Here is a 57,671-nt window from a genome sequence, read left to right on the forward strand (position 1 = left end):
TTGGCGACGCAAGTGGTCTCGCGTATTCGTAAGTTGTTCGGTGTGGAGTTGGGTGTACGAACCCTGTTCGACGCGCCGACGGTGGCCGCCCTGGCACAGGCGATGGAAGGCGACTCCTCGGGACGTGGGCTTGAGGTCCTCCTGCCGCTGCGCTCCACGGGCAGCGCGTCTCCCGTGTTCTGCGTTCACCCCGGCGGTGGAGTCGGTTGGCCCTACGCCGGACTTCTGCGGCACATCGATCGCGAGCGCCCCGTCTACGGACTCCAGGCACGAGCACTGACCCGATCGGAACAATCTCCGCCGACAGTGGAGGAGATGGCCGCGGACTACGTTCGGCAGATCCGTACCATCCAGCCGGCCGGACCCTATTACCTGTTGGGATGGTCCTTCGGCGGCGTGGTCGCCCACGCCATGGCCGTCCAGTTGCAGGCCGACGGGCAGGAAGTGGCCATGCTGGCCATGCTCGACTCGACACCGCCCGATCACACGGCGTCCAGCGACGAACATTCCCGACCGAGTGAACAGCAGCTACTCCGTCTGCTCTTCGATCAGCTTTCCTACGGTCACGGTGTTCTCCCGCCAGGACAGCCGGAGTTCGCCGACGTGGACGACGTCGTGGACGCCCTGCGAGCCGCCGGTGCGCCGGTGGATGCCCTGGTGGACCCGCACACGCTGCGTGTGATCATGCTGGGCTTCACTCAACATGCCCAACTGCACGGGGCACACGAGCCTCGCCGTTTTCACGGCGATCTGACCCTTTTCACGGCCGCGTTGGAAGAAGACGGCGGAATCAAGACCGTGAACCTTGCCGAGAAATGGCGGCCCCACATCGTTGGCGGGATCAGCGTTCATGATGTCGATTCGAGCCACAATCGCATGCTGCGACCCGATGCCCTGGAGCAGATCGGCCCGGTATTGGCGGGCGTCCTCGCTCGGCTCGCTCATGGCCACCGATGATACTTCTCTCCCACGAAGGGCAATGCGATGACCAATCCTTTCGAAGACGAGCGCGGAGGCTTTCTCGTGCTGAAAAACGAGGAAGGCCAGCACTCGTTGTGGCCGGACTTTGCCCAGGTGCCTCAAGGCTGGCGCATTGTGCACCCCTCCGACACGCGTGAGCGATGCGTGGCCTACATCGAAGAGAACTGGATCGACATGCGGCCGGCCACAGTGCTGAGCCTTTCCGGTCACGACCGGATTTCGGCGCCGGACGATGCGGGGCCGTGAGTCGCTCCAGCGTCTCGGAAACTCCGTGTGTGCTTGAGGGTTTCAGGCTTTTCGGGCGCGGCGTGGCCGTGTGCTGTCACGGTGGAGTCCGAACCTCGCGGTGAGGTGGTGGACTTCGGTGGCGTGCACGTTGAACTCCTGGGCGAGGGCACGCGCGCCCTGGCCGGTGCCGGAGTCGAGGTGCACCGGCCGAAGGAACTGGCCCGCAGGCCGCCCGCCCTCGCAGTGGGGACGGGCTGCGCCTTCGGTCAGGTCCAGCCGAGCACCGCCGGCCCGAGCAGCATGCCGAACGCGATCTCGCCGACGACGCCGGGCTGCCCGATCCGGCGGGCGAGCCGGCGTCCCAGGAATCCGACGACCAGGAAGGGGCCGAGTGCGGCGGTCGCTTCCGCGCCCAGGGGGAGCGTCACCGGCCCGACCCTCCACCGCCCGCCGACCCGCCCGCCGTGCTGTCCGCTGTCAGGAAGCCGACGGCACTGAGGATCGACCTCGACCTTGACCTCGACATCGGCCTCCTCCGAGGTCGATCCGAATCCTGCGGCGATCAAGCCTGCCCTCGGCCTGCCCGCCACGGTGGTGCAGGTCGGCGCAGCCGAGCCACGCCATGTGATCAACCAGCTCGGACAAGACGTCGAGCATGAAAGTATTGTCCTTGCGTAGCTGTGGATTGAGCGGGCCGGCATGGAAGCCTGCCTCCGCAGGGGTGGGGAACGGCGAGTCTGGCATGCCTGTTGTGAGGCCAGTGACAGTGGTCGGACACGGATAGTGGCCGTTCGATAGGAAGAGGTTCGCATGACGATTGTCTCGATCAGGAAACTCGGTGACCCGGTTCTGCGGGAGCCTGCCAAGCCGGTGACCGACTTCGATGCTGAGCTGCACACCTTGGTCGGCGATCTGCGCGAGACGCTGAGCGACAGCAGAGGGGCCGGGCTTGCCGCGCCCCAGCTCGGTGTCGGGCTCCGGGTGTTCGTCTGGAGCCCCAAGCTGTTCGACGGTCGCGGCGATCTGGACCATCTGGTCAATCCCGTCTTGGACTTCCCGGACGAGGAGGAACAGGACGGTATGGAGGGATGCCTGTCCATACCTGGCGTCTTCCTTGACACCAAGCGTCGGATGAACGTCGTGGCGAAAGGCTTCACCATGAAGGGCGACCCGGTCCAGGTCGTCGGGGACGGGATCCTGGCCCGCTGCATCCAGCACGAGACCGATCACCTGGACGGTGTGCTGTTCATCGACAGGCTGACCCCTGAGCAACAGGAGCGGTGGATTGCCACGCTGCGCGCGGCCGACTGGTTCGACGAGAGTCTCATGACAAAGATCAAAAACTCACGGCACCAGTAGAGTGCGGCCGACTGTGCGGAAAGCGTCTTCCCCGGTAAGCGCTATCGCGACTGGACTCTGGACGACCCGGCGGGGCAGGGCGTCGAAGCCGTACGCCCCATCCGTGACGAGTTCAAGAAGCGCGTCGAGGGCCTGATCGCCGAGATCGCGCCGGAGGTCACGGCATGAGTGAGGTCCGGAACGTCATCGTCATAGGCTCCGGCCCCTCCGGCTGCACCGCCGCCCTCTGCACCGCCCGCGCCGACCTCAAGCCGCTCGTCTTCTGCGGCTCGATCACGGTCGGCGGCGCGCTGATGACCACCACCGAGGTCGAGAACTTCCCCGGCTTCCCCGAAGGCATCCAGGGCCCCGACCTCATGGGCCACATGCGCGCCCAGGCCGAACGATTCGGCGCCGAGCCTCGACGAAAACCCGACGACCGCAGTGCAGTTCGGCGTGATGTCCATCCCGATGATGAACGTCCACGTCGACGGCAAGGTCACCAAGACGGTCGTCGGCGCCAAGCCGAAGGCCGCCCTCGAACGGGACCTCGCGGACTGCATCAGCTAGGCATCGCCACGGCACGGGCGCATGGGGCACCAGGGTCGATGTTCCGTTGCCAGGCATACTGCGGCCGGCGGACGAGAAGAGGACTTCCTCGGACAGCCCGACCGGCGCGCGCCCCGAGTCCTGCTGCTACCTCAGGCTCAAGTCACTGCGATCCTCCACCGCCTAGGTGGGGGCTGCACGGATCTGTCAGCGGGGAGCAAACTTTGCGAGTAGCAGAGTACGACCCGGCACCACGCAGCATGATCGCTCACGGTCTGGTAATGCATTGGTCTGGGCGATGGACGTCTGCGCGGGTCTGGGATGGCCGCTGGCCCAGGGACTTTTCAGGGACTTTCAGCTCTGTCAGAGGGACTCTTCAGGGACGATCCGCCAGGGAGACGGGAAAGACCGTGACAGAGCTGAAAGACGAGAACTGCCTGATCAGAGCGGGTTCTCTCAGCACTCGATGATGTTCACCGCGAGCCCGCCCCGCGCGGTCTCCTTGTACTTGACCGACATGTCCGCGCCGGTCTCCTTCATCGTCTTGATGACCTTGTCCAGGGAGACCTTGTGGCTGCCGTCCCCGCGCAGCGCCATCTTCGCCGCCGTGACCGCCTTCACCGCCGCCATGCCGTTGCGTTCGATGCACGGGATCTGGACCAGGCCGCCGACCGGGTCGCAGGTCAGGCCCAGGTTGTGTTCCATGCCGATCTCGGCCGCGTTCTCGACCTGTTCCGCGCTGCCGCCCAGGACCTCGGCGAGGGCGCCCGCCGCCATGGAGCAGGCCGAGCCGACCTCGCCCTGGCAGCCGACCTCGGCGCCGGAGATGGAGGCGTTCTCCTTGAAGAGCATGCCGATGGCGCCGGCCGCGAGGAGGAAGCGGACCACGTTCTCGTCCTTCTCCGCCGCCGTCGCGCCGCCCGCCGCGAAGTTCATGTAGTAGTGCAGGACGGCCGGGATGATGCCGGCCGCGCCGTTCGTCGGGGCGGTGACGACCCGGCCGCCCGCCGCGTTCTCCTCGTTCACGGCCATCGCGTACAGCGTGATCCACTCCATCGCGTGGGCCTGCTGGTCGCCCTCGGCGCGCAGTTGGCGGGCCGAGTGGGCGGCGCGGCGGCGGACCTTGAGGCCGCCGGGGAGGATGCCCTCGCGGGACATGCCCCGGGAGACGCATGCCTGCATGACCTGCCAGATCTCCAGCAGCCCGGCGCGGATCTCGTCCTCCGTGCGCCACGCCTTCTCGTTCTCCAGCATCAGCGCGGAGATCGACAGACCCGTGTCGGCGGAGAGCCGCAGCAGTTCGTCGCCGGTGCGGAAGGGGTGTTTCAGGACCGTGTCGTCCAGTTTGATGCGGTCCTCGCCCGAGGCGCCTTCGTCCAGCACGGATTCGTCGACGACGAAGCCGCCGCCCACCGAGTAGTACGTCTTCTCCAGCAGCGGGGCGCCTCCGGCGTCGTACGCGAACACCGTCATGCCGTTGGCGTGGTACGGCAGGGCCTTGCGGCGGTGCAGGACCAGGTCCGTGTCGCTGTCGAAGGCGATCTCGTGCACGCCGAGCAGGCTGAGCCGGCCGGTGTCGCGGATGCGTGCCACCTGGTCGTCGGCGTTCTCCACGTCGACGGTGCGCGGGGAGTCGCCCTCCAGGCCCAGGAGGACGGCCTTCGGGGTGCCGTGGCCGTGCCCGGTCGCGCCGAGCGAGCCGTACAGCTCGCACCGTACGGACGCAGTGTGGGCGAGCAGGCCCTCGTTCTTGAGGCGGCGCGCGAACAGCCCCGCCGCCCGCATCGGGCCGACCGTGTGGGAACTGGAGGGGCCGATGCCGACCGAGAACAGGTCGAAGACCGAGATGGCCACGGGTGGTGACTCCTTACAAGGTGTCGTACGGCGAAGAGGCCGTACGTGGGACGGGGCACCGCGCCGCGCGGACCGGGGGTGGTGGTCCGGCGTGCGCGGTGCCCCGGCGTACCCGGGACGGGATTACAGGCCCGGGTACAGCGGGTGCTTCTCGGCGAGCGCGGTGACCCGGCCGGCCAGTGCCTCGCGGTCGAACTCCGGCTTCAGCGCCGCCGCGATGATGTCGGCGACCTCGGTGAAGTCCTCCGCGGTGAAGCCGCGGGTGGCGAGCGCCGGGGTGCCGATCCGCAGGCCCGAGGTGACCATCGGGGGGCGCGGGTCGTTCGGGACGGCGTTGCGGTTGACGGTGATGCCGACCTCGTGGAGCCGGTCCTCGGCCTGCTGGCCGTCCAGCTCCGAGTTGCGCAGGTCGACCAGGACCAGGTGCACGTCCGTACCGCCGGAGAGGACGGAGACGCCCACCTCGGTCACGTCCGGCTGCACCAGCCGCTCGGCGAGGATCCGGGCGCCGTCCAGGGTGCGCTGCTGGCGCTCCTTGAACTCGTCCGTGGCCGCCACCTTGAACGAGACCGCCTTGCCCGCGATGACATGCTCCAGCGGGCCGCCCTGCTGGCCGGGGAAGACCGCGGAGTTGATCTTCTTCGCCAGTTCCTTGGTGGAGAGGATCACGCCGCCGCGCGGACCGCCGAGGGTCTTGTGCGTGGTCGTGGTGACGACGTGGGCGTGCGGCACCGGGTTGGGGTGCAGCCCGGCGGCGACCAGACCGGCGAAGTGCGCCATGTCGACCATCAGGTAGGCGCCGACCTCGTCCGCGATCCGGCGGAAGGCCGCGAAGTCGAGCTGACGGGGGTACGCGGACCAGCCGGCCACGATCAGCTTCGGGCGGGACTCCTTGGCGAGCCGCTCGACCTCGGCCATGTCGATCTGGCCGGTCTCGCCGTCGACGTGGTACGCGACGACGTTGTAGAGCTTGCCGGAGAAGTTGATCTTCATGCCGTGGGTGAGGTGCCCGCCGTGCGCGAGGTTCAGACCCATGATCGTGTCGCCGGGGGAGAGCAGCGCGAACATCGCGGCGGCGTTCGCCTGGGCGCCCGAGTGCGGCTGTACGTTCGCGTGCTCGGCGCCGAAGAGCGCCTTCACCCGGTCGATGGCGATCTGCTCGACCACGTCGACGTGCTCACAGCCGCCGTAGTAGCGGCGGCCCGGGTAGCCCTCGGCGTACTTGTTGGTCAGTACGGAGCCCTGGGCCTCCATGACCGCGACCGGGGCGAAGTTCTCCGAGGCGATCATTTCGAGGGTGGACTGCTGGCGGTGGAGTTCGGCGTCGACAGCGGCGGCGACGTCGGGGTCCAGCTCGTGGAGTGAGGCGTTCAGAAGCGACTTCGAAGACATCACGGTCCCTGGGGTGTCTTGGTGCGGGGTCGGCCGGGTGAGCTGCGTCACGTCAGTTGCCGGAGAACTCTGCGTATTCGTCCGCGGTGAGCAGGTCCTTCGGCTCCTCGGTGACGCGTACCTTGAACAGCCAGCCGCCCTCGAAGGGCGCGGAGTTCACCAGTGAGGGGTCGTCCACGACGTCCTGGTTCGTCTCGGTGACCTCGCCGGTCACCGGGGCGTACAGATCGCTGACGGACTTGGTGGACTCCAGCTCTCCGCAGGTCTCGCCCGCGGTCACCGTGTCACCGACCTCGGGAAGCTGGGCGTACACGACATCGCCGAGGGCGTTGGCCGCGTACTCCGTGATGCCGACCGTCGACACGCCGTTCTCGGCGGCCGTCAGCCACTCGTGCTCCTTGCTGTAGCGAAGCTGCTGGGGGTTGCTCATGACCTGAATTCTCCTGTACGCGGGGGTGTGGTGCGGAACCGCTGTCTTACGGACCGAGACGGTACGGAACGAACGAACAGCGAACGGACGACGGACGAATCACTTCTGGCGCTTGTAGAACGGCAGCGCCACGACCTCGTACGGCTCCTGGGAGCCCCGGATGTCCACGCCGACCCCCGCCGTACCGGGCGCGGCGTGCGCGGCGTCCACGTACGCCATCGCGATCGGCCGGCCCAGCGTCGGCGACGGGGCGCCCGAGGTGACCTCGCCCACGACGGCGCCGCCGGCGACCACCGGGTACCCGGAGCGCGGGACGCGGCGGCCCTCGGCGATCAGGCCGACCAGCGTGCGCGGCGGGGCGGACGCGGCGCGCTCGGCCGCCGCCTCCAGCGCCGCGCGGCCGACGAAGTCGCCGCCGTTCGAGGTCTTGTCGAACTTCACGACCCGGCCGAGGCCCGCGTCGAACGGGGTCAGCGCGGTGGACAGCTCGTTCCCGTACAGCGGCATGCCCGCTTCGAGACGGAGGGTGTCACGGCAGGAGAGCCCGCAGGGCACCAGCCCGGCCCCCGCGCCGGCCTCGGTGAGCGCCTTCCACAGCTCCTCCGCGTGCCGGGGCTCGACGAAGAGCTCGAAGCCGTCCTCACCGGTGTAGCCGGTCCGCGCGATCAGGGCGGGAACCCCGGCGACGGTGCCCGGCAGGCCCGCGTAGTACTTGAGCCCGTCGAGGTCGGCGTCGGTCAGCGCCTTCAGGATGCCGGGGGACTCCGGGCCCTGGACGGCGAGCAGCGCGTACGCGTCGCGGTCGTCCCGTACGGCGGCGTCGAACCCCGTGGCGCGGGCGGTGAGCGCGTCCAGGACGGTCCCCGCGTTGGAGGCGTTGGCGACGACCATGTACGTGTCCTCGCCGAGGCGGTAGACGATCAGGTCGTCCAGGATCCCGCCGTCCTCCCGGCAGATCATCGTGTAGCGGGCCCGGCCGACGGCCACGGCGCCGATGTTGCCGACGAGCGCGTGGTCGAGGAACCGTCCGGCGTCCGGCCCCGTGACGGTGATCTCGCCCATGTGGGAGAGGTCGAAGAGCCCGGCGCGGGTGCGGACGGCGGTGTGCTCGTCGCGCTCACTGCCGTAGCGCAGCGGCATGTCCCAGCCCGCGAAGTCGGTCATGGTCGCGCCCAGCGCGCGGTGCGTGGCGTCGAGGGCGGTACGACGGGGGGTGCTGCTCGGGGGGACATGGCTCATCGGTGTGGCTCCCAGGGCATGACGGCGAGGACGATCCTCCCCATCTGTCATCGGAACCTGAGAGGTTCATCACGACCCCGCGTAAAGGAGGTCATGACTTGCACCTTGGGTGGAGCCGCGACAAGGCGGCCCGCTTTTCAGATCTGCCTCATCCACGCGGTACGGGGCCTGAGAGATTCAAGGGAGGTACTTGCTCCTTCGGCGCCCGGCGCACACGGTGACCGGGACTCTCCCGCGCGGATTCAAACGGCCGGTATGCAGTTGGCGGGCACATCATCGCACGGGCCGCCGCGGAGCGGCGCGGCCGGTCGGCACGCCGTCGCGCGGATGGCCGGGCGCGTCGCGGGTACGAGTGAGAAGCTTGCGGGACATTACCAAGTCTTTACACTTCATGGGCAAGAGTCATGGGCCAGACGCACTGAGCTGATACGCACTGAGCTGACACGGACTGAGCTGACAGGGGGACGGCGATGATCTCGCAGGGGTCCGGCACATGTGCCACGACCGCGGGTGTGCCCGCACAGCAGGGCGTGAGCGTGGTCGGCGACGGCCCGGTGGGGGCGGGCCCCACCCCGGCGGGCCCCACCCCGGCGGGTCCCGCCGGGGTGATGAGCGCGCCCGCCGCGCCGGCCGTGCGCGATCTGCGGGGGCTGGGACAGGGAGGAGGCCCCGACGGGCTGGTCTTCGACGCCGGGGACCTGGTGGTCGTCTCCGGGTTGCCCGGCAGCGGCAAGTCCACGCTGATCCGGCGGGCCGCCGAGGGCCGCGGCATCGACTCCCAGGACGCGCGGGACCGCTGGGCGCGGCTGATGCCGCCCGCGCTGCCCTACGCCGTCTACCGCCCCCTGGTACGGACGGCGCACTACGCGGGGCTCCGGCGCGCGCTGCGCTCCGGCGCGAGCCTCGTCGTGCACGACTGCGGTACGCAGACATGGGTACGGCGCTGGCTCGCCAGGGAGGCTCTCGCGCGCGGACGCCGGCTGCACCTGCTCCTGCTGGACGTGGCGCCCGAGACCGCCAGGGAGGGCCAGCGCGAGCGCGGCCGGGGCGTCTCGGGGTACGCCTTCGCGCGCCACCGCGGCGCGGTCGGCCGGCTGCTCACGGACGCCCAGGCGGGCCGGCTCCCGGAAGGGTGCGCCTCCGCCGTGCTGCTGGACCGGGACGCGGCGGGCGCGTTGGAGCGGATCGCCTTCTTAACGGCACCGGACACGGAGTGACCCACGCGCCGGGGCGACCGGCGCGGCGCACCCCGCGGCCTGCGGCGTTAGGGTGCTGCGGCAGGGTCCTGGGCGGACGGGGTGGAGAGGTGCACAGTGGTGAACACAGCATGGCCGGGCAACGAGCTGGAAGAGGTGCTCACCGCCTCGCTCGGCAATGACGCCGCGGGCGGACGGCTGGTCGAGGTGCTCGGACGCAGCGAGGTCTGGGTGCCGCTGCCCAACGGGGGCGGCCCCGACAGCCCCGACCTCGATCTGCCGACGGTGGAGATCGACGGCGCCGCGTACGTCCCGGTCTTCAGCTCGCACCAGCAGTTCCTCAGCTGCGTCGGCGACCGCATGGCGTTCACCGTCGCGCCGGCCCGCGACTTCGCCCGCGGACTGCCCCCGCAGCTCGGCATCGCGATCAACCCCGGTGGCGCGGTCGGGGCGCCGCTGCCGCCGCTCGCCGTCGCCGAGCTGTGCCGGGTGGGGCGTACGCCGCTCGACGGACCGGCCAGCGGCGGCCGGGTCAGGCTCTTCCAGCCGGACTGGAAGGAGGACCCGGTCGACTTCCTCTCCGCCGCCGCCGCCGAGTTCGGGGCGACGGGCACGGTGGCCACCGCCCGCCGCGCGCTCGCCAGCGTCGAGGGCGAGCCGCCGGTGCTCTTCATCGGCGTCCAGCTCTCCTCCTGGGAGGCCGCCGACCGCAACGCGCCGATGGACGCGCTCGGCCGCGCGCTCGGCCGGGTACCGGTGGCCTGGCCGGTCAACCTCCTGCTGCTGGACCTGACACAGGATCCGGTCGGCGAGTGGATGCTGGCGAAGGTCAGGCCCTTCTACGAGCGGGCGTAGGCGGGACGGCCGGACGGGGATTCCTCCGTACGGCCTCCGTACGGCCTCCGTACGGCCCCCCCCCACATGGCCCCCCGCACGACCCTGCGTGCGAACCTCCGTACAACCGTCCGCCGTATTCCGTCCGGGGTACGACGGAGGGATACGACCGGCCGGGGCGGGTAGGACCCGTAGTCGCGGGCATGTCGCCGCCACGGTGACGGGGCGGCTCGCGGGGCGGTTCGCGCGGCGGGACAGCGGGGCGGTTCGAGGGGGCGGGACAACGGTTCACGGGGCGGGACAACGGGGCGGGCACATCCCGGACACGGCCCGGCGGCGGCACGGGTAAGGGCAGGGCGCATATGCGGCCGGAATCAGCCGTACCGCACCTCTCCGCCTATGCGGGACGCACACCGGCCGTCAAGTCGGTGTCAGGCCAGCCGCCTAAGCTGGTTTGATGGCCGGGCCGGCGCACCGCGCGGCGCCGGGGAGCGGGACGAGTGGTGGAACTAAGAGGGGCGGGACCCAGAGTGAGCGCGTCAGGCACCGCGGCGGCCGGGCAGGTCGAGCACATGCTGCGCCAGGTGACGCCGGGACGGTACGACGCGTACGAGGCGCTGCTCCAGGCCCTCGCCGACGACAGCGTCTGGATGCTGCTCTGGCACGGCCAGGCCGGTTCACCCGACGCCCAGTACGGCAACATGGAGGTCGACGGGCTGGGCTACGCGCCCTGCGTCACCTCCGCGCAGGAGCTGTCCGCCAGCGGCTGGGCCCGGGCGCACGAGGTGGTTTCCGGCCGAGACATCGCCCGCGCCCTCTACCCGGACCGCTGGGGGATCTGGCTCAATCCGCACGCCCCCGGCGGCGGCCTCGGTATCCCGTGGCTGGACCTGCGCCGGATCGCCACCGGCCTCGACCGGATGCCCGCGGGCCCGCTGCGGCTCTCCGAGCCCGCCATCCAACTCCCGCAGTTCTACGCCCTGCTCACCCAGAACGCGCACCGCACGCCCGCCGTGCGCTCGCTGCGCCGGGCGTGGGTGCAGCCGGCGCTGGGCGCCCCGTACCTGGCGATCGGCCTCGACCTGTACGACACGAGCCCGGCCTCCGTCGACTCCGTACGCGCGATGATGCGTCAGTCGATCGGCGCCGTCCCCGAGGGACTGCCGGTCTCCACGGTCGCGATGTCCGACGAGTACGACCCGGTCACGATGTGGCTGCGCGTCAACTCCCGCCCGTTCTACGACCGGGAGGCGCACGCGGCGCAGGCGGCGCCCGTCCAGTCCACCGGATACGGCTATCCGCCCCCCGCCTCTCGCGCATACTGAACGCTCCACGGGGGAGGAACGGGTGTGTCAGGCATGCCCGTTCTGGCGGATTCTGACGGATTGGTGATCCGTCTCGTCCGTTGAGGTCAAAGTCGTGTCCGTATAACGGTAACCCTCTGATCGCATCACGGTTGAGCAAACATTCCCCGATGGGGCTGGCGGGTGATCGCGATAGGGCTGAAGACTCCCTCCAGCAGGTGGCATCGGCACGTATGTGCGACTGATGTGTGGGCGACGCGCTGACAGAAGCAGATCTCCCGAACCGGGGGGACCACCATGCGACATCAATGAAGCGAACGAGCCGCTACAGCGGCGGTCACAGGCCGGCCACCGTCGGCCGAGAGGGGTCTCCAGCGCAATGACGGCACCTATCGAGACCACCGGGTCGGCGGCGCAAGCGCAGCCGGAAGCGGTGCTGGAAGGCGCCGGGGGCAAGCAGATCGAGGGCCGTTCGCTCGGCCGGATCGCGTGGACGCGTTTCAAACGGGACAAGGTCGCCATGGCGGGCGGCGTCATCGTGATCCTGCTGGTCCTTGTCGCCGTACTCTCCAAACCGCTCCAGTCCTTCTTCGGTCTTGACCCCAACGCCTTCAACCAGGACCTGGTCGACCCCACCCTGCTCGCACCCAAGGGCAGTTTCGGCGGCATGAGCTGGGACCACCCTCTGGGCGTCGAACCGCAGACCGGCCGGGACATCCTGGCCCGCATCATCGAGGGCTCCTGGGTCTCCCTGGTCGTCGCGGCCGGGTCCACGCTGCTCTCCGTCGTCATCGGCGTCGTGATGGGCGTCGTGGCCGGCTTCTACGGCGGCTGGGTCGACAGCGCCATCAGCCGCATGATGGACACCTTCCTCGCCTTCCCGCTGCTCCTCTTCGCGATCTCGATCTCCGCGTCGCTCCAGGGCAGCGTGTTCGGGCTCGAAGGGCTCTCGCTGCGCATCGCCGTACTGATCTTCGTGATCGGCTTCTTCAGTTGGCCGTACATCGGCCGGATCGTGCGCGCGCAGACGCTCAGCCTGCGCGAGCGGGAGTTCGTGGAGGCGGCCAGGTCGCTGGGCGCCCGCGGTCCGTTCATCCTCTTCCGGGAGCTGCTGCCGAACCTGATCGCGCCGATCCTCGTCTACTCGACGCTGCTGATCCCCACCAACATCCTCTTCGAGGCTTCCCTGAGCTTCCTCGGCGTCGGTATCGCCCCGCCGCAGTCCTCGTGGGGCGGCATGCTGTCCACCGCGGTCGACCTGTACCAGGTTGACCCGATGTTCATGGTCATTCCTGGCATGGCGATCTTCATCACCGTGCTGGCCTTCAATCTGCTGGGGGACGGTCTGCGTGACGCACTCGACCCCCGTGGCAAGTAATCGCGGCCCGGCCGCACCATCGATCGAGGGGGCTTTCCTCAGGTGAACAGCAGAAAGACAGCATCGGCCATCGCCGCCACGCTGGCGTTGGCACTCGGTGCTACCGCCTGCGGCAGCGGCGACAGCGACAGCAAGGACGGCAATGGGGGCGGCAGCGCGAAGGCCGATGCCGGACTGAGCAGCATCGTCAACGCCAGCACCAAGAAGGGGGGGACGGTCACGTACGAGCACTCCAGTGGCCCGGACTCCCTGGACCCGGGCAACACGTACTACGGCTGGGTGCAGAACTTCTCCCGCATGTACGCCCGTTCCCTGGTGACGTTCAAGCCGGCCGCCGGCAAGGAGGGCCTCACGGTCGTTCCCGACCTGGCGACCTCCCTCGGCAAGGGCAGCCCGGACGCCAAGACCTGGACGTACACGCTCCGTAAGGGCGTCAAGTTCCAGGACGGCACGGAGATCACCTCGGCGGACGTCAAGTACGCCATCGAGCGCTCCAACTTCGCGCCCGAGGCCATCTCCAACGGACCGACGTACTTCAAGTCGTACCTGGAGGGTGGCGACAAGTACAAGGGTCCGTACAAGGACAAGTCGCCCGACGGTCTCAAGTCCATCGAGACCCCGGACAAGTACACGATCACCTTCAAGCTGAACAAGCCGTTCGCGGACATGGACTACCTGGCCGCGTTCTCGCAGACGGCCCCGGTCCCGCAGAAGGCCGACACGGGCGCCGAGTACGTCCAGAAGATCGTGTCCTCGGGCCCGTACAAGTTCGACACGTACAGCGAGAGCCGTGGCGCGACGTTCTCCCGGAACCCCGAGTGGGACCCGGCTACGGACCCGATCCGCAAGGCTCTGCCGGACAAGATCGAGCTGAAGTTCAACGTCAACGCCTCGACGGTCGACGAGCACCTGCTCAGCGACACGATCACCGCGGACATCGCCGGCACCGGGCTCCAGTCCAAGACGCAGCCGAAGGTGCTCGTCAAGCCGGCCGAGAAGGCCCGGACGGACAACCCCTACGCCGGCGCGCTCGCCTACCTGGCGATGAACGTCAACGTGAAGCCGTTCGACAACATCGAGTGCCGCAAGGCCGTGCAGTACGCCGTGGACAAGGCCGGCGTGGTCGACGCGGTCGGCGGCTCGGTCAAGGGTGACCCCGCCACCACGATGATCCCGCCGTCGGTCGCCGGCTACAAGAAGTTCGACCTGTACCCGACCGCGGGCAACAAGGGCGACGCGGCCAAGGCCAAGGAACAGCTCACCAAGTGCGGTCAGCCGAAGGGCTTCAAGACCTCGCTGACGGCGCGTTCCGACCGTCCCGACGAGGTCCAGGCCGCCACGCAGATCCAGCAGAGCCTGAAGGCGATCGGCATCGAGGCCGACATCAAGCAGTTCCCGGCCGACAAGTACTTCACGGACTTCGCGGGCTCCCCCAAGTGGGTCCACGACAACAAGGCCGGCCTGATGATGATGGCCTGGGGCGCTGACTGGCCCACCGGCTACGGCTTCCTCGACTCGATCGTGAACGGCTCGGCCATCAAGCCGTCCGGTGGCACGAACCTGATGGAGCTGAACGACCCGAAGATCAACAAGGCGCTGACCGACGGCATCGGCACCCTCGACGCCACCGCTCGCGGTGAGAAGTGGGGCGAGGTCGACAAGCTGGTCCTGGAGAACGCCTCCGCCGTGCCGCTCTTCTACAAGAAGAACCTGCTCTACCGCCCGGACTCGGCGACCAACGTCACCGTCGCGGAGTCGTACCTCGGTATGTACGACTACGTGCTGATGAGCTCGTCCAAGTAAGTCCGCGTGACCTGCCGAGCGGGCTCGGCGCAGACTCCGGGCCCGCTCGGCTACACATTCAGTAACACCTGTTACATCAAACAGCACCCCCCGAAAGGCAGGTGAAGGTGCTGGGTCGCACGGGCGTACCCCGCCCGCACGACCCGACACCGTACGGCTGTGGCTGCGTACATCATCCGACGCGTATTCGCCGCGGTGTTGCTGCTGCTGGTGGTCAGCGCAGTCACGTTCGCGATCTTCTTCCTGGTGCCCCGGCTGGGCGGCCAGACGACCGATTCACTGGCCGCCCAGTACGTCGGTAAGGGCGCCGATCCCGCCGCCATCGCCGCGATCAAGGCGAACCTGGGACTCGACGACCCCCTCTACCTCCAGTACTGGCACTTCATCAAGGCCATCGTGGTCGGTGCCGAGTACAACCTCGGCCCCAACCCCTCGGTGTGCAACGCGCCGTGCTTCGGCTACTCCTTCAAGACGCACGTCGAGGTCTGGCCCGAGATCGTCCAGCGCATCCCGGTCACCTTCTCGCTGGCCATCGGCGCGGCGGTCATCTGGGTCGTCTCCGGTGTCGCCATCGGCGTCCTCTCCGCGCTCAAGCGGGGCTCGATCTTCGACCGTCTGACCATGGGCATCGCCCTGGCCGGCGTCTCGCTGCCGATGTTCTTCACCGGCCTGGTCTCCCTCGCGCTGTTCAGCTTCCACTGGACGATCTGGGAGGAGCTGCAGTTCGTGCCCTTCTCCGAGAGCCCCGGTGAATGGGCGTGGAACCTCATCCTTCCCTGGTGCACCCTCGCCTTCCTGTACTCCGCCCTCTACGCGCGGCTCACCCGCGCCGGGATGCTGGAGACCATGGGCGAGGACTACATCAGAACCGCGCGGGCGAAGGGGCTGCGGGAGCGCCAGGTGGTCGTCAAGCACGGCCTGCGCGCCGCGCTGACCCCGCTCATCACCATCTTCGGCATGGACTTCGCGCTGCTCCTCGGCGGCGCGGTCATCACGGAGCGCGTCTTCTCCTTCCAGGGGATGGGCGCGTACGCCATCCAGGGCGTGACCCGCAGCGACCTGCCCATCGTGATGGGCGTGACGCTGGTCGCCGCCTTCTTCATCGTTCTCTGCAATCTGCTGGTGGACCTCGTGTACGCCGCGATCGACCCCCGGGTGAGGCTCTCATGAGCGACGTGAGCAAGACGAAGGACGCGAGCGGGGACGACGCGGGCAAGGGCGCCGGTACGGGGACGGCCACCGCGGGCGCTCCGGCGCCGGCCACGGGGGCCGCGCGGGACGCGTTCCTCTCCGTACGCGACCTCCGCATCCACTTCGACACCGACGACGGCCTCGTGAAGTCCGTCGACGGCGTCAGCTTCGACCTCCAGGCGGGCAGGACCCTCGGCATCGTCGGCGAGTCCGGCTCCGGGAAGTCCGTGACCTCCCTGGGCATCATGGGGCTGCACAACTCCGAGCGCGCCCGGATCTCCGGCGAGATCTGGCTGGACGGCGAGGAGCTGATCGGCGCGGGCCCCGAGCGGGTGCGTGCGCTGCGCGGCCACAAGATGGCGATGATCTTCCAGGACCCGCTGTCCGCGCTGCACCCGTACTACAGCATCGGCGCGCAGATCGTGGAGGCGTACCGCGTCCACAACAAGGTCGACAAGAAGACCGCCAAGAAGCGGGCCGTCGAGATGCTCGACCGGGTCGGCATCCCCGAGCCGGCCCGCCGCTACCACGACTACCCGCACCAGTTCTCCGGCGGTATGCGCCAGCGCGCGATGATCGCGATGTCGCTGGTGAACAACCCCGAGCTGCTGATCGCCGACGAGCCGACGACCGCCCTGGACGTGACCGTCCAGGCGCAGATCCTCGACCTCATCCGGGACCTCCAGAAGGAGTTCCACTCGGCGGTCGTCATCATCACCCACGACCTCGGCGTCGTCGCCGAGATCGCGGACGAGCTGCTCGTGATGTACGCGGGGCGCTGCATCGAGCGCGGCTCGTCGGAGAAGGTCTTCTACCAGCCGCAGCACCCCTACACCTGGGGCCTGCTGGGCTCGATGCCCCGTATCGACCGTGAGCAGACCGACCGGCTGGTGCCGGTCAAGGGGACCCCGCCCAGCCTGATCAACGTCCCGTCCGGCTGTGCCTTCAACCCGCGCTGCCCGTACGCCGACGTCCCCAAGGACGACCTCGCCCGTACGGTCCGTCCCGACCTGCGGGAGATCACCGACGGGCACTTCTCCGCCTGCCACATGTCGCGTGCGGAGCGGGAAAAGATCTGGACCGAAGAGATTGCGCCGAAGCTGTGACTGAGCTGACGAAGAAGATTCCGGAGCAGGTCGCGGCGGGTGGGGCCGCGACGGGCGGTCCGTCGGACGGTGTCGAGCCGATCCTCAGGGTCACCGGCCTGGTCAAGCACTTCCCGATCACCAAAGGGCTGCTGAAACGCAAGGCCGGCGCCGTCCAGGCGGTCGACGGGCTCTCCTTCGACGTACGTCCCGGGGAGACCCTGGGCGTCGTCGGCGAGTCCGGGTGCGGCAAGTCGACGATGGGCCGGCTGATCACGCGGCTGCTCGAACCGACCGGTGGCAAGGTCGAGTTCGAGGGCCGGGACATCACGCACATGTCCGCGGGCGCGCTGCGGCCGATGCGCCGTGACATCCAGATGATCTTCCAGGACCCGTACGGTTCGCTGAACCCGCGCCACACCGTCGGCGGGATCGTCTCCACCCCCTTCAAGCTCCAGGGCATCGAGCCCGAGGGCGGCGTGAAGAAGGAGGTGCAGCGGCTGCTGGAGCTGGTGGGCCTGAGCCCCGAGCACTACAACCGCTACCCGCACGAGTTCTCCGGCGGACAGCGCCAGCGCATCGGCATCGCGCGGGCGCTGGCGCTCAACCCGAAGCTGGTCGTCGCCGACGAGCCGGTCTCGGCGCTGGACGTGTCGATCCAGGCCCAGGTGGTGAACCTGCTGGACGACCTCCAGGAGGAGCTGGGGCTGACGTACGTGATCATCGCGCACGACCTCTCGGTCATCCGCCATGTGTCGGACCGGATCGCGGTGATGTACCTCGGCAAGATCGTCGAGCTGGCGGACCGCAAGTCGCTGTACGAGTCGCCCAAGCACCCGTACACGAAGGCGCTGCTGTCGGCCGTGCCGGTGCCCGACCCGAGCCGGCGCGGCGGCAAGAGCGACCGGATCCTGCTCAAGGGCGATGTGCCGTCGCCGATCTCACCGCCGAGCGGCTGCCGGTTCCACACCCGGTGCTGGAAGGCGACGGAGGTCTGCAAGACGACCGAGCCGCCGCTGATCCAGCTCGGGCCGGGCCACCAGGCGGCCTGCCACCACCCGGAGAACGCGCCGGACCAGCGTCCGCAGGACACGGTCTCGGTGGCGGCGCGGGAGACGATCGAGCTGGCGGACGGGGCGGGCGAGGCCGCGGCGAAGGCGGTCGCGGAGCCGGTCAAGGAGATCGGCGGGACCGGCGGAGCCGCCAAGGAGTAGCCCGCACCGGGCCGGGGTCGCGGCTGAGCCGTGGCCCCGGCCCGGTGGCCGGGGTTCGCCCGTATGTGCGGATACCGGCACACTGTCCGGGTGCTCCACGACCTATTCACGCCCTCCGTCCAGCATGCGCTCGACCTCGTCGGGATCTTCGTCTTCGCGATCTCCGGCGCCCTGCTCGCCGTACGGAAGAACTTCGACGTCTTCGGTATGGCGGTGCTGGCCGAGATCACCGCGCTGGGCGGAGGGCTGCTCCGTGATCTGATCATCGGAGCGGTGCCGCCCGCCGCCTTCACCGATCTCGGCTACTTCTCCATGCCGCTGGTGGCGACCGCGCTGGTCTTCTTCCTCCACCCCCACGTCGAGCGGATCCAGGGCGCGGTCAACGTCTTCGACGCGGCGGGGCTCGGCCTCTTCTGCGTCACGGGGACCACCAAGGCGTACGAGTACGGGCTCGGCCTGACCTCCTCGGTCGTCCTCGGCATGGCCACGGCCGTCGGCGGCGGTGTGCTGCGCGACGTCCTCGCCAACGAGGTGCCCTCGCTGCTGCGCTGGGACCGCGACCTCTACGCCGTGCCCGCCATCGTCGGCGCCACGATGGTGGCGCTCTGCATCCGCTTCGACGTGCTCAACGGCCTCACCAGCGGGGTCGCCGTACTGACGGCGTTCGTGCTGCGGCTGCTCGCGATGCGCTTCCACTGGCGGGCGCCGCGCGCCTGGAACCGTCGCTCGGCGGCGGAGGAGCCCGCGTGAGGGCCTGTGCGGCGGCTCCTGGCCCTGGGGCCCGTCCGGTGCACCAATCCTCTGATCCGCCGATGCGGCAATCCGCTTAAGCTACCGCTTAGTACAGACGTGTTGTACGGTTGCGTCCCATGGCACAGGCATCCATCGGTGACAGCGAGTTCGACCGCGAGACGGCCGTCTCCCTCCGCGCCCCCGGCGTGTACGACACCCGGCTCTTCCCGGGCTGGACCGTCATGAACATCGTCAACGGCGGCTATCTGCTGGCCGTCATGGGCCGCGCGCTCGGCGACGCCCTGCCGCACTCCGACCCGTTCGCCGTGTCCGCCCACTACCTCACGCCCTCGGCGCCGGGCCCCGCCGTCGTACGGACCGAGACCCTGCGCACCGGCCGTACGCTCTCCACCGGCCAGGCGTCCCTCTTCCAGACCGGGGAGGACGGCAACGAGGTGGAGCGGATCCGGTTCCTCGCCTCGTACGGCGACCTGGACGCCCTCCCCGACGACGTAAGGACCACCGCCAAGCCGCCCGAGATACCGCCGCGGGAACGGTGCGTCGGCACCGCCGACGGACCGGCGCCGGAGGGCGACTTCACCATCCTCGACCGGCTCGCCATGCGGATCGACCCCGCCACGGTCGGCTGGGCGGTCGGCGAGCCCTCGGGGCGGGGCGAGATGCGTGCCTGGTTCGACCTCGCGGACGGCCGCGCCCCCGACCCGCTCTCGCTGCTGTTCACCGTCGACGCGCTGCCGCCGACCTCCTTCGACCTGGGCCTGCGGGGCTGGACGCCGACCGTCGAACTGACCGTCCACGTCCGCTGCCGCCCGGCGCCGGGGCCGCTGAGGGTCGCCATCACCACCCGTAACCTGGCCGGCGGCTTCCTGGAGGAGGACGCGGAGATCTGGGACAGCGCGGACCGGCTGGTGGCCCAGTCCCGCCAACTGGCCCGCGCGCCCCGCGACTGACGCCCGCGTCCAGCGGGGTGCCGTCACCGGCGCCCGTCCGCGCTCGTAGAATCGGGCCCACCATGGCTTACCTCGACCACGCCGCGACCACTCCGATGCTGCCGGAGGCGATCGAGGCGATGACCGCCCAGTTCGGCCTCGCCGGCAACGCCTCCTCGCTCCACGCCGCCGGGCGCCGGGCCCGCCGTACCGTCGAGGAGGCCCGTGAGACGTTCGCGGAGGCCCTCGGCGCGCGCCCCAGCGAGGTGGTCTTCACCTCGGGCGGCACGGAGGCCGACAACCTCGCCGTGAAGGGCCTGTACTGGTCCCGCCGCGACGCCGACCCGGCCAGGACCAGGGTGCTGGCCAGCCCCGTGGAGCACCACGCCGTCCTCGACGCCGTCGAATGGCTCGGCGCACACGAGGGCGCGACCGTCGAATACCTCCCCGTCGACCCCTACGGGCGGGTCCTGCCCGGCGTGCTGCGCGAGGCGATCGAACGGAACCCGCTCGACGTCGCCCTCGCCACCGTCATGTGGGCCAACAACGAGATCGGGACGATCCTGCCGGTCCCGGAACTGGCCGAGGTGGCGGCGGAGTTCGACATTCCGCTGCACTCCGACGCGGTCCAGGCGTTCGGCCAGACCGAGCTGGACTTCGGGGCCTCGGGGCTCGCCGCGATGACCGTCTCCAGCCACAAGATCGGCGGCCCGTACGGTATCGGCGCCCTGCTGCTCGGCCGGGAGCACACCCCCGTGCCCGTGCTGCACGGCGGTGGCCAGGAGCGCCATGTCCGCTCGGGCACCCTCGACGTGCCCGCCGTCGCCGCCTTCGCCGTCGCGGGCCGGCTCGCCGCCGAACGGCGCGAGGAGTTCGCCCGCGAGATCGGCGCCCTGCGGGACGAACTGATCACGGCGGTACGGGCCGCCGTCCCCGACGCGGTCCTCGGCGGCGACCCCGACCACCGCCTCGCCGCCAACGCGCACTTCAGCTTCCCCGGCTGCGAGGGCGACTCCCTGCTCCTGCTGCTCGACGCGCAGGGCATCGCGTGCTCCACCGGCTCCGCCTGTACGGCGGGGGTGGCCCAGCCCAGCCATGTCCTGCTGGCCACCGGCAGCGACCCGGACCTGGCCAGGGGCACCCTGCGCTTCTCGCTCGGCCACACGTCCACGGCGGCGGACGTGGCGGCGGTCGCCCGGGCCATCGGCCCGGCGGTCGACCGCGCGCGCAACGCGGGCCTGAGCTGACCGCTCACGCCGCGCGGGCCGCCGCTCACGCCGCGCGGGCCGCCGCTCACGCCGCGCGGGCCGCCGCTCACGCCGCGCGGGCCACTGCTCACGCCGCGCGGGCCACCGCCTCCGTCGCCGGGACGCGCAGTGCGCCGCGCGCCGTGCCCAGGGTGGTGAGCAGCGTCGCACCGGCGGCGACCGCCACCACACCCAGCCAGATCCCGGGGCCCTGGTCCGGCAGCACCGCCTCGGTACGGACCAGGCTGAACGGCAGGATCCCGGCGAGCCCCGCGACCGTACCGAAGAACACGCCGGTCACCGTCAGCACCAGGGACTCGGCCCCGACCGTCCCGAGGACCTGCCCCGGCGTCGCCCCGGCGAGGCGCTGGGTGCCGAACTCGGCGCGCCGGTACGAGGTCGCCGCGTACAGGGTGTTGATCAGCGTGACGCAGGCGAAGGCCACGACGATCCCGACGACGACCAGGTTCACCGTCTCCAGATTGCGGTCCTCGACCGACCGGGCGAGGCCGGACGCCTCGATCGCGCCGGTCTCCAGGGTCTGCATGTAGAGCGTCCCCGTCGCGATCCCCGTGAACAGGGTCAGCGGCATCAGCACCGTCGCGAGCCGCGGCGCCCGCTCCCGCAGCGTGTGGACGGTCAGCCAGCCGCTCGCCCCCGCGACCGCGCCGACCGGCCGCGCCAGCCGGTCCAGGGCCCAGCGCAGCAGGTCCGGGGCGAGGAGCGCGAAGCCGACGGAGAGCAGGATCGCGCCACAGGCCGGCGCCGCCATCAGCGCGGGCTCCGCCGCGTCGATCGCGAAGGTGGCGCACACCCCGGCCGTACCGGCGACCAGCGCGGCGCAGGCGCCCACACTCCGCAGCCGGCGGCGGGGAGCGGGCGGATTCGCCGACGCGGCGCGCGTCGCCCGCCGTACCGCGAGGAACGCCGCGCCCACCGAGGCCAGCAGCGTGACGCCCGCGCCCGCCCCCAGCCCGACAGGACCGAAGGCGTACGCCACGGACCCGGCGACCTGACCGGTGTCCTGGAACATCCCGAGCAGCACCCGCCCGCCCAGCATCGCGGGCCCCACCGCGAGCAGCGTGCCCAGCAGCCCCACGGCCACCGCCTCACCCACCACCATCCGCGCGATCTGCGCCGGGGTGGCCCCCGTACTGCGCAGCAGGGCGATCTCGGCGCCGCGCTGCGTCACGTTCACCGTCAGGGTGGAGGCGACGGCGAAGAACACCAGCAGGGCCCCGTAGCCGCCGACCACCCCGCCCACCAGGCCGAGGGTCTCCGCATCGGCGGGGCCGACATCGTTCGCGCCCGCCGTGTCGTGCAGCGAGTTGAACGCCATGAGGATCGCCGCCCCCAGGAAGGCGGAGAGCAGGGTGGCGAGGAAACGCCCGGGACGGTGCCGTACGGAGCGCATGGAGAGGAGGAACATGGCTCAGACCCCCGCCCGCGTACCGTTGCCGACCGCGTCGCCGAGGTGCGCGAGCCGCTCCGCGACCGCGTCCGCCGTCGGCGCGTCGAGCCGCCCGGCGAGCCTGCCGTCCGCCAGGAAGACCACGGAGTCGGCGTACGAGGCGGCCACCGGGTCGTGTGTGACCATCACCACCGTCCTGCCGTGCACCCGTACGGCCTCCTGGAGCAGCCCCAGCACCTCCCGCGCGCTCCGGGTGTCCAGCGCGCCCGTCGGCTCGTCCGCGAAGATCACGGCGGGCCCGGTGACCAGCGCCCTGGCGATGGCGACGCGCTGCCGCTGGCCGCCGGACAGCTCCGCGGGCCGGTGGCCGAGCCGGTCGCCGAGGCCGACCTGGGTGAGGATCCGGCGGGCACCGTCCCGGTCCACGGCCCGCCCGGCCAGCCGCAGCGGCAGGACGGTGTTCTGCTCCACGGTGAGCGAGGGCAGCAGGTTGTACTGCTGGAAGACGAAGCCGATCCGGCGCCGCCGGAACCTCGTCAGCGCCGCCTCGTCGCCGCCCGTCAGCTCCGCGCCGTCGACCACGACGCGACCGCCGTCCGGCAGGTCGAGCCCGGCCGCGCACTGGAGCAGGGTGGACTTGCCGGAGCCGGAGGGCCCCATGACCGCGGTGAAGGACCCGGCGGACAGGCTCAGCGTCACGTCGTCCAGCGCCGTCACCGCGTTCCCGGCGCCGGCCGACCCGTACACCTTCCGCACCCCGACCAGCCGCAGCGCCTCCGCGCCCCCGACGCCTCCGGCCCGGTCCCCGCCGCCCGCGCGGTCCCTCGTCCCCGTCCCCGTGCGGCTTGTGTGACGCGTGCGACTGGTACCACCGTTACGACGAAACATGTCCTGCCCCTCCCCGTCGCGGCGCCCGTCGCGCCGCCGGGGACGACGCTACGGACGCGCGGGGACGGGCACACGGGGCGTGGACACCAGGTGCGGAGGTGGCGCTGGGTGCACCCCTTGCGGGGGCTACGCGCCGATCACGCCCCCCGCGCGGACACCGAGGGCGAGGGCGTGGGCTCGACCGGCTCCGCCTCCCGTACCAGCTTCAGATAGCGGTCCCAGTCCCAGAGCGTCCCCGGATCCGTGTGGTCCGTCCCCGGGACCTCCACGTGCCCGACTATGTGCTCCCGGTCGATCGGTATCGCGTACCGCTTGCATATGTCGGCCGTCAGCCGAGCCGACGAGCGGTACATCGCGTCCGTGAACGACTCCGGCCTGTCCACATAGCCCTCGTGCTCGATGCCGATGGAGCGCTCGTTGTAGCTCCTGTTCCCCGCGTGGTACGCCACGTCCAGCTCGCGGATCATCTGCGCCACATGGCCGTCCTTGCGCACCACGTAGTGCGACGCCGCGCCGTGCCCCGGGTCGCGGAAGACCTTCAGCGCCACGTCGTAGCTGCCCTGGACGACATGGACGACCACCCGGTCGATCCGGAAGTCCTCGGGACGGTCGGCCCGCCGCCAGTTCGCGGACGAGGCCGCCACCCACTCCGAGGGGGCGTAGTCCAGCTCGCCCTCCGTGCGCGGCCTCTCGACGCCCGGCACCTGCCACCAGAACCGAGCCAGCTCGTCGCGCGCCAGAACACCGCCGCCGACCACGGCGGCGGCGCCGCCGATCAGCACCGCTCTGCGGCCGATCTTCTTCCCGTCCCGGGGCGCGGGCGCCCGGCGGCTGCCCCCCGCGCCGCTGCCTGCCGTACCCTGCTCGTTCTCGCCCATATGATCGTCAACGCATATCCGCGCGACTGTGGTTCCCCCGGGCCGTACCCTGGTTGAGCTATGACTCAGAATTCCCAGCGCCCCCTGCGCGTACTCGCCGCCATGTCGGGCGGCGTGGACTCCGCCGTCGCCGCCGCCCGCGCCGCCGAGGCGGGACACGACGTCACCGGCGTGCACCTCGCGCTCTCCGCGAACCCGCAGTCCTTCCGCACCGGCGCGCGCGGCTGCTGCACCATCGAGGACTCCCGCGACGCGCGCCGCGCCGCCGATGTGATCGGCATCCCCTTCTACGTGTGGGATCTCGCGGAACGCTTCCGCGAGGACGTCGTGGACGACTTCGTCGCGGAGTACGAGGCGGGCCGCACCCCCAACCCGTGTCTGCGCTGCAACGAGAAGATCAAATTCGCGGCGCTGCTGGACAAGGCGCTCGCGCTGGGCTTCGACGCGGTGTGCACGGGCCATTACGCGACGGTCGTCACCGCCCCCGACGGCGCGCGCGAACTGCACCGCGCCAGCGACATGGCCAAGGACCAGTCGTACGTCCTCGGCGTCCTGGACGAGCGGCAGCTCGCCCACGCGATGTTCCCCCTCGGCGACACGCTCACCACGAAGGACGAGATCCGCGCCGAGGCCGAGCGCCGCGGCCTGGCCGTGGCGAAGAAGCCCGACAGCCACGACATCTGCTTCATCGCGGACGGCGACACCCAGGGCTTCCTCGCGGACCGCCTGGGCCGGGCCGAGGGCGACATCGTCGACGAGTCCGGTACGAAGATCGGCAGCCACGACGGCGCGTTCGGCTTCACCATCGGCCAGCGCAAGGGCCTGCGCATCGGCCACCCGGCCGCCGACGGCAAGCCGCGCTACGTCCTGGACATCTCCCCGGTCGACAACCGCGTCACGGTCGGCCCCGCCGCCTCCCTCGACGTCACGGCCCTCACGGCCCTCAAGCCCCGCTGGTGCGGCACCGCCCCCACCGGCCCCGGCGACTACACGGCCCAGCTCCGCGCCCACGGCGGCGAGACTCCGGTGACCGCCGAACTGGCCGACGGCACCCTCCACGTCCGCTTCGCCGAACCGGTCCGCGGCGTGGCCCCCGGCCAGGCGATCGTCCTGTACGACGGCCCGCGCGTCGTCGGCTCGGCGACGATCGCGACGACGGAGCGCCGCACGGGGGCACTGGCGGGCTGACGCCGCCCGCGGCGGCGTGCGGGTCCCGCGTCGGCCCGTCACGCCGCGAGGACGCGGCCCGTCGGCCCCGTCACGCGGCCCGTCACGCCCGTCACGCCGCGAAGAACTCCTCCAGCACCGGCGCCAGCACATGCGGCGCCACCTCGTGCGTCTGGCCCGTCAGGGTGCGGTGTCTGCCGCGGGGGAGTGCCGCGGCCGCCGCGCGGGCCGCGTCGCGTACCAGTGCGGGGCTGGCGCCGCCGTCCACGACCATCGCGCGGGTCCTGACCGCCGACAGACGGCGGGCCGGGATCAGCCCCTCGCCCAGTACCTGGTTGTCGTACGCGAGGGTGTGGGCCACCGCCGCCAGGTCCGGCCAGAGCGAGGACCGGCGCATCGCCGCGATCGTCGCCGGGTGCAGCTCCATGGCCGACAGGAACAGCTCCACCGCCTCGTCCCGCTCCCCGCGCGCCAGCAGCTCCGTCAGCCGCTCCGTGTACGCGGCCTTCGCCGGCAGGGCGGCCGGGTCGGTGGCGTACGGCGGCTCGTACACCGCGAACTGGGTGACCGGCAGCCCCGCAGCCACCGCCTCCAGGACCAGCGCCCCGCCCGAGGACACCCCGTACAGCGCCGCGCTGCCCCCGACCGCCGCGAGCAGCGCCGCGAGGTCCTCGACCTCACGCTCCACGGCGTACGGGGCCCGGTCGCCGCTGGCGCCCCGGCCCCGCCGGTCATAGGTGATCGTGGTGAAGCGCGGCGCGAGCAGCCGGGCCAGCGGCGCCTCCGACTCCGCCGTGCTGAACGCGCCCCCCACCAGAATCACCGGCGGCCCCTTGCCCGACCGCCGGTAAGCGATCGGGGTGCCGTCCCCCGACTTCACCTTGCACACGTTGTCCATGGAGAGTCAGACCGGCGGGCCGCGCCCAACTCATCGCTCCATGAAGGAAGTTTTTTCGCGCCCGCCTTCTTAGGGCCTCCCTGGGGCCTTCTCAGGGCCTCAGTCCGGCCTTCTCAGGCGGCCACCACCTCGGTGTCGTAGAAGCAGAAGTGGTCCTTGACCTGGGCCACTTCAGCTTTCGGGGTGGGGTAGGCCCAGACCAGGTCCGGGGCGTCCGGCAGCGACCAGTAGGACGCGTCGCCCTTGAACGGGCAGTGGGTCGTGGTCTCCGAGGGCGTCAGCAGCTCCGTCCGTACGTCCTGCGGCGGCAGGTAGTAGCGGGCCGGACAGCCCGTCTCGCGCAGCACCAGTGGAGCGCGGCTCTCCGCGACGACCTGCCCGTCCCGTACGACGCGTACGTGCTCCGTGCCCTGCTCGACGGTGATGGTGTGTCCTGCGGTCATCGTGATCGGTCCCTTCGGCGGTGTCGGTTCTCCCTCTCCTGTTCAGCAACCTCGCACGCCGCGCTCTTCCCCGCCCTTACGGGCTGCCCCGTGATAGGGAGTGGTCAGCCCGTACCGTTCACGCCATGAATATCTGTGTCTTCCTCTCCGCCGCCGACCTCGACGAGCGCTACACCCGCCCCGCCCGCGAATTCGCCGAACTGATCGGCAAGGGCGGCCACACCCTCGTCTGGGGCGGGTCCGACAGCGGGCTGATGAAGGTCGTCGCCGACGGGGTGCAGGAGGGCGGGGGCCGGTTGGTCGGGGTCTCGGTGGACTTCCTCCAGGCCGTGGCCCGGCCGAACGCCGACGAGATGGTGGTCGCGAAGGACCTCGCGGAGCGCAAGGCCCTGCTGCTCGCCAAGTCCGACGCCGTGGTGGTCATGGTCGGCGGTACGGGGACGCTGGACGAGGCCACCGAGATCCTGGAGCTGAAGAAGCACGGCATGCACTCCCACCCCGTGGTGCTGCTCAACACGGCCGGCTTCTACGACGGACTGAAGGAGCAGTTCCGGCGGATGGAAGCCGAGGGCTTCCTGCCGCTGCCCCTCACCGACCTGGTCTTCTTCGCCGAGGACGGGGTCGGCGCCCTCGCCTACCTGGAGGAGGCGCTCGGTGTTCAGTGAGCGCGGTCCAGTGATCGCCGAGGGCGTGCGGTCATCGGGTCGTCGTGATGCGACGATGACCGCATGGCTACCCATCTCCTCACCGGTGCGGGCTCGGGCATCGGCGCCGCCGTCGCGCGCCGGCTGCACGAACGCGGCGACGACCTGATCCTGTTCGCACGCGACGCCGGCCGCGCCAGAGAACTCGCGCAGGCCCTGCCCGGCGCCCGTACCCTCGTCGGCGACCTCGCCAACCCCGACCGGCTCTCCTGGGCGCTCGGTCAGCAGGAACTCCCCGACCGGCTCGACTCGCTCCTGCACATCGCGGGCGTCGTCGAGCTGGGCGAGGTCGGGGAACTGACCCCCAAGACGTGGCACAACCAGCTCGCCGTGAACCTGATCTCCCCGGCGGAGCTGACCCGGCTGCTCCTGCCGCAGCTCCGCGCCTCCCACGGGCAGATCGTCTTCGTCAACTCGGGCGCCGGGCTGCGCGCCCACGCCCAGTGGAGCGCGTACGCCGCCTCCAAGCACGGACTGAAGGCGCTGGCCGACGCGGTGCGCGACGAGGAGCGGCCGAACGGCGTGCGGGTCACCTCCGTGTACCCGGGACGTACGGCGAGCCCCATGCAGGCCAAGGTGCACCAGCAGGAGGGCAAGGAGTACGACGCGTCCCGCTGGATCGACCCCGAGTCGGTCGCGACGACGATCGTGGCCGCGCTCGACCTGCCGCGTGACGCGCAGATCGACGACGTGACCGTACGGCCGGGCCGATGACCGGGCCGTCCGACAGCCCCCGGGAGGACGCCGCACCCGCCGCGCCGCTCTGGGGGCCCGCCACCGGCGTCGGCTCCATGCCGGGCGGCGACGCGCGGGAGGCAGCCCGCGCCGTCACCGGGACCTTCGAGGAGTTCCCGTACCTCGCCGAACTCCCCGCGCGGGGACCGGGCGCCGACATGATCGGCCGTACGACCGGACTCCTCGCGGAGATCTACGCGCGCGTGGAGCCCAGCGGCTGGCGGATCGGGGACCGTCCGGGGCGGGACACCAAGAGGGCGAGGTCCTGGCTGGGGGAGGACCTCGACGCGCTGGAGGAGTTCACCCAGGGGTACGAGGGGCCGCTCAAGGTCCAGGTGGTCGGACCGTGGACCCTGGCCGCCGGCCTGGAGCTGCGCGGCGGCGAGTCCGCCCTCGGCGACCCCGGCGCCTGCCGGGACCTGACCGCGTCCCTGGTGGAGGGGGTGAGCGCGCACCTCGCCGACGTACGGCGCCGGGTGCCGGGCGCCTCGGTCGTCCTCCAGATCGACGAACCGTCCCTCACCGCCGTCCTGCGCGGACACGTCAGGACCGCCAGCGGCTACCGCACCCACCGGGCCGTGGACCGGCAGGTCGTGGAGGGCGCGCTGCGCGAGCTGACGGCGCTCGCGCCCGGGGCCGCGGTCGTGCACTCCTGCGCGCCGGACGTGCCCTTCGCGCTGCTGCGGCGGGCGGGCGCGGCGGCCGTTTCGTTCGATTTCGGTCTGCTCACCGAGCGTGACGAGGAGACGATCGGGGAGGCCGTTGAGGCCGGCACGAAGCTGTTCGCGGGGATCGTGGCGGGCACGGACGGCCCGTTGTCAGACCCTGCCGGTAGCGTCATGGGTGTCAGGACGCTGTGGCGCAGGCTGGGGCTCGATCCGGGGACTCTGACGGAGTCCGTGGTGCTCACGCCGACATGCGGGCTCGCGGGTGCCTCACCCACGTACGCGCACGCCGCGACGGCGCACTGCGTCAGGGCCGCGAGATCCCTCGCGGACAACCCTGAGTGACGGTCCCGGACGACCGGGCCATGGTGATCGGGAGGACGAGACGGTGGCAGGCGAACAGCAGAGTGTGGTGCCCGCTGAGGTGCGGGAGCGGCATGCCCTCCTCGCCGAGCAGATCGAGGAGCACCGCTTCCGGTACTACGTGAAGGACCAGCCGATCGTCAGCGACGGCGAGTTCGACCGGCTGCTGCGCACCCTGGAGGCGCTGGAGGAGACGTACGCGGAGCTGCGCACGCCCGACTCGCCGACGCAGAAGGTCGCGGGGGCGTACGCCGCAGCTTTCGCCCACGCGGCGTTCTCCGCGGTCCAGCACCGCGAGCGGATGCTCTCCCTCGACAACGCCTTCGACGACGAGGAGCTGGGGGCCTGGGCCGACCGCGTCGCCAAGGACGTGGGCACGCCGGACTTCCACTACCTGTGCGAGCTGAAGGTCGACGGGCTCGCGGTCAACCTGACGTACGAGCACGGCAGGCTGACCCGCGCCGCCACCCGGGGCGACGGCCGGACGGGCGAGGACATCACGCCCAACGTCCGCACGATCGCGGAGATCCCGCACCGCCTCGAAGGGGAGCGCATCCCCGAGCTGGTGGAGATCCGCGGCGAGGTCTACTTCCCGATGGACGCCTTCCAGGAGCTGAACGCGCGTCTGGTGGAGGCCGGCGACAAGCCCTTCGCCAACCCGCGCAACGCGGCGGCGGGTTCGCTGCGCCAGAAGGACCCGAAGGTCACCGCGACCCGCCCGCTGCACATGGTGGTGCACGGCATCGGGGCCCGCGAGGGCTTCGACATCGACTGCCTCTCCCACGCCTACGAGCTGCTGAGCGAGTGGGGGCTGCCGACCGCCCGTCACAACAAGGTGGTCGGATCGGTCGCGGAGGTCAGGGAGTTCATCGCGTACTTCGGGGAGAACCGCCACTCCGTGGAGCACGAGATCGACGGCGTCGTCGTCAAGCTCGACGAGATCCCGCTCCAAGGCCGGCTGGGCTCCACCTCGCGCGCGCCGCGCTGGGCCATCGCCTGGAAGTACGCGCCGGAGGAGGTCAACACGAAACTGGTGAACATCCGGGTCGGCGTGGGCCGTACGGGGCGGGTCACGCCCTACGCCCAGGTCGAGCCGGTCACGGTGGCGGGCTCCGAGGTCGAGTTCGCCACCCTGCACAACCAGGACGTGGTGCGGGCCAAGGGCGTCTGGATCGGCGACACGGTCGTGCTGCGCAAGGCCGGTGACGTCATCCCGGAGATCCTCGGCCCGGTCGTCGACCTGCGGCCAGCGGACGCCCATGAGTTCGTGATGCCGACCGAGTGCCCCGAGTGCGGTACGCCGCTGCGCGCGATGAAGGAGGGGGACATCGACATCCGGTGTCCCAACGCCCGCACCTGCCCCGCCCAGTTGCGCGAGCGGCTGTTCTATCTCGCGGGCCGCAAGTGCCTGGACATCGAGAACTTCGGCTATGTCGCCGCCGCCGCCCTGACCAAGCCGCTGGAACCGGCCATTCCTCCGCTGCTGGACGAGGGCGATCTCTTCGACCTCACCATCGAACGGCTGCTGCCCATCACGGCGTACGTCCTCGACCAGGACAGCGGTCTGCCCAAGCGCGACCCGAAGACCGGCGAGGAGAAAATCGCCACCGTCTTCGCCAACCAGGCGGGCGAGCCACGGAAGAACGCCCTCGCGATGCTGGAGAACATCGCGGCGGCCAAGGAGCGCCCGCTCGCCCGGATCATCGCCGGACTCTCCATGCGCCATGTGGGGCCGGTCGCCTCCGAGGCGCTGGCCAGGGAGTTCCGCTCGATCGACCGGATCGACGAGGCGACGGAGGAAGAACTGGCGGACGTCGCGGGCGTCGGACCGATCATCGCGGCCTCGCTCAAGGAGTGGTTCGCGGTCGACTGGCACCGCGAGATCCTGCGCAAGTGGCGTGCGGCGGGCGTCCGGATGGAGGAGGAAGGCTCGGGCGAGGACGACGGCCCCCGGCCGCTGGAAGGGCTCACGGTCGTGGTGACGGGCACGCTGGAGCAGTACACGCGGGATGGCGCGAAAGAGGCGCTGCAGAGCCGGGGAGCGAAGGTGACCGGCTCGGTTTCGAAGAAGACCGCCTTCGTGGTGGTCGGTGAGAACCCCGGGTCGAAGTACGACAAGGCGATGCAGTTGAAGGTGCCCGTCCTGGACGGAGAAGGGCTCACCGTCCTGCTCGAACAGGGCCCGGACGCCGCCAGGGAGGCCGCGCTCACCCCCGAAGAGCCCGCCGCCACCGGGGAAGAGGCATCGTCGTCCCCCGAAGAGGTGCGCACGAACCCCGAGGAGGCCTCGGCCGCACCGGAGGAGTGAGGCGCCCCGCCCTCGCGGTGCGCGACTTCACACCGTCGATTTCGGGCCGTCAAGCTCACCCGTTCGGCGCATACCAGATGGATAGGGATGGGCCGGTCGCATTCGGGCAACAGATGTAGAGCGCTGCCCGTCGAGGCCTTTCGCGGCCTACTGTTGAGATGTGCGCCTGTCGAACACGGCTCAGTAGTCCGATTCCAGCCGTGTTGCACGACAACGTGCCATCGCGTGGCATCGGCTCCGCCGGCTGTGAGAGGGACGGGAATGAAACCGACCGAGAGCGCTGCCCCGGTCACACCCCCGCGCGGTTTCGCGGGATTTGGGGGCATGGTCGCCAGAACGCCCGTTCTGGTGGTGGGACTCGCCGTGGTCGTTCTGGTGACCGGCGTGGTGTGGACACTGAGGGACGGCCACGCGCTGTTCCCCGGCTCCGACGCCGGCTGGGCGCTGGCCGTCCTCACCGGCGTCATCGTCGGCCATCTCGTCGCCCTCGGCCGCGACCGCTGGTGGGGCGGGACCGGCTCGGGCGCGGCCCTCACCCTCGCCGTGCTGCTGCTGTACGGCTGGGTCGCGGCCGGACTGGTCAGCCTCGCCGTCGTCGTCCTGGTCGGCGTGGCCCGCAGGCACCGCTGGCGCCAGGGCGTCCTGCACGGCGCGGCCGACCTGCTGGGGACCGGGGCCGCCGCCCTCGCCCTGGCGCTGTTCGGCGTGGTCCCCACCGCCGAGCACCCCTGGCAGCCGCTCGACTGGACCATCGGCGACGTCCCGGAGATCGTGCTCGCGGCGGGCGCCCAGCTCACGGTCACCCGGCTGCTGCTCTGGTACGCGCTGGCCCCGCAGGGCCCGGGGCTGCCGGCCGCCGCCCGTACGGCCCTCTACCGGCAGGGTCTCGTCGCGGTCGCCCTGCTCGGCATCGCCCCGCTGATCTGCGTCGTCGCGATGTCGCAGCCGGTCCTCCTGCCGCTCTTCGCCATCCCGCTGATAGCCCTCGACTCCACCCTCTGGATCGCCAGGGCGCGCGCCGAGGAACAGCTCCGCGACCCGCTGACCAAACTCCCCAACCGGCAGTGGCTGCTGGAGCGCACCTGGTCGGCGCTGGAGGAGGCGGAGGGCCAGGGCGCCAGAGCGGCGCTGGTCCTGATCGACCTGGACCGGTTCCGTTCCGTCAACGACACGCTCGGCCACCTGGCGGGGGACCGGCTGCTGCTGCAGATAGCGGACCGGCTCCGGCTGGCCCTGCCGCGCGGGGCCGAGGCCGCGCGGCTCGGCGGCGACGAGTTCGCCGTACTGCTCCCGACATGCGACTCCACGACCAGCGCGCAGCGCGTCGCCCGTCATCTCGTGGCCGACCTCTCCTCCTCGCTGGACCTCGACGGCCTCACCCTCGTCCTGGAGGCGAGCGCCGGGGTCGCCGTCTACCCCGAGCACGCGCTCGACGCGGAGGGGCTGCTCCAGCGGGCGGACGTCGCCATGTACCAGGCGAAGCGGGACCGTACGGGCGTGGAGGTCTACGAGTCCAAGCGGGACTCCAACACCCCCGACCGCCTCGGACTCCTGGGCGATCTGCGCCGCGCGCTGGACGCGCGGGAGGTGGAGCTGCACTACCAGCCGAAGGTCCGCTTCGACGGCCAGGTCGCCGGCCTGGAGGCGCTGGTGCGCTGGGTGCATCCCGAGCGTGGCCGCGTCCCTCCGGACGAGTTCATCGCGATCGCCGAGTCCTCCGGTCTGATGCCTCACCTCACGGAGTACGTACTGGACACCGCTCTCGCTCAGGTCGCCCGCTGGCGGGCGCAGGGACTGATGGTGCCGGTCGCCGTCAATGTCTCGCCGCGGGACGTGCACACCCCCGGGTTCGCGGGCTCGGTGGCGGCGCGGCTGGCCCGGCACGGCGTCCCGGCCTGCTCCCTCCAGTTGGAGATAACGGAACACGTCCTCCTGGAGGACCCCCAGCGCGCCGCCGACACCCTCGCCGGTCTCACCGGGCACGGGGTGAAGATGTCGCTCGACGACTTCGGTACGGGGTACTCCTCGCTGGTTCATCTCCGGCGGCTGCCGGTGAGCGAGCTGAAGATCGACCGCTCCTTCGTGGCCCGTCTCGCGGTCGACACCGAGGACGCGGAGATCGTCCGCTGCACGGTCGACCTGGCGCACTCCCTGGGCCTGCTGGTCGTCGCGGAGGGCGTCGAGGACGACGAGACCTGGGAGCGCCTGCGGGACCTGGGCTGCGACGCCGTACAGGGCTGGCTGGTGGCCGCCGCGATGCCGCCCCACGAGGCGACGGCCTGGCTGCTGGCCAGGGGCGAGCACGGCTGGCAGCGTCCGGCCGAGCTGAAGGCGGCGCGGGCCCAGGCGGCGCGGGCCCGCGAACAGTCGGGCCAGGCGGTGACGTAGCCCCCGGCGGCGGTGTGCCGGGGGTGTGGTGGGACGGTCAGGGCGGACCCCCGACCGGGGCCGCCCGGGGTTCCGTCCCCGGGGCGGACCTCCGGGGTGGACCGGCCGTTTCGTGAGCAGGGGTGCCCGCCCATAGGATTGGGCGAAAACCCAATCACACTCACCCCTGAGGATCGCTGCATGCCTGGCATCACGCGCGAGGAGGTCGCCCACCTCGCCCGGCTGGCGCGTCTGGAGCTGAAGGCCGAAGAGCTCGACCACTTCGCCGGACAGCTCGACGACATCATCGGCGCGGTCGCCCGCGTATCCGAGGTAGCCGACCAAGACGTTCCGCCGACCTCCCACCCGCTGCCGCTGACCAACGTCATGCGCGCGGACGAGGTCCGCCCGTCGCTCACCCCCGAGCAGGCGCTTTCCGGCGCCCCTGCCCAGGAGCAGCAGCGTTTCAAGGTGCCGCAGATCCTGGGGGAGGACTAAACAGTCATGACCGACACCGTCAAGACGGACATCATCAAGCTCACCGCCGCCGAGATCGCCGCGAGGATCGCCTCCGGTGACCTCACGGCCGTCGAGGTCACCGAGGCGCACCTCGCGCGCATCGAGGCCGTCGACGAGAAGGTGCACGCCTTCCTGTACGTCGACCGCGAGGGCGCGCTCGCCCAGGCGCGCGCCGTGGACGCGAAGCGGGCGGCGGGCGAGAAGCTCGGCCCGCTGGCCGGCGTCCCGGTCGCGCTGAAGGACATCTTCACCACCGAGGGCATCCCGACCACGGTCGGCTCCAAGATCCTCGAAGGCTGGCTCCCGCCGTACGACGCGACGCTCACCAAGAAGCTCAGGGCCGCGGACGTCGTCATCATCGGCAAGACCAACATGGACGAGTTCGCCATGGGGTCCTCCACGGAGAACAGCGCGTACGGCCCCACCGGCAACCCCTGGGACCTCACCAAGATCCCCGGCGGCTCCGGCGGCGGCTCGTCCGCCTCGCTCGCCTCGTACCAGGCGCCGCTGGCCATCGGTACGGACACCGGCGGCTCCATCCGCCAGCCCGCCGCGCTCACCGGCACGGTCGGCGTCAAGCCGACGTACGGCGGCGTCTCCCGCTACGGCATGGTCGCCTTCTCGTCCTCCCTCGACCAGGGCGGCCCGTGCGCCCGTACGGTGCTGGACACCGCGCTGCTGCACGAGGTCATCGCGGGCCACGACCCGCTCGACTCGACCTCCATCGACGCACCGGTCCCGCCGGTCGTCGAGGCCGCCCGCAACGGCTCGGTGGCCGGGATGCGCGTCGGCGTCGTCCGGCAGTTCCGCGGCGAGGGGTACCAGGCGGGCGTCCTCCAGCGCTTCGACGAGTCGGTCGAACTGCTGAGGGAACTGGGCGCCGAGATCGTCGAGCTGGACTGCCCGTCCTTCGACCTCAGCCTCGCCGCGTACTACCTGATCGCGCCGTCCGAGTGCTCCTCGAACCTCGCGCGCTTCGACGCCATGCGCTACGGCCTGCGCGTCGGCGACGACGGCACCCGCTCCGCCGAGGACGTCACCGCCCTCACCCGCGAGGCGGGCTTCGGCGACGAGGTCAAGCGCCGCGTCATCCTGGGCACGTACGCGCTCAGCTCCGGCTACTACGACGCGTACTACGGCTCGGCCCAGAAGGTCCGCACCCTCATCACCCGGGACTTCGAGAAGGCCTTCGAGCAGGTCGACGTGATCGTCTCCCCGACGTCCCCGACCACCGCCTTCGGGATCGGTGAGCGCACCGACGACCCGATGGCGATGTACCTCGCGGACCTGTGCACCATCCCCGTCAACATGGCGGGCAACGCGGCCATGTCGCTGCCCTGCGGCCTCGCGCCGGAGGACGGCCTCCCGGTCGGTCTGCAGATCGTCGCCCCCGCCATGAAGGACGACCGGCTCTACAAGGTCGGTGCCGCCGTCGAAGCGGCCTTCGTGGAAAGGTGGGGACACCCGTTGCTGGAGGAGGCACCGTCACTGTGACCAGTGCAATGAGCAAGGCCAAGGGCTTCAAGAAGTCCAAGACCGGTACGTACCTGTCCATCGGCAGCACCGCGCTCGGCGCCTTCGGCGTCGTGAAGCAGGCCAAGCTGGCCCGCAAGGAGAACGACACGCTCCGGCTGGTCGACGCGGCGGTCTCCGCGGTGGCCATCGTCACGGGCCTGGCGATCCTGTACCGCGAGCTGAAGCGCCTGGGCGACGACGACGTCCTGTTGGGCTGACCGCACGGGTTGCCGGGGCCTTCGCGGGCCCCGGCACCCGCACCGCGGCGTACCGTCGCCGCTGTTGCCACCGTTGCCACGGAAGGAGGTGACCTGGTGATCACCCGCATCGAGATCGACGGCTTCAAGTCGTTCGTCGGCTTCGCCCTGGACGTACGCCCCTGCACCGTGCTGATGGGGGTCAACGGCGCGGGCAAGTCGAACCTCCTGGACGCCCTGGACTTCGTCCGGCGCGCGGTGACGACCGGGCTGCCGAGAGCGCTGGACGGCGACAACCCGCGGCTCGCCGCACGCGACCTCTTCCACCACGCCGACGGGGCCGGCGGCCCGTTCACCGCGCCCGACCTGACGATCAAGATCGGCATGATCGTGCCGAGCGCGTACGGACCGCTCCCGCTGGTCGTACGGCTCGCCGTCGACCGGCTGGGCACTCCGCCCGGGCCGGTGAAGGCCACCTGGCGCGGCGGGCGGGTGTGGGTGAGCAGCCTCACCCGTACGGAGTGGATGGACCGGCTGGCGATCCCGGGGCCGCTGCGCGCGGCGCTCGCCGCCGCGAAGACGTCGTTCGTGGAGCGCAACGGGGCGGACTGGGCCCCGCTCAGCGGCAGAGACTCCACCAACAGCGGACCCACGACACAGGCGGCGCAGGAACTCCTCGGTCATCTCGCGAGCGAGACGGCGACCTGGGAGCGGATCGCCCTCGATCCCGCCGCCATGCGCCGGCCGTTCGGCGGCAGCGACGAACTGACGCTCCTGGCGAACGGCGGCAATCTGGCGGGCGTTCTGCACCGCCTCGGTTCCGAAGAGCTGCGCGACATGGAGGCCGACCTGGCCGCGCTGATCCCGGAGGCGTCCGGGATCAGGCCGCTGTTCGACGACCGGCGCGGCGAGTACGACTTCGACGTACGGTTCCGGCACACCGGCTGGACGTCCCCGCCGATGCTGTCCGACGGCACGATGCGCGTCCTCGCCCTGCTGGCCGCCTGGTACGACGACCGGCGGGCGGGCCTGCTGGCCGTCGAGGAGATCGAGAACGGCCTGCACCCGACCCGGATCGCCGAGCTGGTGAGGCGGTTGCGCAGAGACGTGGACGACTTCCCCGGCCTCACCGACAGGGCCACCCGGACGTACGGCTTCCGGCAACTGATCGCGACCACGCACTCTCCCGTACTGCTCTCCGCCCTGCGCGACGACGCCTCGGGAAGCCTGGTCCTCCTGGAGCAGGCGTCGCACGTCGACCCGGCACGCACCGGCGTCTCGACCGTGACCCGGGCCCGTCCCGTCCGTACACCCACGGCGGACGAGGGGCCGGGCGACACCGTCACGGCCGAGCAGGTGAAGCGCCTGCTGGAGTCCATGGGACAGGTGATCGCGTGAGCCGTGTACGCCTGCTCAGGTTCGGGCTGCTCGTGGAGGGCCCGAGCGACCTGCTCTTCCTCGAACGGCTGATCATCCGGCAACTGGAGGAAACGCTGCACGCCAGGGCGTTGAAGGCCACCGAGGTGCTCACCCCCTGCGAGACGGCTCCGGTCCACACCACGGCCGAGCCGAAGGTTCTCCTCCGGGCGGCCACGGCACTGGCCGAGCGGTGCGACGTACTCTTCGTCCATCGGGACCACAAGGAGATTCCGGATGCCCACGGGCTGCTGGAGGCGCTGTCCGCGCTGCCGAAACAGGCGGCGGCGCCCGTGCTGCTCGGTCCCCGGGTGATGACCGAGTCGTGGGTACTGGCGGACCGGGCCGCACTGACCCGGGTGCAGCCGGCCGCCGACCTGTCGGCGCATCCGCATCCCCACCCCGCCGACGTGGAACAGGGAAACCCGGCGCCCGGCCATCCCGCTCACCCGAAGCGCGTGCTGGCGAACGTACTGAAGAAGGCACGGCGGTCCGATCCCGGCGATTACTTCGCCCGCCTCGCCGACGAAGTGGATCTCTCCGTACTCGGAAAGCTGTCGTCCTACCAGCGCTGGCTGGCCGACACCGATGAAGCATTGATGAGGAAGAAGTACCTGTGACCGTCACTGAACTTGTGTCGTACGAGGACGCCCTCGCGGCGTACGACCCCGTCATGGGCCTGGAGGTCCACGTCGAGCTCGGCACCAGGACCAAGATGTTCTGCGGCTGCTCGACCGAGCTGGGCGCCGCGCCCAACTCGCAGACCTGCCCGACCTGTCTGGGCATGCCGGGATCGCTCCCGGTCGTCAACGCGATCGGCGTCGAGTCCGCCATCAAGATCGGGCTCGCGCTCAACTGCGAGATCGCCGAGTGGTGCCGCTTCGCCCGGAAGAACTACTTCTACCCGGACATGCCGAAGAACTTCCAGACCTCCCAGTACGACGAGCCGATCGCCTTCAACGGCTATCTGGACGTCCAGTTGGAGGACGGCGAGATCTTCCGCGTGCAGATCGAGCGCGCCCACATGGAGGAGGACACCGGCAAGTCGACCCACGTCGGCGGCGCCACGGGCCGGATCCACGGCGCGTCCCACTCCCTGCTCGACTACAACCGCGCCGGCATCCCGCTCATCGAGATCGTCACCAAGCCCATCGAGGGCGCCGGCGCGCGCGCCCCCGAGGTCGCCAAGGCGTACGTCGCCGAGCTGCGCGAGCTGATCAAGGCGCTCGGCGTCTCCGAGGCCCGGATGGAGATGGGCCAGATGCGCTGCGACGTGAACCTGTCCCTGCGCCCCAACGGCCGCGAGGAGTTCGGCACCCGCTCCGAGACCAAGAACGTCAACTCGCTGCGCAGCGTCGAGCGCGCCGCCCGCTTCGAGATCCAGCGTCACGCCGCGGTGCTGAACGGCGGCGGCACGATCCTCCAGGAGACCCGTCACTTCCACGAGGAGGACGGCTCCACCACCTCCGGCCGGATCAAGGACAACGCCGAGGACTACCGGTACTTCCCGGAGCCCGACCTCGTCCCCGTGGCCCCGTCCCGCGCCTGGGTGGAGGAGCTGCGCGCCACGCTCCCCGAGCTGCCGCGGGTACGCCGCAACCGGCTGCGCGAGGAGTGGGGCGTATCCGAGCACGACATGCAGTCGATCCTCAACGCGGGGGCGATCGAGTCCATCGTCGCCACGATCGACGCGGGCGCCCCGGCCGACCAGGCCCGCAAGTGGTGGATGGGCGAGCTGGCCCGTAACGCCAACGAGTCGGGCCGCGCGCTGGACGAACTGCCCATCACCCCCGAGCAGGTCGCCCGTGTCGCCGCGCTCGTCGCGGCCGGTGACCTCAACGACAAGCTGGCCCGCCAGGTGATCGAGGGCGTGCTCGCGGGCGAGGGCGACCCGGACACCGTGGTCGAGAAGCGCGGTCTCAAGGTCGTCTCCGACGACGGCGCGCTCGGCGCCGCCGTGGACGAGGCGATCGCGGCCAACGCGGCCGTCGCCGACAAGATCCGGGCCGGCAAGGTCGCGGCGGCGGGCGCGCTCGTCGGCGCGGTCATGAAGGCCACGCGCGGCCAGGCCGACGCGGCGCGCGTGCGTGAATTGATCTTGGAGAAGCTGGGCGTCGAGGGCTGATTCGGGCCCGTACACCACACACGCAGTACGCCACTGGGGGCGGCGCACCGGAAACGGTGCGCCGCCCCCAGTGGCTTCGTACGTCGCCGGTGGCCTCGTACGCCGTACCTTCGTGCCCAGCCCGTCGCGAACGTGCCGGGCCGTTTCGAACCGCCACGATCACGAGGCAGAGCAGATCCCAGTGAACACCGTCGCCGCAGAGATCGTCTCCGTCGCCTTGCTGCTCGCCGTGCTGGCGTTCGCCGTCGCGCGCCCGCGCGGCCTGCCCGAGGCCGTCGCCGCCGTCCCCGCGGCCCTGCTGGTCGTCGCCCTCGGGGCGGTCTCGCCGGAGGAGGCGTGGGAGCAGACGCACACCCTGCTGCCCGTGGTCGTCTTCCTCGCGGCGGTGCTCGTCCTCTCCCAGCTCTGCGACGAGGAGGGGCTGTTCACCGCAGCGGGCGATCTGGTGGCGCGGCTGTGCGGCGGCAGACCGCGCACGCTGCTCGGCGGGGTGTTCGTCGTCGCCGCCGTCATCACCGCCGTACTCAGCCTGGACGCCACCGTCGTCCTGCTCACCCCGGTGGTCTTCGCGACCGCCGCGCGGGTCGGCGCCCGGCCCCGGCCGCACGTCTACGCCTGTACGCATCTCGCGAACTCCGCGTCCCTGCTGCTGCCGGTCTCCAACCTGACCAATCTGCTGGCGTTCACCGCGAGCGGGCTCTCCTTCACCCGGTTCGCCGCGCTGATGGCCCTGCCCTGGCTGGCCGCGATCGCCGTCGAGTACGTCGTCTTCCGCCGCTTCTTCGCCGCCGACCTGGCCGCCGGGGCGCACCCCGCGAAGACGGACGAACGGCGCGACGTCCCGGTCTTCACCCTGGTCGTGCTGGGGCTGACGCTGGCCGGGTTCGCCGTCACCTCGTTCGCCGGGATCGAACCGCTGTGGGCGGCCGTCGCCGGTACGGCCGTCCTCGCCGTCCGCGCCCTGCGGCAGCGGCGTACGACCCCCGCGAAGCTGGTCCGCGCCGCGTCCCCGCTCTTCTGCCTCTTCGTCCTCGCGCTCGGCGTCGTCGTCAAGGCGGTCGTCGACAACGGCCTGGACACCGGGATCTCCTGGCTGCTGCCCAGCGGCTCCTCCCTGCTCTCACTGCTGGCGATCGCCGCGATCGCCGCCGTCCTGGCCAACGCGATCAACAACCTCCCGGCCATCCTGGCGCTCCTGCCGGTGCTCGCCCCGGCCGGCCCCGGGCCCGTCCTCGCCGCCCTCATCGGGGTCAACCTGGGCCCGAACCTGACATACGTCGGGTCGCTCGCCACGCTGCTGTGGCGGCGCATCCTGCACGAGCACGACGCCGAGCCCCAGCTCGGTCACTTCACCCGGCTCGGACTGCTGACCGTGCCTGCCACGCTGGCCGTCTCCACCGTGGCACTCTGGGGCACGCTGCGACTGATCGGAGGCTGACCACTGTGGAGCGGACCACGCTCGTCTGGATCACCGAGTCCACCTGGGCCGCCTGTGTCGACGCGGCCCGCGACCGCGCCCCGGACGACGCCGTGGTGCTGCTCCACGTCAGCGACGCCGAGATCGCCGCCGCGGCGCACCGCGCCTACACGGGGCTTCTCGGCCGGGGCCACCGTCCGGACCGCGACCCCGGCGCGCGGCTCGAAGCCCTCTCCGGTACGGCGGCGGCCGATCTGCTGGAAGCCGCCGCGCACCGGCTCGGCCGGCCCTGTGAGCTCCTCGAACACCACGGCCGGGAGGAGCACGAGGTGGTACGGGCGGCGGCCGGCGCCGATCTGCTGATCTGCGCGCGCGACGGCGAGCGCGACCGCCCCGGGCCGCACAGCCTCGGCCGCGCGACGCGCTTCGTGGTCGACCACGCGACCTGCCCGGTCCTGCTGGTCTGGCCGTACGGGGAGGAAGCGGGCGGCGAGGAAACGTACGAGGAAGAAGCGGGCGGCGAGGAAGCGGGCGGGTAGGGGCGGGGCCAAGAGCGGGGGCCAAGAGCGGGGCGCCCCGTGGACGTTCACCTCATGGACGCGCCCGGGTCTTCCCCCTGCCATCTGCTCTCACTACCGTCCCGGACATGTCACCGGAGATGTCGCGCGGAGAGATGTCGCGCAGAAGAGTGCTCGCCCTCGGCTCGGGCGCCGTCGGCGCGGCTGCGGTCGGTTCGGTACTGCCGCCGTCCCTCCAGGCGGCGCTCGCCGCCGGCCCCGCGCCCGGCGGCGGGCTGGGCGCGATCAAGCACGTGGTCGTGCTCATGCAGGAGAACCGGTCCTTCGACCACTACTTCGGCACCCTGCGCGGCGTACGGGGCTTCGGCGACCGCAACGCCGTCGAACTGCCCTCGGGGAAGCCCGTGTTCGCGCAGCCGGCCCCGGCGGGCGGCACCGTCCTGCCGTTCTCCGTAAGGGACGCCGCCGCGGCGCAGCGCAAGGACCTCCAGTACATCGGCGCCCTCGACCACTCCTGGGACGGCGGCGCCGCGGCCTGGAACGACGGCTGGATGGACGGCTGGGTCTCCGCGAAAACGGCCGCCACCATGGCCCACTACGACCGGCGTGACATCCCGCTCCACTACGAGCTGGCTGACACGTTCACCGTCTGCGACGCCTACCACTCCTCCGTCCACACCTCCACGAGCCCCAACCGCAACCACCTCTGGAGCGGCTGGACCGGCTTCGAGGCCGACGGGCGGCGCGCCGTCGGCAACGACGCGTACGACGAGGGCACCCACCCCGGCTACCCGTGGCCGACCTATGCCGAGCGGCTGGAGAAGGCGGGCCGGAGCTGGCGCACGTACACCGAGTGGGAGAACTTCACCGACAACAACATCGAGTTCTTCACCACGTTCAAGGACGTGGCCCGTAAGGCGCTCACCCGGGCCCGCGCCCTGCCCGGACAGCGCGGCGCCGCCGGCTTCACCTACATGGAGGCGTTCTACGCCGCCGTACGCGACACCGAGGACGCCACGGAGCGGGCCAGGCTGCTCGCCGCGCTGGAGGAGGGAGTCGCCGCGCTCAACGCCCCCGAGCGGTCGCTCTTCGAGCGGGGGCTGCGCCGGGTCGAGACCGGGACGCTCGCCGCGGCGTTCCGCGCCGACGTGGCGGCCGGGACGCTGCCCGAGGTGTCGTACCTGGTGCCCTCCGCGGTCGACTCCGAGCACCCCGGCTCCTCGTCGCCGGTGGCGAGCGCCTCCCTCGTCTACCAGGTGCTGGACGCGCTCGGCGCGCATCCGGACGTCTGGCGGCAGACCGTCGTACTGATCAACTACGACGAGAACGACGGCTTCTTCGACCATGTGCCGCCGCCCGTGCCGCCCGTGGACGACCACGACGAGCGCTGGCGGGGCCGCCCCACGGGGCTCGGTGTCCGGGTGCCGCTGCTGGTCGTCTCGCCCTGGACCGTGGGCGGCTACGTCTGTTCGCAGGTCTTCGACCACACCTCCGTGATCCGCTTCCTGGAGCGGTGGACGGGGGTGGCGGAGCCCAATATCACCCCCTGGCGGCGCACCGTCACCGGCGATCTGACCTCGGCGTTCGACTTCCGGCGCGGGCGTGTTCAGCCCGAGGTGGAACAGCCGGGCGCGATCCCGCCGTTCACCGGCCGCTGGCAGCCCGCACCCCCGGCCGAGCAGCGGATGCCCGTACCGGAGAAGGGCGCGCGCCCGGCCAGGCCGCTGCCGTACCAGCCGGACGCGTACGGGCGGGTCGACGCGGACGGGCGGGCGTTCACGGTCGCGCTCAGCAACACGGGCCCGGCCAGCGCCCACTTCGCGCTCTACCCGTACGCCGGCGAGTTCGCGATCCCGCAGCACCGCGATGTAAGGGGCAGGGCGCAATGGACCGTGCCCCTTACCGGCCGGAGCGGTGCGGAGCGCGACACCTACCGTTTCACGATCACCGGGCCGAACGGCTTCCGCCGGGAGTTCTCCGGCCCGGTCGCCGGTGACGGGCCCGAGGTCGCCTCGTCCGTCGACCACCACGACCGCGATCTGCACCTCACCCTGACCAACCGGGGCACGCGCCCCGTCACCTTCACCGTGCGGCCCCTCGGGTACGTCGACGAGGCCGACCTGGACGGCTGGACGCGTCGGATCACGGTGAAGCCGGGCCGCAACAGGCGCGTCGTGCACTCGGCGGCCGACGCGCACGGCTGGTACGACATCGAGGTCACCACCGACGCCGCCGAGGTCGCTGCTGACGGGTCCGCCGCCCCGTTCCGCCGCCGCCTCATGGGCCATATCGAGAACGGGCGGGCGAGCGTCGCGGGTTGACATGCCCCGCGCCACGAGACGGCACCTTACTGTGAGTAAGGCCACCAACCGGACAAAGGATCACTAAGGATCTCTTTCGGCTGCGATAGTAGCTCTCCGTAGGTCACGCGTTCTTTGCGGGCTCCCCCACGGGCCGTTCCCGGTAAAGACCCATGAACCACTCAGGGAGCAGTCCTTGGCAGCCCTCGCGCGATGGTGCGTCACCCACCGGCTTCTCGCCGTCCTCCTCTGGCTGCTCGCGCTCGGCGGCGCCTCGGCAGCCGCGGGCGTGATGGGGACCTCGTACTCCAACGACTACGAGGTCCCCGGCACCGAGTCCGGCCGGGCCACCCAGCTTCTGGGCGCGGCCTTCCCCGGGCTCGGCGGCGACAGCAACACCATCGTCTGGCACACGGAGCGCGGCTCCGTCCGCGACACCGGCGTCGAGCTGCGCACGGGGGAGATGCTGGGCCGGGTCGCCAAGCTGCCCGGCGTCTCCTCGGTCGTGAGCCCGTACGCGGCCGAGGGCGCCGAGCAGATCAGCGCGGACGGCCGTACCGCCTACGCGCGGATCACCTTCGACCGGCAGGCCGACGACATCCCGCACTCCCAGGCGCGGGCGCTGGTCTCCACCGCCACCTCCGTGGAAGGGGCGCAGAAGGGCCTGGAGGTCGAGCTGGGCGGCAGCGCCGTCGCCCTCACCGAGGCCGCCTCCGCGCACACCGCCGAGATCGTCGGCGTGGCCGTGGCGGCCGTCGTGCTCTTCCTCGTCTTCGGCTCGTTCGCCGCCGGACTGCTGCCCATCGCGACCGCGCTGGTCTCCGTCGGCACCGCGTACGCGGGCATCGTCCTGCTCGGCCATGTCATGACCGTCGCCGACTTCGCGCCCATGCTCGGCCTGCTCATCGGGCTCGGCGTCGGGATCGACTACGCGCTGTTCATCGTCGTACGGCACCGCAAGGGCCTCCAGCGCGGGCTGACCGTCCCTGAGGCCGCGGCGAACGCCGTCGCCACCACCGGCCGGGCCGTCCTCTTCGCCGGAGCCACCGTCTGCATCGCCCTTCTCGGCATGCTGATCCTGCGCCTCGGCTTCCTCAACGGGGTCGCGATCGCCGCCTCGCTGACGGTCGTCCTGACCGTCGCCGCGTCCGTGACCCTGCTGCCCGCCCTGCTCTCCTGTATCGGCACCCGCGCGCTGAGCCGGCGCCAGCGCGCCCGGCTCGCCGCCCACGGGCCGCAGCCGGAACGCCCCACCGGCTTCGCCGTCCGCTGGTCCCTCTTCGTCGAACGCCGCCCCAAGCTGCTGGGCGCCGTCGCGACCGTGGTGATGCTGGTCCTCGCGCTGCCCACCTTCGCGCTCCACCTCGGCACCTCCGACCAGGGCAACAACCCGGCCACGGCCACCACCCGCAAGGCGTACGACCGGCTCGCCGAAGGGTTCGGACCCGGCGTCAACGGTCCGCTGACGCTGGTCGCGCACCTCGACAGCGCCGCCGACCGGCTCGCCCTGGACCAGCTCCCCGACGCGCTCCGCACCACCGAGGGCGTCGCCTCGGTCGGCCCCCTCGTCCTCAACGGCAGCGGCAACACCGCGCTGCTCACCGTCGTACCGGAGTCGTCGCCGCAGTCACGGCACACCAGCGACCTGGTCGACCGGCTCCGTGACGACGTCCTGCCCGCGGCGGCGACGGGCACCTCCCTCGCGGTGTACGTCGGCGGCGTCACCGCGAGCTACGACGACTTCGCGGACATCATCGTCGGCAAACTCCCCCTCTTCGTCGGGGTGGTCATCGCCCTGGGCTCCCTGCTCCTGCTGCTGGCGTTCCGCTCCGTGGGCATCCCCCTCAAGGCCGCGCTGATGAACGTGGCCGCCGTCGCCTCGTCCTTCGGAGTCGTCGTCGCGATCTTCCAGTGGGGGTGGGGGAGCGAGCTGCTGGGGCTCGGCAGCGCGGGGCCGATCGAACCCTTCCTGCCCGTGATCATGGTCTCGGTGCTCTTCGGGCTCTCCATGGACTACCAGGTCTTCCTGGTCAGCCGGATGTACGAGGAGTGGCTGGAGACCGGTGACAACGCGCGGGCCGTGCGCGTGGGGCTCTCCGAGACCGGCCGGGTGATCAACTCGGCGGCGGTCATCATGATCTCGGTCTTCCTCGCCTTCGTGCTGAGCGGCGACCGTGTCATCGCCATGTTCGGCATCGCGCTGGCCACGGCGGTCGCGCTGGACGCCTTCGTGCTCCGTACGCTCCTGGTCCCCGCCCTGATGCATCTGCTCGGCGGCGCCAACTGGTGGCTGCCGCGTGCGGTGGACCGCTGGCTCCCGCGCATCAGTATCGAGGCGCCGGACTCCCACGAAAACGAGGCGCCGGACTCCCCCGAAGGTGCGAAGATCCCCGTGCCGCGCGAGGACGAGCACACACCGTCCGCCCGGTGAACCACACGGGACGCACGAGACACGCGAGACGCGCGAGACGCACCGCACGGGGGGAATCATCATGTTCGCTGTACCACTGGGTGACGAGGCCCGCCTGCGCCCGCTGGAGAGCTGGCAGGCCGAGGAGTTCCTGACCCACATGGATCGCGCCAGGGACCTGGTGGACGAGCACATCCAGCTCGCCCGGGCCGTCACGGACCTGGAGTCCGCGCGGGCGCTGCTCACCTCGTACGCGCAGAAGCAGGCGGCCGACACCGGACGCATCTACGGGATCTGGCTCGGCCCCACCCTCGTCGGCGGCGTGCTCTTCCGCATCTTCGACGCTCCCGCGGGGACCTGCGAGGTCGGCTGCTGGCTGGAGCCCGCGGCGACGGGGCGCGGCCTGGTCACCCGCGCCGCCCGGGTCCTCATCGACTGGGCGGTCGAGGAGCGCGGGATGCACCGGGTCGAATGGCGGGTCTCCTCCGAGAACGCGGCCAGCATCCGGGTCGCCCAGCGGCTCGGGATGACCCGGGACGGGGTGCTGCGGCAGAACTACCCGTACCGGGGCGTACGCCAGGACACGGAGGTCTGGTCGGTCCTCGCCCCGGAGTGGCGCGAACGGTCCGGTACGCCGAGCTGATCAACCGCTGATCACGATACGGGTGTGCGCGGGAGTGAATTTCCGCGTTCTCAGGAAGTTCTCAGAACTGGCCCCTAGCGTGCGACGTATGAAGTCCACCCCCGAGACCCAGACCCCCGAGCCGGAGACGGCCGAGGCCCCCACCACCAAGGCGGCCGAGTCCAAGGCCGATCTGAAGAAGAGCGACACCCCGAGCGAGACCGCGAGCGACGCCTCGGGCGACACGCCCACCGACGCCCCCGCCGCCGACCTCGACGAGGACGAGGCGGTCGGCGAGGACGACGAGCTGGACCTCCTTGAGGGAGCCCCCGCCGCGTCGTCCGGTCTCGGCGCCGCCGCCGCGGCCGTCGTCGCCGTCTGCCTCGGCATCGTGGCCCTCACCGGCACCTGGACCAGCAAGGTCCTCGCCGAGCGCCAGGGCCTCGTAGGACAGCTCAAGACCGGCCAGTCCGCCACCGCCGAGCAGCAGATCTCCGCGATCTACGGCGACGCCTGGCACGTCACGGCCGCCGTCAACGGCGGAGTCGCCCTGGTGGCCCTGCTCCTCGGCGTGATCGTGCTGACGCTGCCCCGGCGCGAGGGCTGGGTACGGCCCTTCGCGCTCGCCGGCGCCGTACTCGGCTTCCTGGGGCTGCTGATCTCCATGGCCATGTACTTCGACCTCTTCGCGGCCCTGCCGGCCACCGGCGCCTGAGGCCGCTTCCCCCCACGTCCCTCCGCCCCCCACTCGGTCTAAGGTCTGAGCGGCTTCCGCCGCCGGGGCCTTAGGCCGTACGTATGTCCGGCCCCGCTTTCTAAGGCCCCAGGACCCGCCAAGATGCGGCACTCTCCCGATGCGGCCCCCTCCCCTGGGAGACGAAGGTGGAGGCATCACCAGATGCCCCACCCTCTTCGCTCCAGGGAGCACAACGATGTTCGAGTACGAACTCCAGAAGATCCACGCCGCCGAACTGATCCGCAGGGCCGAGCACCAGCGGCTCGTCCGGGAGGCCGGCGCGGCCCGCCGCCGGGCCCGGCGAACCGCCGGCAACGCCCCGGAGGGGCGGGTGAGACAACTCCGCGGCCGGTTCGACCGCGCCGCCTGACCCCGCCCCTCGTACGACCGCCCGGCCGCCGCCCGACAAGCGGCCCGCCCGATAACAAGTGCCGCGATGTCAGAGGGCTGTGCGATGCTCGGCGATGTGGAGACCAGGTCGCTCAGTCCGGTGTTCGTCGGCAGGTCGGCCGAGCTCACCGCCCTCACGTCAGCGCTCGCCCGCGCCACCGCGGGCGAGCCCCAGGCCGTGCTCGTCGGCGGTGAGGCGGGCGTCGGCAAGACCCGCCTCGTCGAGGAGCTGCACCGGGCGGCAGACGAGGAGAAGGCCGTCGTCGCGATCGGCGGATGCGTCGAGATCGGCGCGGACGGACTGCCGTTCGCGCCCTTCTCGACCGCCCTGCGCTCCCTGCGCCGCCGGCTGCCCGACGAGCTGATGGCCGCGGCCGAGGGCCAGCAGGACGAACTGGCCAGGATCCTCCCCGAGTTGGGTCACTCCGACCGGGGCGCGCTGGGCGAGGACGGCACCGCCCGGCTCTTCGAGCTCACCGCACGCCTCCTGGAGCGGCTCGCCGCCGACCGTACGATCGTGCTCATCCTGGAGGACCTGCACTGGGCGGACGCCTCCACCCGCCATCTCCTCGCCTATCTCTTCCGCTCCCTGCGCCGCGGCCGGCTCGTCGTGATCGGCACCTACCGCGCCGACGACCTGCACCGCCGCCACCCGCTGCGCCCGCTCCTCGCCGAGCTGGACCGGCTGCGCTCCGTCCGCCGTATCGAACTGCCCCGCTTCAACCGCGCCGAGGTACGCAGCCAGCTCACCGGCATCCTCGCCGCCGAGCCGGGACCCGACCTGCTGGAGCAGATCTTCGAACGCTCCGACGGGAACGCGTTCTTCGTGGAGGAGCTGGCCTGCTCCATCGGGTCGGGCTGCCCCACCGGGCTCAGCGACTCCCTGCGCGATCTGCTGCTCGTACGGGTCGAGACGCTGCCCGAGGACGCCCAGCGGGTCGCCAGGATCGTCGCCGAGGGCGGCACCACCGTCGAGTACCGGCTGCTGCTCGCCGTCGCCGGACTCCCCGAGGACGAGCTGATCGAGGCGCTGCGGGCCGCCGTCGGCGCCAACATCCTGCTGCCGACGGCGGACGGGGACGGCTACCGCTTCCGCCACTCCCTCGTCCGCGAGGCCGTCAGCGACGACCTGCTGCCCGGCGAGCGCTCCCGGCTCAACCGGAGATACGCGGAGGTGCTGGAGGCCGGCCCCTCGCTCGTCAGGGCCGACGAGCGGACGACCCGCCTCGCCAGCCACTGGTACCACGCGCACGACCCGGCGAAGGCGCTGCCCGCCGTCCTCCTCGCCTCCGTGGAGGCCCGCGAGCGGTACGCGCACGCCGAGCAACTGCGCCTGCTCGAACGGGCGATGGAGCTGTGGGACGACGCCTCACGGGAAGTACGGGCCACTCTGCGCCCGCCGGACGACATCGAGGTCTACCCGCCCTGCGGCGGGCCCACCGAGGCGTCCCCGCTGCGCTATCTCGACCTGATGGCCGAGGCGACGGTCGCCGCGCGCTCCAGCGGCGAGCGCGAACGCGCCCTGGCGATAGCCAAGAAGGCCATGCGCCTCCTGGAGGGCGAGTCGGAGGGAAAGGACCCGCTGCGCGCCGCCTGGTTCTGGATCCAGCGCTCCCGGCTCGTCCAGGACCTCACCCGGGGCGACGGCTGGAGCGAACTGGCGGGCGCCCAGGAGCTGGTGCGCGGACTCCAGCCCTCCGCCGTGCACGCGGAGGTCCTCGCCAATGTCGCGTCCTGGGGCGCCCTGCACCGGCCGGGACCCGAGAGCCTGGCCGCCGCCGACCGGGCCGTGGAGTACGCCCGGCTGGTCGGCGCCGAGCACACCGAACTGCACGCCCGGCTCACCCGGGGCTGGCTCACCGCCGACGCGGGCGGCGTCGAGGAGGGCATCGCCGAGATCTACGCGGCGCGCGACCGCGCCGCCGAGCTGGGCGCCGTCGCCATCCTGGGCCGCGCCAGCAACAACCTGCCGTCCACGCTGGAGAGCATGGGCCGCTCGGAGGAGGCGGTGACGACCGCCCGCGAGGGCATCTCCTTCAGTCACCGGCGCGGACTCACCGACACGGAGGCGTGGGTCCGTACGAATCTGGCCCAGTCCCTCTTCTCCCTGGGCCGCTGGCCGGAGGCGGACACGGTCCTCGACGAGACCGTGGAGCTGGCGCGGTCCAACAAGGCACGTGCCCTGCTCGCCGTACGCCGCGCGGAACTCGCCCTGTGCAGAGGCGACTTCGACGAGGCGGAGCGTCAGGTGGAGCTGAATCGCGGCTTCCTGGGCACCCATGACCTCCAGCCGCAGCACATCATCACCCCGGCCCGGCTGACGATGGTCGTGGCGGCCCGGCGCGGCGCGCTGGCCGAGGCGCGGGCCGAGTTCGAGCGGATGGCCACGGGCGGCTTCCCGATCGGCACCCACCGCTACGCGCTGCCGCTGCTCTGTACGGCGGCGGTGATCGAGGCGGACGCCAGAGGGCTGCCCGGCGCCGAGGCGGGCCGTGCACGGGTGCTGGCGACGGTCCGTACCCACGCCAAGCGGCTGCCGACGCTGGTGCCCGTCTGGGCGGCGTACGGGCTCATGCTGGAGGCCGAACTGGCCCGCGCGGAAGGCCGGAAGGAGCCGAAGCTCTGGGCGCGCGCGGTGGCGGCCTTCCACGACCTGGACCGCCCCTACGAGCTGGCGCTCGCCCGGCTGCGCTGGGCGGCGGCCCTGCTCGACTCGGGCGCCGACCGTACGGACGCGGCGGCCCTGCTCGACCTGGCGCACACCACCGCCGCGGAGCTCGGCGCGCGCCCGCTGGCCGAGGAGATCACCCTCCTCGCCGGACGGGCCAGGATCGGCCTCGGCGCGGCCTCCCCGGGCGGTACGGGGCGGGCCTCCGGGCGCATACCGGACACCCGGCGCGGCGGGGGAGCCCGGGACGCCAACGCCGATCCGTTGCGCGAGCTGGGGCTCACCCGCCGCGAGCAGGACGTCCTGCGGCTGGTCTCGGCCGGGCACAGCAACCGCGGGATCGCCGAGGAGCTGTACATCTCCCCGAAGACCGCCAGCGTCCACGTCTCCAACATCCTGGCCAAACTGGGGGTGTCGGGCCGTACGGAGGCGGCGGCGCTCGCCCACCGGCTGCGCCTCTTCCCGGACCTGGCGGCCTAATACGGAGGGCTATTCCGCGCCGTCCGCCGCTGCCGCGGATTCGCTGTGGCCGGCAGCTTCGGCTCCTTCGCCCGGGACCCTTATCGTGACCTTTCCCGAGGAGAGGTCTATCGGCCCCCGGCCCGGGTCGTTGTCATCGATATCCACCCGGCTCAGTTCCAGTCGTTTCTGTTCTTCGTGCGTGTGCTTGCGGCCCGGGGCGAAAATCTCCTCGATCATGTTGAACACAGCATGCTCACCCTCTTGATACGCACTGCTACGGAACTACGAAACCTCCAGCAGAAGGATCCGGTCGTCCCCCGCCCGAGGTGTGCCCCGGTTGTCGGTCTCGCTGGTCACGAGCCACACCCGGTCGCCACCGGCGGCGAGCACCGTACGCAGACGGCCGTATTCCCCCTCCAGGAACGCCTGGGGGTCGGCCGAGGATTCCCGGCCCGCCAGGGGAATCCGCCAGAGGCGCTCCCCGCGCAGCCCCGCCATCCAGATCGAGCCCTCCGCGTACGCGATACCGCTGGGCGACGCCTCACTCGTCCTCCACTGTTCCACCGGGTCGACGTAGCCCGCCTTCCCGGCCTTCCCCTCGGCAACCGGCCAGCCGTAATTCTTTCCCGGCTCGATCAGATTGAGCTCGTCCCAGGTGTTCTGCCCGAATTCCGCGGCCCACAGCCGTTTCCCGGAATCCCAGGCCAGACCCTGCACATTGCGGTGCCCCAGCGAATAGACCAGGGAATCCGCCTCCGGATTACCGTGCACGGGCTCGCCGTCCGGTGTCATCCGCAGGATCTTTCCGGCCAGCGACTCCTTGTCCTGGGCGAGCCCCGTGTCCCCCGTCTCGCCGGTGCCCGCGTAGAGCATCCTGTCCGGCCCGAAGGCGATCCGGCCGCCGTTGTGGATGGTGCCCTTGGGGATGCCCCGCAGCACCGTGTCGGGGGCGCCCAACTGCTGCCCGGCGGGCTTCTTCGTGTCGTGGAACATCCGCGCGATGCGGTTGTCCCCCGCGGTGGTGAAGTAGGCGTAGACCAACTGGTCCGAGGCGTACGTGGGGGAGACCGCGATCCCCAGCAGACCGCCCTCCCCGGCCGGGGAGACCCCCGGCACCGAACCGATCAGGGTCTTCTCGCCCGTCCCGGCGTCGACCCGGGTGATCGTCCCCTCGTCGCGCGAGGAGACCAGCAGATCGCCGTCCGGCAGCGCCGCGAGCCCCCATGGTGACGCGAGCCCCTCGGTGACCGTCGACACCACCTTCACCGAGCCCTTCGCGGGCGCGGGGGACGTGGTGGGCGCCGCTTCCCGTGACGCCTCCCGCGAGGCTGAGGCCGCCGGCGACGAGGCGCCGCGCTCGAACGCCGGGCCCACGCCCTCGTCGGAGGAGCACCCCGTCGCCAGGAGAAGGGTGGCGACGGCCCCCACGGCCGTCCCTGCTGAACGCTTCACGGTGCCGGTCCCTTCGAAGGCTGCGGTTCTACCTGTTCTTACACCGCGTGCCCCCACGAAGTTCCCCAACTCGTGGACCGATGTCGCCGATCCGGGCCGACGGCCCCGGTACCGTCCGCCGGTACGGGCCTACTCCCAGGAGGCCCGTACCGGCGGCAGGGCCGCTATTTCGGCCACGTCCCGCGCCGTCAGCGCCAGCTCCGCCGCCCGCGCGTTCTCCACCGCCCACGGCTCCCGCTTCGTCCCCGGCACCGGCACCACATGCCGCCCCCGCCCCAGCACCCACGCCAGCGCCACCTGCGCCGGCGTCGCCCCGTACCGCCGCGCCACCCGCCGCAACCCCACCAGCAGGGGCTGGTTCGCGGCCATCATCTCCGCCGTGAACCGCGGATGCCGGGCCCGTACGTCGTCCGGCTCGAACCCCTGCCCCGGGGTGAGCGTGCCCGTCAGGAAACCGTTGCCCAACGGCATCGCCGCGAGGAAGCCGATGCCGCGCGCCTCGCACCACGGCAGCAGCCGTTCCAGCGCCTCCGGCGACCACACGGACAGCTCCGCCTCCACCGCGCTCACCGGGAACACCTGCTGCACACGCTCCAACTGACGGATCGTTCCCGCGTGCAGATCCTCGCCGGGCCCGCGGCGCGCCACCCGAGCCCCCGCACCGGCCGCCCGCGCGCCCACCGCGCACAGCCCCAGCGCCCGTACCTTCCCCGCGCCCACCAGCTCGGCCATCGCCCCCCACGTCTCCTCGACGGGTATCTCGGGATCGGCGCGGTGGAGCTGGTAGAGATCGATCACATCGGTCTGGAGCCGCCGCAGCGAGGCGTCACAGGCCCGCCGCACATACTTCGGGTGACCGTTGGCCACGATGTGCTGATCGCCCACGAGCAGCCCGCACTTGGTGGAGACGAACGCGTCCGGGCGCCGCTGCCCGAGCGCCCGGCCCAGCAGCAGCTCATTGGTGAACGGGCCGTACATGTCGGCGGTGTCGAGCAGGCTCGTACCGGCGTCCAGCGCCGCGTGCACCGTGCGCAGCGAGCGGTCGCCGTGCTGCTGGGAGGTGGTGTAGGCCCAGTGCATCGGCATGCAGCCGAGCCCGACCGCGCCCACTTCGAGCGCCGCCGCACCGATTGTCCTGCGCTCCAACGCCGAGTCCCCCCTTCGTGCCGCCTTCAAGCTAACCCCATCGACCTGCGGGTCCCGCCTCCAGGACCCGCCCGAAGATCTTCCCCGGGACCCGCCGCCGGTTCCGTTCCGGGGGCGTCGCATAGCCTCCTGACCATGACTCCTGACGTATGGCTCCCGATTCCGGCCGAGACGATCGAAGGACTCCCCGAGGGGCCCCGGTACCTCCACTGGGACGGCCAGGACGCGTTCCCCGCCGACCCCGCGGAGTGCGCCTTCTACGTGGTGCCGTACATGCGGCCCCCGGAGGTCTCGATACGGCCGCTCGCCGCGATGACGTCCGTGCGCGTCGTCCAGACGCTCTCCGCCGGCGTCGACCACGTGGCGCCCGCGCTCGGCGCGCTGCCCGCCGGGGTACGGCTGTGCAACGCCAAGGGCGTCCACGAGGCCAGCACGGCCGAACTCGCCCTCACCCTCACCCTCGCCTCCCTGCGCGGCGTTCCCGGCTACGTACGGGGCCAGGACCGCGAGGAGTGGCGCTCCGGCTTCCGCCCGGCGCTCGCCGACCGGTCCGTGCTGATCGTCGGCTACGGCTCGATCGGCGCCGCCATCGAGGACCGGCTCACACCGTTCGAGTGCGCGCGGGTGGTACGCGTCGCGCGCTCCGCGCGCACCACGGAGCGCGGGGCGGTGCACGCGTTCACCGAACTGCCCGAGCTGCTCCCCGAGGCCGATGTCGTGATCCTCTCCACGCCGCTCACCGAAGGGACGAAGGGCCTGGTGGGAGCGGAGTTCCTGGCCCGGATGAAGGACGGCGCCCTGCTGGTGAACGTCGCGCGCGGCGCCGTCGTCGACACCAAGGCGCTCCTCGCGGAGCTGGAGAGTGGCCGGATCGAGGCGGCCCTCGATGTGACCGATCCGGAACCGCTGCCCGCGGGACACCCCCTCTGGCATGCTCCGGGTGTCCTCATCAGCCCCCACGTCGGCGGACCCACCTCGGCCTTCCTGCCCCGCGCCAAGCGTCTGCTGGTCGGCCAGCTCACCCGGTTCGTCGCCGGGGAGGAGCCGCGGAACGTCGTCCTCACGACGGAAGGACCGACCGGATCACCCGCCGCCTGACCCGCCGCGCGAGCTCCCCGCAACCACGCTCCGCACCCGTCCGGACACCCTCGATACCGACAACTCCGCTGGTCGTCACGGAGAGTAGAAGAACTATGGCCCTGAGTGACGAGTCTGGTGTATCGTCCCGATCTGGGGGCTGTACCGCGTGTGGGGCGGCGCAGCAGGGTGACAGGAATCCGAGGGGGGCGACGGGCTATGTACGGCCAATGGACGAACGATCCGACGCGGCAGGGGTGTCGGCGGCGACGACCTCCGGACACTCCGGCGCGCGACCCGCGCCCGCCGGTCGTGACGGTGGCACGCGTCGTGACGGTGACACGCCCCGGAGCGATCCGGTGAGCGCCGAGGGCGTGTTCGTGAGCGGGCGCCAGGTCTCCGGCGGGAGTACGGGGCTGGTCGCCCAGCTCCTCCTCGCCCTGATCTGCGGCGGTTACGCGGCCGGTGCGGCGCTGGGCTGGGGGTCCGAGAAACTCGCCCTGATCATGGGCGACTTCGGACTGAGTCTCGCCGCGCTGATCGCCGCGGTCTCCTGCTTCTTCTACGCACGCGGCCACACCAGCCGCTTCCGGCCCGCGTGGCTGCTGTTCTCCTTCTCCTCCGCGATGGCCTCCGCGGGCAACGCGGTCTGGGGCTGGTACGAGGTCATCCTCGAAAAGCCCGTACCCAGCCCCTGCCTCGCCGATCTCTTCTTCCTCTGCTTCGCGCCACCCGCCATCGTGGGCCTGCTCGTCCTCGCCAAGCGGCCGGTCAGCAGGGCCGGCTGGGTCTGCCTCGCGCTGGACTCCTGGCTGATCGGCGGCTCGCTGCTCACGCTCTCCTGGAGCCTCGCCCTCGCCCGCACCGCGCAGTTCCAGGGCGAGAGCGTCACCCAGGCCGCACTCTCCCTCGCCTATCCGCTGCTGGACATCGTCCTCGTCAGCATGGTGCTCGCCCTGCACTTCCGTAAGGCCGCGGGCAGCCGCTCCGCGGTCAACACCGCCATCGCCGCGCTCGCCCTGACGGTGCTGTGCGACGCCCTGTTCACCTCGCCGCTGCTGCGCGAGAGCTACCGCTCGGGACAGCTCCTGGACGCGGGCTGGTTCGCCGGGTCGCTGCTCCTCGCGTACGCGCCCTGGGGCGTCCGGCGCGTCCCCGAGCCCAGCACCCCCGCCCCGCCCCGCGAGGACCGCCAGACCCGGCACTCCACGCCGATCGCGGGCTCCCTGGCCGCGCTCACGCCGTATCTCGCCGCCGCCGTGTGCACGCTGGGGATCCTGTACAACGTCACCGAGGACCGCAAGGTCGACCGGGTCGTCGTCCTCACGGGCTGCACGGTCGTGCTCGCCCTGGTCGTACGGCAGGGCATCATGCTCGTCGACAACATCGCCCTCACCCATGAGCTGGCGCACAAGGAGAGCCACTTCCGCTCCCTGGTCCAGGGGTCCAGCGACGTCATCATGATCGCCGCGCCCTCCGGGATACTCCGCTACGTCAGCCCCGCCGCCACCGGCGTCTACGGGCGCGAGGCCGAGGATCTCGTCGGCGCCGAACTCGCCTCGATCATCCATCCCGACGACCTCGGCCGGGTCGTCCACGAAGTGCGCCGCTTCCTGGCCACCCCTCCCGCCGACGAGCCCACGACCCGTATCGAGTGCCGCTTCCGCTCCGGGACCGGCGACTGGCTCAACGTGGAGTCCACCGTCAACCGCCACCAGGGCGGACTGATCTTCAACAGCCGGGACGTCACCGAACGGGTCCGCCTCCAGGCACAGCTCCAGCACAACGCCGAGCACGACCCGCTCACCGACCTGCCCAACCGGGCGCTGTTCACCCAGCGGGTCAGGCAGGCCCTCTCCGGCCGCCGTACGACCGATCCTGGCACGGCGGTGCTCTTCATCGACCTCGACGGTTTCAAGGGCGTCAACGACCGCCTGGGGCATCAGGTGGGGGACGAACTCCTGATCCTCGCCGCCCACCGGCTCCAGGACTCCGTCAGGGCGGGCGACACCGCCGCCCGGCTCGGCGGCGACGAGTTCGCCGCCATCGTCCTCGGCGACGGCTCCGGCGACCAGGCCGCCCGGGAGTACCAGGTCCACGAGATCGCCGACCGGCTGCGCCTCAAGCTCTCCCAGCCCTACAAGATCGACGGCAACGACGTCCGGGTCGCCGCCTCCATCGGTGTCGCCTTCGCCGAGCCCGGCATAACCCCCACCGACCTCATGCGCAACGCGGACCTCGCCATGTACCGCGCCAAGGCGGGCGGCAAGAACCGCGTCGAGATGTACGCGCCCCAGATGCAGGCCGACGTGGTCCGCAGGACCGAGTTGGCGGCCAGACTGCGCACCGCGCTCCACGACGGCGAGTTCACGCTGCTCCACCAGCCCGTGGTCCACCTCACCTCGGGCCGGGTCTCCGCCGTCGCCGCCCAGGCCCGCTGGCGCTCCGCCCAGGGCATCCTCTTCACCCCGGCCGAGTTCCTGCGCGGCTCCGACGACGGCGACCGCACCTCGGAGCTGGGCCGCTGGCTCCTCGAAGAGGCCGTCAAGCAGGCCGCCGAGCGCGCCGGACTGGGCTACTCCGCGCCCGTCTCCGTACGGATCCCGGCCCGCAGACTGCTCGACAAGTCCCTGCCCCTCAGCTCCGTGGAAGCCCTGCTGATGCGGCACGGGCTGCCCTCGGGGGCCCTGATGATCGAGCTGTCCGACAACGACCCGCGCGCCTCCCTGGACGAGCTGGAGCACCGCCTCGTCGCGCTGCGCCGGCTCGGCGTACGGATCGCGCTGGACGGCTTCGGCAGCGGGTACGCGGCGATAAACGCCCTGCGGCGCCTCCCCGTCGACGTACTGAAACTGGACCGCGGTCTGGTCGAGGGCGTCGTGGAGTCCGGCCGGCTGCACAAGATCACCGCGGGGCTGCTGCGGATCGC

General features: G+C 71.4%; 50 protein-coding genes, 3 pseudogenes and 1 riboswitch (1 of these 54 running past the window's edge). Of the genes and pseudogenes, 40 read left to right on the plus strand and 13 right to left on the minus strand.

Annotated elements, in window-relative coordinates:
• Together ACIBJC_RS37630 and ACIBJC_RS37635 are read left to right on the plus strand one after the other, a co-directional pair.
• Nucleotides 1-957, plus strand: a 957-nt coding sequence (locus ACIBJC_RS37630) for an alpha/beta fold hydrolase (protein ID WP_399300894.1), incomplete at its 5' end; no start/stop codon positions are given.
• A 27-nt stretch (nucleotides 958-984) separates the two neighbouring features.
• Nucleotides 985-1,227 (plus strand): MbtH family protein, encoded by a 243-nt coding sequence (locus ACIBJC_RS37635; RefSeq protein ID WP_399300896.1) that lies wholly within the window; start codon nucleotides 985-987, stop codon nucleotides 1,225-1,227.
• A gap of 248 nt (nucleotides 1,228-1,475) precedes the next feature.
• Here ACIBJC_RS37635 and ACIBJC_RS37640 read toward each other — a convergent pair whose 3' ends face one another.
• The gene (locus tag ACIBJC_RS37640) at nucleotides 1,476-1,637 is read right to left on the minus strand and encodes a hypothetical protein (protein WP_399300898.1); all 162 of its coding nucleotides are present in this window, start codon (nucleotides 1,635-1,637) and stop codon (nucleotides 1,476-1,478) included.
• A gap of 85 nt (nucleotides 1,638-1,722) precedes the next feature.
• On the opposite strand from ACIBJC_RS37640, the gene ACIBJC_RS37645 reads away from it, so the two are divergent.
• The 5 genes and pseudogenes from ACIBJC_RS37645 to ACIBJC_RS37665 form a co-directional block, all read left to right on the plus strand.
• A complete protein-coding gene (locus ACIBJC_RS37645) occupies nucleotides 1,723-1,887 on the plus strand; it encodes a hypothetical protein (protein WP_399300900.1) in 165 nt (54 codons plus the stop codon).
• A 132-nt stretch (nucleotides 1,888-2,019) separates the two neighbouring features.
• Complete coding sequence (def, locus tag ACIBJC_RS37650; protein ID WP_399300902.1) at nucleotides 2,020-2,568, plus strand: peptide deformylase; 549 nt, start codon at nucleotides 2,020-2,022, stop codon at nucleotides 2,566-2,568.
• A 24-nt stretch (nucleotides 2,569-2,592) separates the two neighbouring features.
• A pseudogene (locus tag ACIBJC_RS37655) lies at nucleotides 2,593-2,736 on the plus strand (phosphotyrosine protein phosphatase); the annotation flags it as partial.
• A pseudogene (locus tag ACIBJC_RS37660) lies at nucleotides 2,733-2,999 on the plus strand (NAD(P)/FAD-dependent oxidoreductase); the annotation flags it as partial. The pseudogenes ACIBJC_RS37655 and ACIBJC_RS37660, both read left to right, overlap by 4 nt.
• Nucleotides 2,965-3,117, plus strand: a pseudogene (locus tag ACIBJC_RS37665) (thioredoxin domain-containing protein); the annotation flags it as partial. The pseudogenes ACIBJC_RS37660 and ACIBJC_RS37665, both read left to right, overlap by 35 nt.
• A gap of 435 nt (nucleotides 3,118-3,552) precedes the next feature.
• Here ACIBJC_RS37665 and ACIBJC_RS37670 read toward each other — a convergent pair.
• The 4 genes from ACIBJC_RS37670 to gcvT all read right to left on the minus strand — a co-directional run bounded on the left by ACIBJC_RS37670 (nucleotide 3,553) and on the right by gcvT (nucleotide 8,011).
• Entirely contained in the window at nucleotides 3,553-4,950 is a 1,398-nt protein-coding gene (locus ACIBJC_RS37670; protein ID WP_399300904.1) for an L-serine ammonia-lyase, read from the minus strand.
• A gap of 123 nt (nucleotides 4,951-5,073) precedes the next feature.
• Complete coding sequence (gene glyA / locus ACIBJC_RS37675; protein WP_399300906.1) at nucleotides 5,074-6,342, minus strand: serine hydroxymethyltransferase; 1,269 nt, start codon at nucleotides 6,340-6,342, stop codon at nucleotides 5,074-5,076.
• A 52-nt stretch (nucleotides 6,343-6,394) separates the two neighbouring features.
• Nucleotides 6,395-6,772 (minus strand): glycine cleavage system protein GcvH, encoded by a 378-nt coding sequence (gene gcvH, locus ACIBJC_RS37680; protein WP_399300908.1) that lies wholly within the window; start codon nucleotides 6,770-6,772, stop codon nucleotides 6,395-6,397.
• 99 nt (nucleotides 6,773-6,871) lie between these two features.
• Complete coding sequence (gene gcvT / locus ACIBJC_RS37685; RefSeq protein ID WP_399300910.1) at nucleotides 6,872-8,011, minus strand: glycine cleavage system aminomethyltransferase GcvT; 1,140 nt, start codon at nucleotides 8,009-8,011, stop codon at nucleotides 6,872-6,874.
• A 147-nt stretch (nucleotides 8,012-8,158) separates the two neighbouring features.
• A riboswitch (glycine riboswitch) is annotated at nucleotides 8,159-8,256 on the minus strand.
• Nucleotides 8,257-8,523: 267 nt separating this feature from the next.
• Between gcvT and ACIBJC_RS37690 the strand changes: the two genes are divergently transcribed.
• The 11 genes from ACIBJC_RS37690 (at nucleotide 8,524) to ACIBJC_RS37740 (ending at nucleotide 20,945) form a co-directional block, all read left to right on the plus strand.
• Entirely contained in the window at nucleotides 8,524-9,228 is a 705-nt protein-coding gene (locus tag ACIBJC_RS37690; protein ID WP_399300912.1) for an AAA family ATPase, read from the plus strand.
• A gap of 99 nt (nucleotides 9,229-9,327) precedes the next feature.
• A complete protein-coding gene (locus ACIBJC_RS37695; protein ID WP_399300914.1) occupies nucleotides 9,328-10,062 on the plus strand; it encodes an enhanced serine sensitivity protein SseB in 735 nt (244 codons plus the stop codon).
• Nucleotides 10,063-10,571: 509 nt separating this feature from the next.
• Entirely contained in the window at nucleotides 10,572-11,366 is a 795-nt protein-coding gene (locus ACIBJC_RS37700) for an enhanced serine sensitivity protein SseB C-terminal domain-containing protein (protein WP_399300916.1), read from the plus strand.
• Between the two features lie 358 nt (nucleotides 11,367-11,724).
• Nucleotides 11,725-12,723 carry an ABC transporter permease gene (locus ACIBJC_RS37705; RefSeq protein ID WP_399300918.1) on the plus strand — a complete coding sequence of 333 codons (999 nt, stop codon included), beginning with the start codon at nucleotides 11,725-11,727 and terminating at the stop codon, nucleotides 12,721-12,723.
• A gap of 42 nt (nucleotides 12,724-12,765) precedes the next feature.
• Complete coding sequence (locus ACIBJC_RS37710; protein WP_399300920.1) at nucleotides 12,766-14,526, plus strand: ABC transporter substrate-binding protein; 1,761 nt, start codon at nucleotides 12,766-12,768, stop codon at nucleotides 14,524-14,526.
• Nucleotides 14,527-14,685: 159 nt separating this feature from the next.
• Nucleotides 14,686-15,696, plus strand: a complete 1,011-nt coding sequence (locus ACIBJC_RS37715) for an ABC transporter permease (RefSeq protein WP_399300922.1) — start codon at nucleotides 14,686-14,688, stop codon at nucleotides 15,694-15,696.
• A complete protein-coding gene (locus ACIBJC_RS37720; protein WP_399300924.1) occupies nucleotides 15,693-16,823 on the plus strand; it encodes an ABC transporter ATP-binding protein in 1,131 nt (376 codons plus the stop codon). Before ACIBJC_RS37715 ends, ACIBJC_RS37720 begins: the two co-directional genes overlap by 4 nt.
• Entirely contained in the window at nucleotides 16,820-18,016 is a 1,197-nt protein-coding gene (locus tag ACIBJC_RS37725) for an ABC transporter ATP-binding protein (protein WP_399300926.1), read from the plus strand. Before ACIBJC_RS37720 ends, ACIBJC_RS37725 begins: the two co-directional genes overlap by 4 nt.
• A 90-nt stretch (nucleotides 18,017-18,106) precedes the next feature.
• Nucleotides 18,107-18,766 (plus strand): trimeric intracellular cation channel family protein, encoded by a 660-nt coding sequence (locus tag ACIBJC_RS37730; protein WP_329822094.1) that lies wholly within the window; start codon nucleotides 18,107-18,109, stop codon nucleotides 18,764-18,766.
• Between the two features lie 119 nt (nucleotides 18,767-18,885).
• The gene (locus ACIBJC_RS37735) at nucleotides 18,886-19,719 is read left to right on the plus strand and encodes a thioesterase family protein (RefSeq protein ID WP_399300928.1); all 834 of its coding nucleotides are present in this window, start codon (nucleotides 18,886-18,888) and stop codon (nucleotides 19,717-19,719) included.
• Nucleotides 19,720-19,781: 62 nt separating this feature from the next.
• A complete protein-coding gene (locus ACIBJC_RS37740; RefSeq protein ID WP_399300930.1) occupies nucleotides 19,782-20,945 on the plus strand; it encodes a cysteine desulfurase family protein in 1,164 nt (387 codons plus the stop codon).
• An 88-nt stretch (nucleotides 20,946-21,033) separates the two neighbouring features.
• Here ACIBJC_RS37740 and ACIBJC_RS37745 read toward each other — a convergent pair whose 3' ends face one another.
• From ACIBJC_RS37745 to ACIBJC_RS37755, 3 genes are all read right to left on the minus strand, one after another.
• The gene (locus tag ACIBJC_RS37745; protein ID WP_399300932.1) at nucleotides 21,034-22,374 is read right to left on the minus strand and encodes an FtsX-like permease family protein; all 1,341 of its coding nucleotides are present in this window, start codon (nucleotides 22,372-22,374) and stop codon (nucleotides 21,034-21,036) included.
• 3 nt (nucleotides 22,375-22,377) lie between these two features.
• Nucleotides 22,378-23,244: an ABC transporter ATP-binding protein gene (locus ACIBJC_RS37750; protein ID WP_399300933.1), complete on the minus strand. Its 867-nt coding sequence runs from the start codon at nucleotides 23,242-23,244 to the stop codon at nucleotides 22,378-22,380.
• A gap of 137 nt (nucleotides 23,245-23,381) precedes the next feature.
• Nucleotides 23,382-24,122, minus strand: coding sequence for an N-acetylmuramoyl-L-alanine amidase (locus ACIBJC_RS37755; protein ID WP_399300935.1), 741 nt, complete (start codon nucleotides 24,120-24,122; stop codon nucleotides 23,382-23,384).
• A 60-nt stretch (nucleotides 24,123-24,182) separates the two neighbouring features.
• Between ACIBJC_RS37755 and mnmA the strand changes: the two genes are divergently transcribed.
• Complete coding sequence (gene mnmA, locus ACIBJC_RS37760) at nucleotides 24,183-25,310, plus strand: tRNA 2-thiouridine(34) synthase MnmA (protein ID WP_399300937.1); 1,128 nt, start codon at nucleotides 24,183-24,185, stop codon at nucleotides 25,308-25,310.
• 91 nt (nucleotides 25,311-25,401) lie between these two features.
• Here mnmA and ACIBJC_RS37765 read toward each other — a convergent pair whose 3' ends face one another.
• Together ACIBJC_RS37765 and ACIBJC_RS37770 are read right to left on the minus strand one after the other, a co-directional pair.
• On the minus strand, nucleotides 25,402-26,178 hold the full coding sequence (locus tag ACIBJC_RS37765; RefSeq protein ID WP_399301021.1) for an alpha/beta fold hydrolase: 777 nt from the start codon (nucleotides 26,176-26,178) through the stop codon (nucleotides 25,402-25,404).
• A 122-nt stretch (nucleotides 26,179-26,300) separates the two neighbouring features.
• Nucleotides 26,301-26,630: a DUF427 domain-containing protein gene (locus tag ACIBJC_RS37770; protein ID WP_399300939.1), complete on the minus strand. Its 330-nt coding sequence runs from the start codon at nucleotides 26,628-26,630 to the stop codon at nucleotides 26,301-26,303.
• 125 nt (nucleotides 26,631-26,755) lie between these two features.
• Here ACIBJC_RS37770 and ACIBJC_RS37775 point away from each other — a divergent pair, with 125 nt between their 5' ends.
• The 19 genes from ACIBJC_RS37775 (at nucleotide 26,756) to ACIBJC_RS37865 (ending at nucleotide 51,085) form a co-directional block, all read left to right on the plus strand.
• The gene (locus tag ACIBJC_RS37775; RefSeq protein WP_399300941.1) at nucleotides 26,756-27,295 is read left to right on the plus strand and encodes a TIGR00730 family Rossman fold protein; all 540 of its coding nucleotides are present in this window, start codon (nucleotides 26,756-26,758) and stop codon (nucleotides 27,293-27,295) included.
• A 63-nt stretch (nucleotides 27,296-27,358) separates the two neighbouring features.
• Nucleotides 27,359-28,048: an SDR family oxidoreductase gene (locus ACIBJC_RS37780; protein WP_399300943.1), complete on the plus strand. Its 690-nt coding sequence runs from the start codon at nucleotides 27,359-27,361 to the stop codon at nucleotides 28,046-28,048.
• Nucleotides 28,045-29,079 carry a methionine synthase gene (locus tag ACIBJC_RS37785; RefSeq protein ID WP_399300945.1) on the plus strand — a complete coding sequence of 345 codons (1,035 nt, stop codon included), beginning with the start codon at nucleotides 28,045-28,047 and terminating at the stop codon, nucleotides 29,077-29,079. The genes ACIBJC_RS37780 and ACIBJC_RS37785 overlap by 4 nt, the downstream gene beginning before the upstream one ends.
• Nucleotides 29,080-29,122: 43 nt before the next feature.
• A complete protein-coding gene (gene ligA, locus ACIBJC_RS37790; protein ID WP_399300947.1) occupies nucleotides 29,123-31,405 on the plus strand; it encodes an NAD-dependent DNA ligase LigA in 2,283 nt (760 codons plus the stop codon).
• 261 nt (nucleotides 31,406-31,666) lie between these two features.
• A complete protein-coding gene (locus tag ACIBJC_RS37795; protein WP_399300948.1) occupies nucleotides 31,667-33,793 on the plus strand; it encodes a putative bifunctional diguanylate cyclase/phosphodiesterase in 2,127 nt (708 codons plus the stop codon).
• 180 nt (nucleotides 33,794-33,973) lie between these two features.
• Nucleotides 33,974-34,270: an Asp-tRNA(Asn)/Glu-tRNA(Gln) amidotransferase subunit GatC gene (gene gatC, locus ACIBJC_RS37800; RefSeq protein WP_010984178.1), complete on the plus strand. Its 297-nt coding sequence runs from the start codon at nucleotides 33,974-33,976 to the stop codon at nucleotides 34,268-34,270.
• A 6-nt stretch (nucleotides 34,271-34,276) separates the two neighbouring features.
• Complete coding sequence (gene gatA / locus ACIBJC_RS37805) at nucleotides 34,277-35,785, plus strand: Asp-tRNA(Asn)/Glu-tRNA(Gln) amidotransferase subunit GatA (protein WP_399300951.1); 1,509 nt, start codon at nucleotides 34,277-34,279, stop codon at nucleotides 35,783-35,785.
• 8 nt (nucleotides 35,786-35,793) lie between these two features.
• A complete protein-coding gene (locus tag ACIBJC_RS37810; protein WP_399301022.1) occupies nucleotides 35,794-36,024 on the plus strand; it encodes a hypothetical protein in 231 nt (76 codons plus the stop codon).
• 96 nt (nucleotides 36,025-36,120) lie between these two features.
• Nucleotides 36,121-37,401, plus strand: a complete 1,281-nt coding sequence (locus tag ACIBJC_RS37815) for an AAA family ATPase (RefSeq protein WP_399300952.1) — start codon at nucleotides 36,121-36,123, stop codon at nucleotides 37,399-37,401.
• Complete coding sequence (locus ACIBJC_RS37820; protein ID WP_399300954.1) at nucleotides 37,398-38,039, plus strand: hypothetical protein; 642 nt, start codon at nucleotides 37,398-37,400, stop codon at nucleotides 38,037-38,039. The genes ACIBJC_RS37815 and ACIBJC_RS37820 overlap by 4 nt, the downstream gene beginning before the upstream one ends.
• Complete coding sequence (gene gatB, locus ACIBJC_RS37825; RefSeq protein ID WP_399300956.1) at nucleotides 38,036-39,544, plus strand: Asp-tRNA(Asn)/Glu-tRNA(Gln) amidotransferase subunit GatB; 1,509 nt, start codon at nucleotides 38,036-38,038, stop codon at nucleotides 39,542-39,544. The genes ACIBJC_RS37820 and gatB overlap by 4 nt, the downstream gene beginning before the upstream one ends.
• Nucleotides 39,545-39,725: 181 nt before the next feature.
• Nucleotides 39,726-40,982 (plus strand): SLC13 family permease, encoded by a 1,257-nt coding sequence (locus tag ACIBJC_RS37830; protein ID WP_399300958.1) that lies wholly within the window; start codon nucleotides 39,726-39,728, stop codon nucleotides 40,980-40,982.
• A gap of 5 nt (nucleotides 40,983-40,987) precedes the next feature.
• The gene (locus tag ACIBJC_RS37835; protein WP_399300960.1) at nucleotides 40,988-41,500 is read left to right on the plus strand and encodes a universal stress protein; all 513 of its coding nucleotides are present in this window, start codon (nucleotides 40,988-40,990) and stop codon (nucleotides 41,498-41,500) included.
• A gap of 107 nt (nucleotides 41,501-41,607) precedes the next feature.
• Nucleotides 41,608-43,800, plus strand: a complete 2,193-nt coding sequence (locus ACIBJC_RS37840) for a phosphocholine-specific phospholipase C (RefSeq protein WP_399300962.1) — start codon at nucleotides 41,608-41,610, stop codon at nucleotides 43,798-43,800.
• Between the two features lie 175 nt (nucleotides 43,801-43,975).
• On the plus strand, nucleotides 43,976-46,210 hold the full coding sequence (locus tag ACIBJC_RS37845; protein ID WP_399300964.1) for an MMPL family transporter: 2,235 nt from the start codon (nucleotides 43,976-43,978) through the stop codon (nucleotides 46,208-46,210).
• Between the two features lie 61 nt (nucleotides 46,211-46,271).
• Nucleotides 46,272-46,832 carry a GNAT family protein gene (locus ACIBJC_RS37850; protein ID WP_329822115.1) on the plus strand — a complete coding sequence of 187 codons (561 nt, stop codon included), beginning with the start codon at nucleotides 46,272-46,274 and terminating at the stop codon, nucleotides 46,830-46,832.
• 88 nt (nucleotides 46,833-46,920) lie between these two features.
• Nucleotides 46,921-47,526 (plus strand): hypothetical protein, encoded by a 606-nt coding sequence (locus tag ACIBJC_RS37855; RefSeq protein ID WP_399300967.1) that lies wholly within the window; start codon nucleotides 46,921-46,923, stop codon nucleotides 47,524-47,526.
• Nucleotides 47,527-47,743: 217 nt separating this feature from the next.
• Nucleotides 47,744-47,917, plus strand: coding sequence for a hypothetical protein (locus ACIBJC_RS37860; protein ID WP_399300969.1), 174 nt, complete (start codon nucleotides 47,744-47,746; stop codon nucleotides 47,915-47,917).
• 66 nt (nucleotides 47,918-47,983) lie between these two features.
• Nucleotides 47,984-51,085, plus strand: coding sequence for an AAA family ATPase (locus tag ACIBJC_RS37865; RefSeq protein WP_399300971.1), 3,102 nt, complete (start codon nucleotides 47,984-47,986; stop codon nucleotides 51,083-51,085).
• Nucleotides 51,086-51,094: 9 nt separating this feature from the next.
• Here the strand turns inward: ACIBJC_RS37865 and ACIBJC_RS37870 are convergent, their stop codons facing one another.
• The 3 genes from ACIBJC_RS37870 to ACIBJC_RS37880 all read right to left on the minus strand — a co-directional run bounded on the left by ACIBJC_RS37870 (nucleotide 51,095) and on the right by ACIBJC_RS37880 (nucleotide 53,665).
• A complete protein-coding gene (locus tag ACIBJC_RS37870) occupies nucleotides 51,095-51,304 on the minus strand; it encodes a DUF6191 domain-containing protein (protein ID WP_399301024.1) in 210 nt (69 codons plus the stop codon).
• Nucleotides 51,305-51,349: 45 nt separating this feature from the next.
• The gene (locus tag ACIBJC_RS37875; RefSeq protein WP_399300973.1) at nucleotides 51,350-52,519 is read right to left on the minus strand and encodes a PQQ-dependent sugar dehydrogenase; all 1,170 of its coding nucleotides are present in this window, start codon (nucleotides 52,517-52,519) and stop codon (nucleotides 51,350-51,352) included.
• A gap of 129 nt (nucleotides 52,520-52,648) precedes the next feature.
• A complete protein-coding gene (locus ACIBJC_RS37880) occupies nucleotides 52,649-53,665 on the minus strand; it encodes an aldo/keto reductase (protein ID WP_399300975.1) in 1,017 nt (338 codons plus the stop codon).
• A gap of 135 nt (nucleotides 53,666-53,800) precedes the next feature.
• On the opposite strand from ACIBJC_RS37880, the gene ACIBJC_RS37885 reads away from it, so the two are divergent.
• Together ACIBJC_RS37885 and ACIBJC_RS37890 are read left to right on the plus strand one after the other, a co-directional pair.
• Nucleotides 53,801-54,763, plus strand: coding sequence for a 2-hydroxyacid dehydrogenase (locus tag ACIBJC_RS37885; RefSeq protein ID WP_399300977.1), 963 nt, complete (start codon nucleotides 53,801-53,803; stop codon nucleotides 54,761-54,763).
• 338 nt (nucleotides 54,764-55,101) lie between these two features.
• On the plus strand, nucleotides 55,102-57,671 hold the 5' portion of the coding sequence (locus ACIBJC_RS37890; RefSeq protein ID WP_399301026.1) for a putative bifunctional diguanylate cyclase/phosphodiesterase. 301 nt of this gene lie beyond the right edge of the window; the window shows 2,570 of its 2,871 coding nt (coding positions 1-2,570); the start codon lies at nucleotides 55,102-55,104; its stop codon lies off the right edge, out of view.

Source organism: Streptomyces sp. NPDC050509 (genome assembly GCF_044457965.1).
In the GTDB taxonomy this organism is placed as follows: Bacteria; Actinomycetota; Actinomycetes; order Streptomycetales; family Streptomycetaceae; genus Streptomyces.

Coding starts and splice junctions, on each gene's coding strand:
- ACIBJC_RS37635 (WP_399300896.1), top strand. CDS start 985: ATGACCAATCCTTTCGAAGACGAGCGCGGAGGCTTTCTCGTGCTGAAA.
- def (WP_399300902.1), top strand. CDS start 2,020: ATGACGATTGTCTCGATCAGGAAACTCGGTGACCCGGTTCTGCGGGAG.
- glyA (WP_399300906.1), bottom strand. CDS start 6,342: ATGTCTTCGAAGTCGCTTCTGAACGCCTCACTCCACGAGCTGGACCCC.
- gcvH (WP_399300908.1), bottom strand. CDS start 6,772: ATGAGCAACCCCCAGCAGCTTCGCTACAGCAAGGAGCACGAGTGGCTG.
- gcvT (WP_399300910.1), bottom strand. CDS start 8,011: ATGAGCCATGTCCCCCCGAGCAGCACCCCCCGTCGTACCGCCCTCGAC.
- ACIBJC_RS37705 (WP_399300918.1), top strand. CDS start 11,725: ATGACGGCACCTATCGAGACCACCGGGTCGGCGGCGCAAGCGCAGCCG.
- ACIBJC_RS37720 (WP_399300924.1), top strand. CDS start 15,693: ATGAGCGACGTGAGCAAGACGAAGGACGCGAGCGGGGACGACGCGGGC.
- ACIBJC_RS37735 (WP_399300928.1), top strand. CDS start 18,886: ATGGCACAGGCATCCATCGGTGACAGCGAGTTCGACCGCGAGACGGCC.
- ACIBJC_RS37740 (WP_399300930.1), top strand. CDS start 19,782: ATGGCTTACCTCGACCACGCCGCGACCACTCCGATGCTGCCGGAGGCG.
- ACIBJC_RS37745 (WP_399300932.1), bottom strand. CDS start 22,374: ATGTTCCTCCTCTCCATGCGCTCCGTACGGCACCGTCCCGGGCGTTTC.
- ACIBJC_RS37750 (WP_399300933.1), bottom strand. CDS start 23,244: ATGTTTCGTCGTAACGGTGGTACCAGTCGCACGCGTCACACAAGCCGC.
- ACIBJC_RS37755 (WP_399300935.1), bottom strand. CDS start 24,122: ATGGGCGAGAACGAGCAGGGTACGGCAGGCAGCGGCGCGGGGGGCAGC.
- mnmA (WP_399300937.1), top strand. CDS start 24,183: ATGACTCAGAATTCCCAGCGCCCCCTGCGCGTACTCGCCGCCATGTCG.
- ACIBJC_RS37770 (WP_399300939.1), bottom strand. CDS start 26,630: ATGACCGCAGGACACACCATCACCGTCGAGCAGGGCACGGAGCACGTA.
- ACIBJC_RS37775 (WP_399300941.1), top strand. CDS start 26,756: ATGAATATCTGTGTCTTCCTCTCCGCCGCCGACCTCGACGAGCGCTAC.
- ACIBJC_RS37780 (WP_399300943.1), top strand. CDS start 27,359: ATGGCTACCCATCTCCTCACCGGTGCGGGCTCGGGCATCGGCGCCGCC.
- ACIBJC_RS37785 (WP_399300945.1), top strand. CDS start 28,045: ATGACCGGGCCGTCCGACAGCCCCCGGGAGGACGCCGCACCCGCCGCG.
- ACIBJC_RS37795 (WP_399300948.1), top strand. CDS start 31,667: ATGAAACCGACCGAGAGCGCTGCCCCGGTCACACCCCCGCGCGGTTTC.
- gatC (WP_010984178.1), top strand. CDS start 33,974: ATGCCTGGCATCACGCGCGAGGAGGTCGCCCACCTCGCCCGGCTGGCG.
- gatA (WP_399300951.1), top strand. CDS start 34,277: ATGACCGACACCGTCAAGACGGACATCATCAAGCTCACCGCCGCCGAG.
- ACIBJC_RS37810 (WP_399301022.1), top strand. CDS start 35,794: ATGAGCAAGGCCAAGGGCTTCAAGAAGTCCAAGACCGGTACGTACCTG.
- ACIBJC_RS37840 (WP_399300962.1), top strand. CDS start 41,608: ATGTCACCGGAGATGTCGCGCGGAGAGATGTCGCGCAGAAGAGTGCTC.
- ACIBJC_RS37850 (WP_329822115.1), top strand. CDS start 46,272: ATGTTCGCTGTACCACTGGGTGACGAGGCCCGCCTGCGCCCGCTGGAG.
- ACIBJC_RS37855 (WP_399300967.1), top strand. CDS start 46,921: ATGAAGTCCACCCCCGAGACCCAGACCCCCGAGCCGGAGACGGCCGAG.
- ACIBJC_RS37860 (WP_399300969.1), top strand. CDS start 47,744: ATGTTCGAGTACGAACTCCAGAAGATCCACGCCGCCGAACTGATCCGC.
- ACIBJC_RS37865 (WP_399300971.1), top strand. CDS start 47,984: ATGTCAGAGGGCTGTGCGATGCTCGGCGATGTGGAGACCAGGTCGCTC.
- ACIBJC_RS37870 (WP_399301024.1), bottom strand. CDS start 51,304: ATGATCGAGGAGATTTTCGCCCCGGGCCGCAAGCACACGCACGAAGAA.
- ACIBJC_RS37885 (WP_399300977.1), top strand. CDS start 53,801: ATGACTCCTGACGTATGGCTCCCGATTCCGGCCGAGACGATCGAAGGA.